Origin of the sequence: Pseudomonas sp. DCB_BI (genome assembly GCF_026240995.1) — a bacterium.
Classification (GTDB): Bacteria; Pseudomonadota; Gammaproteobacteria; order Pseudomonadales; family Pseudomonadaceae; genus Aquipseudomonas.
Genome location: NZ_JAPFCG010000030.1, coordinates 1 through 56,710, shown reverse-complemented (window position 1 = coordinate 56,710; position 56,710 = coordinate 1). Strand labels below are relative to the sequence as shown.

Here is a 56,710-nt window from a genome sequence, read left to right as displayed (position 1 = left end):
AGGTCGGCCAGGGCGTCGCGACGCACGTTGCGCACCGCCACCTTGGCATCCTCGGCAACGCCGCTGGCCTGCTTGGTGTAGCCCTTGCGGGTTTCTTCGGTCAGGGCCGGCATCGGTACACGGATGGTGGTACCAGCGCTGGACGGGTTCAGACCCAGGTCAGAAGTGAGGATGGCCTTCTCGATGGCAGCGCTGAGGTTCTTGTCGTGGGCGACGATCTTCAGGGTGCGGGCGTCTTCGACGGTGATCGCAGCCACCTGGTTCAGCGGCATCTCGCTGCCCCACGCAGTCACCTTGACACTGTCCAGGATGCTCGGGTGAGCACGACCGGTGCGGATGGACGCCAGGTTACGAGCCAGGGCCTCGATGGACTTGCCCATGCGCTCCTGCGCGCTTTTCTTGATGTCGTTGATCATGCTTGGCCTTCCTCGATCAGAGTACCTTCAGCGCCACCCACCACGATGTTCAGCAGGGCGCCAGGCTTGTTCATGTTGAATACCCGCAATGGCATCCCGTGGTCGCGGCACAGGACGATTGCGGTCAGGTCCATCACACCCAGTTTGCGATCCAGGACCTCGTCATAGGTCAGGTGATCGAACTTCTCGGCGTGCGGATCCTTGAATGGATCGGCAGTGTACACACCATCGACCTTGGTCGCCTTCAGCACCACGTCAGCATCGATTTCGATGGCACGCAGGCACGCCGCGGAGTCGGTGGTGAAGAACGGGTTGCCGGTACCGGCGGAGAAAATTACCACATCCCCGGAGTTGAGGTGGCGAATAGCTTTGCGACGATCGTAATGATCGGTGACACCGACCATGGAAATGGCCGACATGACCAGGGCCGGGATGTTCGAGCGTTCCAGCGCGTCGCGCATTGCCAGGCCGTTCATCACGGTGGCGAGCATGCCCATGTGGTCACCCGTAACGCGATCCATGCCGGCTGCGCTGAGCGCGGCGCCGCGGAACAGGTTGCCCCCACCGATCACCAGGCCGACCTGAACACCGATCCCTACCAACTGGCCAACTTCAAGGGCCATGCGATCCAGCACTTTCGGGTCGATCCCGAAGTCTTCCGAGCCCATCAGGGCCTCGCCGCTAAGTTTGAGCAAAATGCGTTTATAGCGAGGTTGGCGACCACTCACCTGCTGAGCCATTGCGAGTCTCTCCTGCGGCGTACTTTTAGAAAATTCGTGCGGGCTGTTTGCAGCCTGCTAACTGTAGCGTGGCACCGTTTTGGTGCCAGCGAAGAGGGCATCGGATAAACCCCCCTCCGCTTTGACAAAGAGGCTGCGCGCGTGAGCGGGCAGCCTCTTTGGGGCGACAGACGGGGCTGTCTTACTGCTTGGCAGCAGCTACCTGAGCGGCAACTTCAGCAGCGAAGTCGTCGACTGGCTTCTCGATGCCTTCGCCTACCTTGAAGTAGGTGAAGGAAACGATTTCAGCACCGGCTTTCTTGGCCAGCTCGCCAACCTTAACTTCCGGGTTCATGACGAAGGCTTGCTCTTTCAGCGAGGCTTCGGCCTTGAACTTGGTGATACGACCGTTGATCATGTTCTCAACGATGTTTTCCGGCTTGCCGGCGATCTTGTCAGCGTTCAGCTGCAGGAAGACACCCTTCTCGCGCTCGATGGCCTCGGCGGAGATTTCCGACGAATCCAGGAACTCAGGGTTCGACGCTGCAACGTGCATGGCGATGTTCTTGGCCAGCTCGACGTCGCCGCCTTTCAGGACAACAACGGCACCGATCTTGTTGCCGTGCAGGTAAGCACCGACAACGTCACCCTCAACGCGCACCAGGCGACGGATGTTGACGTTCTCGCCGCACTTGGCAACCAGGGCTTCACGAGCAGCTTCACGCGAGGCGATCAGCGGAGCAGCGTCGGTCAGCTTCTGGGCGAAGGCTTCTTCCAGGCTTTCAGCAACGAAGTTTTTGAAGTCGTCTTGCAGGGCCAGGAAGTCGGTCTGCGAGTTCACTTCCAGCAGAACGGCGGATTTACCGTCGGTCTTGACCGCGATAGCGCCTTCAGCAGCGACGTTGCCAGCCTTTTTGGCGGCCTTGATGGCGCCCGAGGCACGCATGTCGTCAATGGCTTTCTCGATGTCGCCGCCGGCCTTTTCCAGGGCCTTTTTGCAATCCATCATGCCTTCGCCGGTACGCTCGCGCAGTTCTTTGACCAGCGCTGCAGTAATTGCTGCCATTTCAAAATCCTCTTGGAAAGTTTTTCAACCATTCCACCCGTTGTTCACGGGCGTTAAATTCTGCAAATCCGCTGTTTTCAGTTCAGCAGGCCCATGATGCGGGGACGATGCTGACAGCAGGATTTCAAGGTGGCAAAAAGGGGGCAGAGCCCCCTTTTTGCGTGCCAAGTAGACGCTAGCGCCTATTACTCAGCAGCAGGTGCAGCCGCTTCTTCAGCGTAAACTTCGGTGCCGCCGGCAACGTTGTTGCGGCCACGGATGACTGCGTCAGCCATCGAAGTCATGTACAGCTCGATAGCGCGGATGGCGTCATCGTTACCCGGGATGATGTAGTCAACACCTTCAGGGCTGCTGTTGGTATCGACAACGCCGATAACCGGGATGCCCAGCTTGTTGGCTTCGGTGATCGCGATGCGCTCGTGATCAACGTCGATAACGAACAGAGCGTCTGGCAGACCGCCCATGTCCTTGATGCCGCCCAGGCTGCGATCCAGTTTTTCCAGGTCGCGGGAGCGCATCAGTGCTTCTTTCTTGGTCAGCTTGGCGAAAGTGCCGTCTTCGGCCTGGGTTTCCAGGTCGCGCAGACGCTTGATCGAAGCGCGGATGGTCTTGTAGTTGGTCAGCATGCCGCCCAACCAACGGTGGTCAACGTATGGCGAACCGCAACGAGCAGCCTGCTCGGCGACGATCTTGCCGGCGGAACGCTTGGTGCCGACGAACAGGATCTTGTTCTTGCCCTGGGCCAGGCGCTCAACGAACGACAGGGCGTCGTTGAACATTGGCAGGGTTTTTTCCAGGTTGACGATGTGGATCTTGTTACGCGCGCCGAAAATGTACTTGCCCATTTTCGGGTTCCAGTAACGGGTCTGGTGGCCGAAGTGCACACCGGCCTTCAGCATATCGCGCATGTTGACTTGGGACATGATAGTTCCTTGATAAGTCGGGTTGGGCCTCCACGTATCCCAATGACCAACCCGCGAGTTCTGCAACTCGGGGCACCCAGGTCATCGTGTCGACACGTGTGTGGGTTTGAGTGCTGACGGGGTCGTCCCCGAAAGCGGCGCATTTTATACCACAGACCGCAGCCGAACGGAACCCGGATACTGTTGCGTCCGTCAGCGGCTTTTGCAGCACCCCGGCTTTCGCGCCAGAATGCCAGCTGTAGACAGCAGCATGGCCGCCTTTATCCCGACCGATCGGCGCCCTGCTCTGCTAGAATCCGGCCTTTCCCGTTTGTTAGCGCCGTGCACGGCGCCGTAGAGAGCCTGTAATGACCGTCACCATCAAGACCGCAGAAGACATCGAGAAGATGCGCATCGCTGGCCGCCTGGCCGCCGAAGTGCTGGAAATGATCGAAGAACACGTCAAGCCCGGTGTCACCACCGAAGAGCTCGACCGCCTCTGCCATGACTATATCGTCAATGTTCAGCAGGCCATCCCGGCGCCGCTCAACTACAAGGGCTATCCGAAGTCGATCTGCACCTCGATCAACCATGTAGTCTGCCACGGCATCCCCAATGACAAGCCGCTCAAGGACGGCGACACGCTGAACATCGACATCACCGTGATCAAGGACGGCTACCACGGCGACACCAGCCGCATGTTCCACGTGGGCACCGTACCGGTATGGGCCGAGCGCCTGTCCAAGGTGACCCAGGAATGCATGTACAAGGCCATCGAGCTGGTCAAGCCGGGCTGCCGCCTGGGTGACATCGGTGAAGTGATCCAGAAGCACGCGGAAAAGAACGGTTTCTCGGTGGTGCGCGAGTTCTGCGGCCATGGCATCGGCAAGGTGTTCCACGAAGAACCGCAGATCCTCCACTACGGCCGCGCCGGTACCGGCATGGAACTGAAAGAAGGCATGACCTTCACCATCGAGCCGATGATCAACCAGGGCAAGGCCGACACCAAGGTGCTGGGCGACGGCTGGACCGCCATCACCAAGGACCGCAAGCTCTCGGCGCAGTGGGAACACACCCTGGTCGTGACTGCGACCGGCTACGAGATCTTCACCCTGCGCAAGGACGACACCATCCCGCGCACTTCGGCCTGACCGCCCCCGGTAGACCACTCCCACGACAGGAACGTGACGCGATGCCCCAGGTGGACCCCGAGCTGTTCGACCGCGGCCAGTTCCAGGCGGAACTGGCACTCAAGGCGAGCCCTATCGCCGCCTTCAAGAAAGCCATCCGCCTGGCCGGCGAGGTGCTCGACAAGCGTTTTCGCGCTGGCAGCGAAATCCGCCCGCTGATCGAGGCCCGCGCCTGGCTGGTCGACAATATCCTGCAACAGGCGTGGAACCAGTTCGACTGGGGTGACCAAAGTGGCATCGCCCTGGTCGCGGTGGGCGGTTACGGGCGCGGTGAACTGCACCCGCATTCTGACATCGACCTGCTGATCCTGCTGGGTGCCGCCGAGCACGAGCAGTACCGTGACGCCATCGAACGCTTTCTGACCCTGCTGTGGGACATTGGCCTGGAAGTGGGCCAGAGCGTACGCACGGTCGACGAATGCGCCGAACAGGCCCGCGCCGACCTGACGGTGATCACCAACCTGATGGAAAGCCGCACCATTGCCGGCCCCGAGGCCTTGCGCCAACGCATGCTGGAAGTCACCAGCACCGCGCACATGTGGCCAAGCAAGGAGTTCTTTCTGGCTAAGCGTGCCGAGCTCAAGGCCCGCCACCACAAGTACAACGACACCGAGTACAACCTCGAGCCCAACGTCAAGGGCTCGCCCGGCGGCCTGCGCGACATCCAGACCGTGCTGTGGGTCGCCCGGCGCCAATACGGTACGCTGAACCTGCACGCACTGGCCGGCGAAGGCTTCCTGCTGGAAAGCGAGAATGAACTGCTGGCTTCGTCCCAGGACTTCCTGTGGAAGGTACGCTACGCCCTGCACATGCTGGCCGGGCGCGCCGAGGACCGCCTACTGTTCGACCACCAGCGGAGCCTGGCCGCACTGTTGGGCTACAGCGACGACAACCCTAAGCGGGCAATCGAGCAGTTCATGCAGCAGTACTACCGGGTGGTGATGAGCATCAGCCAGCTGTGCGACCTGATCATCCAGCACTTCGAAGAAGTCATTCTCGCCGACGAGGAAAGCAGCAGCACTCAGCCGCTGAACGCGCGCTTCCGCCTGCATGACGGCTATATAGAAGCCAGCCAACCGAACGTCTTCAAGCGTACGCCGTTCGCCATGCTGGAAATCTTCGTGCTAATGGCCCAGCACCCTGAAATCAAGGGCGTGCGTGCCGACACCGTGCGCTTGCTGCGCGAGCACCGGCACCTGATCGACGACACCTTCCGCACCGATATCCGCAACACCAGCCTGTTCATCGAGCTGTTCAAATGCGAAATCGGCATCCACCGCAACCTGCGGCGGATGAACCGCTACGGCATTCTTGGGCGCTACCTGCCGGAATTCGGCCTGATCGTGGGGCAGATGCAGCATGACCTGTTCCACATCTATACGGTCGATGCGCACACGCTCAACCTCATCAAGCACCTGCGCAAGCTGCAATACACGCCAGTATCCGAAAAATTCCCGCTGGCCAGCAAGCTCATGGGCCGCCTGCCCAAGCCCGAGCTGATCTACCTGGCCGGCCTTTACCATGACATCGGCAAGGGCCGCCAAGGCGACCACTCGGAAATCGGCGCAGTCGATGCGCAGAAGTTCTGCGAACGCCACCAGCTACCGGCATGGGACAGCCGGCTGATCGTCTGGCTGGTGCAGAACCACCTGGTGATGTCGACCACCGCCCAGCGCAAGGACCTGTCCGACCCGCAGGTAATCAACGACTTTGCCCTGCACGTGGGCGACGAGACACGCCTGGACTACCTCTACGTGCTGACAGTGGCCGATATCAACGCCACCAACCCCAGCCTGTGGAACTCGTGGCGAGCCAGCCTGCTGCGCCAGCTCTACACCGAGACCAAGCGCGCCCTGCGCCGCGGCCTGGAGAACCCGCTGGACCGCGAAGAGCAGATTCGCCAGACCCAATCTGCAGCGCTGGACATCCTGGTGCGCGAGGGTACCGACCCGGACGACGTCGAGCAGTTGTGGTCGCAGCTGGGTGATGACTACTTCCTCAAGCACACCGCCGCCGATGTGGCCTGGCACAGTGACGCGATCCTGCAGCAACCAGCCGATGGCGGGCCTCTGGTACTGATCAAGGAAACCACCCAGCGCGAGTTCGAGGGTGGCACCCAGATCTTCATCTACGCCCCCGACCAGCACGACTTCTTCGCCGTGACAGTGGCGGCCATGTCGCAGCTGAACCTGAACATTCACGACGCGCGGATCATCACCTCGAGCAGCCAGTTCACCCTCGACACCTATATCGTACTGGACAACGACGGCGGCTCGATCGGCGACAACCCGCAGCGGGTCCGGCAGATTCGCGACGGCCTGACCGAAGCCCTGCGCAACCCCGAAGACTACCCGACCATCATCCAGCGCCGGGTGCCGCGCCAGCTCAAGCATTTCGACTTCCCGCCGCAGGTGACCATCCTCAACGATGCCCAACGGCCGGTGACCATCCTTGAAATCACCGCCCCTGACCGCCCGGGCCTGCTGGCCCGGCTGGGGCGGATCTTCCTGGAGTTCGACCTGTCGCTGCAAAACGCCAAGATCGCCACCCTCGGCGAACGGGTGGAGGACGTGTTCTTCATCACCGATGCCGACAACCAGCCGCTGTCTGACCCGCAACTGTGCAGCCGCCTGCAGGAGGCCATCGTGCAGCAGCTACAAGCCGGCCAAGGTAGCGACACCAGCCCGACCCGCGTGACCATTTAACGATTAGACGATTGACGAGACCTTGCGCCGATGAACCATGCCTTGACCCAGCTTCAGCCCTACCCGTTCGAGAAGCTCCGCGCCCTGCTGGGCAGCGTGAAGCCTGCGGCGGACAAACGCGCCATCGCCCTGTCGATCGGTGAGCCGAAGCACGAATCGCCGGCATTCGTCGCCCAGGCCATGGCCGACAACCTCGACAAGCTGGCGGTGTACCCCAGCACCATCGGCCTGCCAGCCCTGCGCCAGGCCATCGGCCAATGGTGCGAGCGGCGCTTTGGCGTGCCGACCGGCTGGCTGGACGCCGACCGCCACATCCTGCCGGTCAATGGCACCCGTGAAGCGCTGTTCGCCTTCACCCAGGCGGTGGTCAACCGCGCCGATGACGGCCTGGTGGTCAGCCCCAACCCGTTTTACCAGATCTACGAAGGCGCAGCGCTGCTGGCCGGCGCCACCCCGCACTACCTGCCGTGCCTGGAAAACAACGGTTTCAATCCGGACTTCGACGCCGTACCGGCCGAGGTGTGGCAGCGTTGCCAGATCCTGTTCCTGTGCTCGCCAGGCAACCCGACGGGCGCACTGGTGCCCATGGCTACCCTGAAAAAGCTGATTGCCCTGGCCGACGAACATGACTTCGTGATTGCGGCCGATGAGTGCTATAGCGAGCTGTACTTCGACGAGGATGCGCCGCCACCGGGCCTGCTGAGCGCCTGCGCCGAGCTGGGCCGTAGCGATTTTGCGCGCTGCGTGGTGTTCCACAGCCTGTCCAAGCGCTCCAACCTGCCAGGTCTGCGCTCGGGCTTCGTGGCTGGCGATGCCAAGATCATCAAGCCGTTCCTGCTCTACCGTACCTACCACGGTTGCGCCATGCCGGTGCAGACCCAGCTGGCCAGCATCGCCGCCTGGCAAGATGAGGCGCATGTACGCGAGAACCGCGACCAGTACCGCGCCAAGTACGATGCCGTGCTGGACATCCTGCAGCCGGTGATGGACGTGCAACGCCCGGATGGCAGCTTCTACCTGTGGGCCAAGGTGCCGGGCTGTGATGCCGAGTTCACCCGCGACCTGTTCGAAGCCCAGCATGTGACCGTGGTACCGGGGTCGTACCTGTCGCGTGAAGTGGCTGGCGTGAACCCGGGTGCCGGGCGCGTGCGCATGGCCCTGGTTGCACCGCTGGCCGAGTGCATCGAGGCGGCAGAGCGGATTCGCGCCTTCCTGCAAAACCGCTAACTGCACCGGGGGCGCTTTGCGCCCCATTCGCGGGACAAGCCCGCTCCCACAGGTCTCCAGCAACCTCAAATGCCATAGAGAACCTGTGGGAGCGGGCTTGCCCCGCGAATGGCAGCAACGACTTCTCCCACAGGTCTCCAGCAACCTCAAATGCAATAGAGAACCTGTGGGAGCGGGCTTGCCCGCGAATGGTAGCGATGAGGTCTACTTGACCTGCCCCAGGTTCGCCTCACTCATATCCAGCTCCCCCAGTACCTGCCGCACCACCTCATCCCCCACCTGGTGCTGGCGATGCAGGTTATACAACTCCAGCCGCTGCGCCCTCAGCGCACGCAGGCGTAAACGCCGCTCCAGCAAGTCCATCTGTTCGGCCAGGGCCTTGGCCTCGGCACTGTCGTTGTAACTGTCCAGCTCATCCCGGTACTCAGCCATCAACCGTGCCTTCAGCTCGGTTGCCAGGGTCGCCTGAGCAGCATCTTGCGGGGCAGTGGCGTCGATCACCTCCTCGGCTTCCAAGGCATGAATCGCCGCCTCGGCCGTACGCCGCCAGGCTTCCTGCACTTCCTGGTGCAAGCGCTCGTCCGGGCTCTTGGTCACCCCGCGCAGTAACATCGGCAGCGCGATGCAGGCGCTGATCAACGACAGCAGGATCACCCCGGCGGCAATGAAAATCAGCAAGTCTCGCTCAGGGAAGGCCTTGCCCGCGCCCATCAGCAACGGTACCGACATCACACCCGCCAGGGTCACCGCACCGCGCACTCCGCCCAGGGTCAGCAGCCAGCAGGAGCGCGCCGTAGGCATCAGCACCAGCGCCGGCTTGCCACGCCAGCGACGCACCACACCGATCGAACGCCAGATGCTCTGCACCCAGATGAACCGCAGCAGGATCAGCGCAGCAAAGATCGCCACCACGTCCAGACAGCGGTAGGCCAGGGTCGGCCAGACGGTAGCCTCGTGGCTGACCACCGCCTTGATGATGTCCGGCAACTGCAGGCCCAGTAGCAGGAAGATCAGGCCATTGAAGGCGAACTCCAGCAGCGACCAGACGCTACGGTTGAGCAGGCGGGTGCTGGTCTGGCGTGGCAGCAGGTCGAGCCAGCTTTGCATCATGCCGGCTGCCACCGCCGAAAGGATGCCCGAAACGCCCAGGCGCTCGGCCAGCACGTAGGCCGCGAACGGCAGCAGTAGCATGAACACCACGTGGGTGGCGGGGTCGTCCCAGCCGCGCGCGATCATCCACGCGCGCAGGCGGCCCACCAGCCAGCTCAGGCCCACACCCACCGCCAGCCCGCCAAGCGCGACCAGCACAAAGCTGAAGCTTGCATCGGTCAGCGAGAACACCCCGGTGATCGCCGCCGCCAGGGCGAACTTGAAGGTCACCAGGCCCGATGCATCGTTCATCAGGGCCTCCCCCTGCAACATGTGCATCAGCGGAGTGGGCAGGCGGTCCTGGGCAATGGCCGATACCGCCACGGCATCGGTCGGCGACAGCACCGCCGCGAGGGCGAAGGCCACCGGCAGGGGGATGCTCGGCAGCAGCCAGTGAATGAAGTAGCCAGCCCCGACCACGGTGAACAGCACCAACCCGACGGCCAGCGCCACCACTGGCCCGCGAATGCGCCACAACTCACGCTTGGGGATGCGCCAGCCGTCGGCGAACAGCAGCGGCGGCAAGAACAGGAACAGGAACAACTCCGGGTCCAGGGCTACATGCAGGCCCAGGGTCGGCAAGGCCAGCAAGGCTCCGGCAGCGATCTGCACCAGCGGCAAGGGCAGCGGAATCATGCGGCCGACCAGCTTCGACAGGCTGACCAGCGTCAGCAGGATGAGGACGGTGTAGGCGGACTGCATCCGGGAAAGCTTCCTTTGTAAACCAGAAACGGTAGCAAGGCGAAACATCGCCATTGAAACAATATGTTAGCGGCGACCGAGAGCGTGGGGCCGCTGCACGATAGTCGCAGGTGACGGCGGAATATGTAACACGATGATACTTATGGCGATGGCGGCGCGCGGACCTCCTCTCGCCTGAGCATGCGTCACTCGGGTCCTGCGGCGCCGGATCTCCGACACACTGCGAGGCGCAAGGCAAGCACACCCGTGGCGCTCACTGTTTCGTTCCCGCATAATCCCGCGACTGACATCGAAAAACGGAGAGATTGGGGCAACCTGTATCCCCAATGTACACAATGACCTACACGCTCTACGGCATCAAAGCCTGTGACACCATGAAAAAGGCGCGTACCTGGCTCGAAGACAAAGCCATCGCCTACGAATTCCACGATTACAAAACCCAAGGCATCGACCGTGACAGCCTGAACCGCTGGTGCGACGAACACGGCTGGGAAGTCATCCTCAACCGTGCCGGCACCACCTTCCGCAAGCTGGACGACGCCAGCAAGGCCGACCTCGACCAGGCCAAGGCCGTCGAGCTGATGCTGGCCCAGCCGTCGATGATCAAACGCCCGGTGCTCGACCTTGGCGCGCGTACCCTGGTTGGCTTCAAGCCCGACCTGTACGCCGCTGCCCTGGCCTGAGCCCCTACCCTATTTCGCACGAGGTAATCACATGTCCAATACCCTGTTCAGCCTGGCCTTCGGTGTCGGCTCCCAGAACCGCCAGGGCGCCTGGCTGGAAGTGTTCTACGCACAACCGCTGCTCAACCCGAGCGCCGAACTGGTTGCTGCAGTAGCCCCTGTTCTCGGTTACGAAGGTGGCAACCAGGCCATCGCCTTCAGCAACGCCCAGGCCGCACAACTGGCCGAAGCCCTGAAAGGCGTCGACGCGTCCCAGGCCGCCCTGCTGACCCGCCTGGCCGAAAGCCACAAGCCGCTGGTCGCCACCCTGCTGGCCGAAGACGCCGCACTGACCTCCACCCCAGAGGCCTACCTCAAGCTGCACCTGCTGTCGCACCGCCTGGTCAAGCCGCATGGCGTGAGCCTGGCCGGCATCTTCCCGCTGCTGCCGAACGTGGCCTGGACCAACCAGGGCGCGGTAGACCTGAGCGAACTGGCTGAGCTGCAACTGGAAGCGCGCCTGAAGGGCGAACTGCTGGAAGTGTTCTCGGTGGACAAGTTCCCGAAAATGACCGACTACGTGGTCCCGGCCGGCGTGCGTATCGCCGACACCGCTCGTGTGCGCCTGGGCGCCTACATTGGCGAAGGCACCACCATCATGCACGAAGGCTTCGTCAACTTTAACGCTGGCACCGAAGGCCCGGGCATGATCGAAGGCCGCGTTTCCGCGGGCGTATTCGTCGGCAAGGGCTCTGACCTGGGCGGCGGCTGCTCGACCATGGGCACCCTGTCCGGTGGCGGCAATATCGTCATCAAGGTTGGTGAAGGCTGCCTGATCGGCGCCAACGCCGGTATCGGCATCCCACTGGGCGACCGCAACACCGTCGAGGCTGGCCTGTACATCACTGCCGGCACCAAGGTGAACCTGCTGGACGAAAACAACGAGCTGGTCAAAGTGGTCAAGGCCCGCGACCTGGCCGGCCAGACCGACCTGCTGTTCCGCCGCAACTCGCTGAACGGCGCGGTGGAGTGCAAGACCCACAAGTCGGCCATCGAGCTGAACGAAGCGCTGCACGCTCACAACTGAGAACCTTGCCGGGTTTGAGGTGTTAAGATCGGGTCTGGCGCCAACGCACCAGACCCGATTTTCATTCCAGGCCTCGCAAACATGTTCCAGCCCTCTCCCTGGCGTGCCGACTTCCCAGCCATCGCCGCCCTGCAACGGCAGCACCAGACCTATCTGGACAGCGCCGCCACCACCCAGAAGCCGCAAGCCCTGCTCGATGCCCTGAGCCATTACTACGGCCATGGCGCGGCCAACGTGCACCGCGCCCAGCACTTGCCTGGCGCATTGGCGACCCAGGCCTTCGAAACCAGCCGCGACAAGGTTGCCGCCTGGCTCAACGCCGCTGACTCACGGCAGGTCGTGTTCACCCACGGCGCCACCTCGGCACTGAACCTGCTGGCCTATGGGCTGGAACACCGTTTCGAGGCCGGTGACGAGATTGCCGTCAGTGCCCTGGAGCACCATGCCAACCTGCTGCCTTGGCAACAGTTGGCCCAGCGGCGCAACCTGCGCCTGGTGGTGCTACCGCTGGATACCCAAGGCCGCATCGACCTGGACCAGGCCCTGCAATTGATCGGCCCGCGCACCCGGGTGCTCGCAGTCAGTCAGTTGTCCAACGTGCTCGGCACCTGGCAGCCGCTGCCCGCCTTGCTGGCGCATGCCCGTGCCCAAGGTGCCGTGACCGTGGTCGATGGTGCTCAAGGCGTAGTGCATGGCCGCCATGACGTGCAACAACTGGGCTGCGACTTCTATGTGTTCTCCAGCCACAAGCTGTATGGCCCGGATGGAGTCGGCGTGCTCTACGGCCGCAGCCAGGCCCTGGAGCTGCTGCGCCACTGGCAGTTCGGTGGCGAGATGGTGCAACTGGCCGACTACCAAGGCGCCAGCTTCCGCCCGGCGCCACTGGGCTTTGAAGCAGGCACACCTCCAATTGCCGGGGTAATCGGCCTGGGCGCCACCCTGGACTACCTGGCCAGCCTCGATGCCCAAGCGGTAGAAGCCCACGAAAACAGCTTGCATCAGCACTTGCTGCGCGGCCTGGCGGACCGTGAGGGGGTGCGGGTGCTGGGTGCGCCCCAGACGGCCCTGGCCAGTTTCGTGATTGAGGGCGTGCACAATGCCGACATCGCCCACCTGCTCACCGAGCAGGGCATTGCCGTACGTGCCGGGCATCACTGCGCCATGCCCCTGCTGAAAGGGCTGGGGCTGGAGGGCGCGATACGGGTATCGCTGGGGTTGTACAACGACAGCGATGACCTGCAGCGATTCTTTGCAGCACTGGACCAAGGCCTGGAGTTGTTGCAATGAACCTGTCGGCTCAGACGCTTCAAGCGCTGGAAGCTTTTCAACAGGGCAAGGGCTGGGAACAGCGTGCCCGGCTGTTGATGCAGTGGGGTGATCGCCTGGAGCCGCTGGCTGACACCGAAAAGACCGAGGCCAACCGGGTGCATGGCTGCGAAAGCCTGGTGTGGCTGGTGGCCGAGCAGGTCGAGGGAACGTGGCGGTTCAAGGCCAGCAGCGATGCCCGTTTGTTGCGTGGGCTGCTGGCGCTGTTGCTGGTGCGGGTGCAGGGAATGCCCAGCGAGGAGCTGGCCGGGATCGATCTGCGCGAGTGGTTTACCGAGCTTGGGCTGGAGCGCCAATTGTCGCCGTCGCGCAGCAATGGGCTGCATGCGGTGTTGCAGCGGATGGCGGAATTGGCGTCCGACCGCTGAAGTGGCCCCGGCTGCTCCGCGGGCAGGCCCGCGAAGCAGCCGGCGCGTTCTATTCGGGCTTGACCCGCTCCGACGGTCGGCGCGCCCCCGCCACCAGTTTTTCTATCGCCTTGCTCGCCGCCACCATGCCAAAAGTCGCGGTCACCATCATCACCGCACCGAAACCACCCGAGCAGTCCAGCCGCACGCCTTCGCCAACGAAGCTTTTCTGCAGGCACACGCTGCCATCCCCCTTGGGGTAACGCAGCTGTTCGCTGGAAAACACGCATGGCACGCCATAGTTGCGGCTGACATTGCGCGAGAAGTTGTAGTCGCGGCGCAGGGTCGAGCGCACCCGCGAGGCCAGCGGGTCGTTGAAGGTCTTGTTGAGGTCGGCGATCTGGATCTGGGTCGGGTCGATCTGCCCGCCGGCGCCACCGGTGGTAACGATGGCGATCTTGCGCCGACGGCACCAGGCAATCAGCGCTGCCTTGGCCATGACGCTGTCAATGCAGTCGATCACGCAATCGAGGTTTTCGGTGATGTACTCGACCATGGTCTCGCGGGTGACGAAATCAGCCACTGCATGCACCACGCACCCCGGGTTGATTGCCCGCAGACGCTCGGCCATTACCTCGACCTTCGGTCGCCCCACCTGCCCTTCCAGGGCATGGGCCTGGCGGTTGGTGTTGCTGACGCAGACATCGTCCAGGTCGAACAGGGTGATCTCGCCCACGCCGCTACGCGCCAACGCTTCGGCCACCCACGAGCCGACCCCGCCAATCCCCACCACGGCCACATGGGCCTGACCCAGGCGCTGCAGCCCGTGGTCGCCATACAGCCGGGCGACGCCGGCAAAGCGTGGATCTTCTGTGCTCATGTTCATACCCCAAAAAACCGGCGCGCATTATATGCCAGCGGGCCCATGGCCTGCATCGTTAGGAAAGAGACTGCCAACCCTGCTTTAATGTCCTATCTCTTCGACACAAATGGACGACAATGTCTTCACGTAAATTCGGCCTGAACCTGGTCGTGGTCCTGGCCATCGCCGCGTTGTTCACCGGGTTCTGGGCACTGATCAATCGCCCGGTTTCCGCGCCTGCCTGGCCAGAACAGATCTCCGGTTTCTCGTATTCGCCATTCCGCCTGGGCGAAAGCCCGCAGAAGGGCCAGTACCCCAATGACCAAGAAATGCGTCAGGACCTGGAGCAACTGAGCAAACTGACCGACAGTATCCGTATCTACACCGTGGAGGGTACCCAGGCAGATATCCCGCGGCTGGCCGAGGAATTCGGCTTGCGGGTGACGCTGGGCATCTGGATCAGCCCGGACCTGGAGCGCAACGAGCGTGAAATCGCCACGGCCATCGAGCTGGCCAACAATTCGCGCAGCGTCGTGCGGGTTGTTGTTGGCAACGAGGCGCTGTTCCGCAAAGAAGTCACACCGGAGAACCTCATCCAGTACCTGGACCGGGTGCGTGCCGCGGTCAAGGTACCCGTGACCACCAGCGAACAATGGCACATCTGGAAAGAAAACCCGCAGCTGGCCAAGCATGTCGACCTGATTGCCGCACACATCCTGCCCTACTGGGAATTCGTGCCAATGAAAGACTCGGTCGAGTTCGTACTCGACCGGGCGCGTGAGCTGAAGCACCAGTTCCCGCGTAAGCCGCTGCTGTTGTCGGAAGTCGGCTGGCCGAGCAACGGCCGCATGCGCGGCGGCGCCGATGCCACCCAGGCTGACCAGGCCATCTACCTGCGCACCCTGGTCAACACCCTCAACCGCCGCGGCTACAACTACTTTGTCATCGAAGCCTATGACCAGCCGTGGAAGGCCAGCGACGAAGGCTCGGTAGGTGCCTACTGGGGCGTCTACAACGCCGAGCGCCAGCAGAAGTTCAACTTCGAGGGGCCGGTGGTGGCGATCCCGCAGTGGCGTGCCTTGGCGGTGGCCTCGGTGGTATTGGCGATGATTGCCCTGATGGTGCTGTTCATCGACGGCTCGGCCCTGCGCCAGCGCGGCCGTACGTTCCTGACCTTCATCACCTTCCTGTGCGGGTCGGTGCTGGTGTGGATCGCCTACGACTACAGCCAGCAATACAGCACCTGGTTCAGCCTGACCGTGGGCGTGTTACTGGCGCTCGGTGCACTGGGCGTGTTCATCGTACTGCTGACCGAGGCGCATGAGCTGGCCGAGGCGGTGTGGATACACAAGCGCCGCCGCGAGTTCCTGCCGGTGCAGACCGACAGCGCCTACCGCCCCAAGGTATCGGTGCATGTGCCGTGCTACAACGAGCCGCCAGAGATGGTGAAGCAGACCCTCGACGCCCTGGCCGCGCTCGACTACCCCGATTACGAAGTGCTGGTGATCGACAACAACACCAAGGACCCGGCCGTGTGGGAACCGCTCAAGGCCCACTGCGAGAAGCTTGGCGAACGCTTCAAGTTCTTCCACGTTGCGCCCCTGGCCGGTTTCAAGGGCGGCGCGCTGAACTACCTGCTTCCCCACACCGCCAAGGACGCCGAAGTGATTGCGGTGATCGACTCGGACTACTGCGTCGACCGCAACTGGCTCAAGCACATGGTCCCGCACTTCGCCGACCCGAAAATTGCCGTGGTGCAGTCGCCGCAGGACTACCGCGATCAGCACGAAAGCGCGTTCAAGAAGCTGTGCTACAGCGAGTACAAGGGCTTCTTCCACATTGGCATGGTCACCCGCAACGACCGTGACGCAATCATCCAGCACGGCACCATGACCATGACCCGGCGCAGCGTGCTGCAAGAGCTGGGCTGGGCCGAGTGGTGTATCTGCGAGGACGCCGAACTGGGCCTGCGCGTGTTTGAGAAAGGCCTGTCGGCAGCCTACGCCCATAACAGCTACGGCAAGGGCCTGATGCCCGACACCTTCATCGACTTCAAGAAGCAGCGCTTCCGCTGGGCCTACGGCGCCATCCAGATCATCAAGCACCACGCCGGCGCCTTGTTGCGCGGCAAGGGCAGCGAGCTGACCCGTGGCCAACGCTACCACTTCCTGGCAGGCTGGCTGCCGTGGATCGCCGATGGCATGAACATCTTCTTCACCGTCGGCGCGCTGTTGTGGTCGGCCGCGATGATCATCGTGCCGCACCGGGTCGACCCGCCGCTGATGATCTTCGCCATCCCGCCGCTGGCGCTGTTCTTCTTCAAGGTTGGCAAGATCGTCTTCCTCTACCGCCGTGCGGTAGGGGTGAACATGAAGGATGCCTTTGCTGCGGCGCTGGCGGGGCTGGCGCTGTCGCACACCATCGCCAAGGCGGTGCTGTACGGTTTCTTCACCAGCAGCATGCCGTTCTTCCGCACGCCGAAGAATGCCGACAGCCATGGGTTGCTGGTGGCGATCTCCGAAGCGCGGGAAGAGCTGTTCATCATGTTGCTGCTGTGGGGCGCGGCGTTGGGTATCTACCTGGTGCAGGGGCTGCCGAGTTCGGACATGCGCTTCTGGGTGGCGATGTTGCTGGTGCAGTCGTTGCCTTATGTGGCAGCGCTGGTGATGGCGTTCCTGTCGTCGCTGCCCAAGCCCGCAGAAAAGGCTGCCGAAGCGCAGCAGGCTTGAGATTGCCGGGGCTGCTTTGCAGCCCATTCGCGGCACAAGGCCGCTCCCACAGGTAATGCACATGCCTGATGGGCGGCGGTCATCCTGGTGGGAGCGGCCTTGTGCCGCGAATGGGCCGCAACGCGGCCCCACTGCCACATCGGTTTGATATAAGATAACGCCCCTCAGATTTCCCCGCCTTGCCTTGCCCCGGAGTTCCCCATGACGGCCCCTGCCGAGCTCTCGCCTACCCTTCAACTGGCCTGCGACCTGATCCGTCGCCCCTCGGTCACCCCTGTCGACGCCGATTGCCAGGCGCAGATGATGAACCGTCTGGGCGCCGTCGGTTTTCAGCTGGAGCCGATGCGCATTGAAGACGTCGACAACTTCTGGGCCAGCCACGGCAACCAGGATGGCCCGGTGCTGTGCTTCGCTGGCCACACCGACGTGGTGCCTACCGGCCCGGTACAGCAATGGCAGCACGAGCCGTTCGAGGCCCTGATCGACGCTGACGGCATGCTCTGTGGCCGCGGCGCTGCCGACATGAAAGGCAGCCTGGCCTCGATGGTGATTGCCAGCGAGCGCTTCGTGCAGGACTACCCGAACCACCGCGGCAAGGTGGCCTTCCTGATCACCAGCGACGAAGAAGGTCCGGCCCACCATGGCACCAAGGCCGTTGTCGAGCGTCTGAAAGCCCGCAACGAGCGCCTGGACTGGTGCATTGTCGGCGAGCCTTCCAGCACCACCCTGCTGGGTGACGTGGTGAAAAACGGCCGCCGTGGTTCGCTCGGCGCCAAACTGACCGTGCGCGGCAAGCAGGGCCATGTCGCCTACCCGCACCTGGCGCGCAACCCGATCCACCTGGCCGCCCCGGCCCTGGCCGAGCTGGCTGCCGAGCACTGGGACGAAGGCAATGCGTTTTTCCCGCCAACCAGCTTCCAGATCTCCAACCTCAATTCCGGTACCGGTGCTACCAACGTGGTTCCGGGCGAGCTGACCGCGCTGTTCAACTTCCGCTTCTCTACCGAGTCCACCGTCGAAGGCCTGCAGGCCCGGGTGTCGGCGATTCTCGACAAGCACGAGCTGGACTGGTCGATTGACTGGGCCCTGTCTGGGCTGCCGTTCCTCACCGAACCGGGCGAACTGCTGGACGCGGTGGCAGCCAGTATCAAAGGGGTTACCGGCCGCGAAACCGAGCCCTCGACCAGTGGCGGCACTTCCGATGGCCGCTTCATCGCCACCATGGGTACCCAGGTGGTCGAGTTGGGCCCGGTCAACGCCACCATCCACCAGGTGGATGAACGGATCCTGGCCAGCGACCTCGACCTGCTGACAGAAATCTACTACCAGACCCTGGTCCGGTTGCTCGCCTGATGCTTGCCTGCCCCCTTTGCCAGGCGCCGCTGAGCCGGCTCGACAACGGTGTGGCCTGCCCGGCAGGCCACCGCTTCGACCGCGCCCGCCAGGGTTACCTGAACCTGCTGCCGGTACAGCACAAGAACAGCCGCGACCCGGGTGACAACCAGGCCATGGTCGAGGCTCGCCGCAACTTCCTCGATGGCGGCCATTACGCCCCCGTGGCCCGTCGCCTGGCCGAGCTGGCCGCCGAGCGCCAGCCCGGTGCCTGGCTGGATATTGGCTGCGGCGAGGGTTACTACACCGCGCAACTGGCCGAGGCCCTGCCAAACGCAGAGGGTTACGCCCTGGACATCTCTCGCGAGGCGGTCAAGCGTGCCTGCCGTCGGGCGCCAGAGGTGACCTGGATGGTCGCCAGCATGGCTCGCGTTCCGCTGGCCGACGCCAGTTGCCAGTTCATCGCCAGCGTGTTCAGCCCGCTGGACTGGGCCGAGGCCAAGCGCCTGCTCAGCCCCGGCGGCGGCCTGATGCGCGTTGGCCCGACCAGCGGCCACCTGATGCAACTGCGTGAGGTGCTCTACGATGAAGTGCGCCCTTACGCCGACGACAAGCACCTGGCCCTGGTGCCCGAAGGCATGGCCCATGCCCATAGCGAAACCCTTGAGTTCCGCCTGAGCCTGGCCGCGCCCAAGGCCCGCGCCGACCTGCTGGCCATGACCCCGCACGGCTGGCGCGCCAGCGCAGAAAAACGTGCACGGGTGATCGACCAGCCCGAGCCGTTCGAGGTCACGGTTTCCATGCGTTATGACTATTTCGTGCGCCAAGACTGAGCACACCCGGAGCCCTTATGCGCCAACCTGATATCGAGATCTACCTGAAGGACGCCGACGTCGACCACAAGCAGATTGCCGAGTGGCTCGCCCAGGCAATCGGCCCGTGCAGCGAATGGCAGCAGAAAGGCCATACCTTCAAATGCCTGGCCGGTAACATTCCGGTCACCTGGTTACCGAAGGCTGTAGGGAAATGGAACAGCCTGTACCTGGAAAGCGACCAGACGCCCTGGGACGATGACGTGGCCTGCGCCCGCGCTGCATTCGCCGCACTGGGTGTGGAAGTGCGCTGCGCGCCGGGAGGCTGGGTCGAGGAAGACGGCGAAGAAGATGCCGACCGTTGGGTCCGTATCAGTGCCGACGGTGAAGAGGAAATCACCTGGCGTACTTCCTGAGCGGTATTTTTTGTGGGAGCCCGGCTGGCCGGCGATGCAGGCAGCACGGTGCCCGGCACCGGTTTCGCCGGTAATCGCCGGCAAGCCGGCTCCCTCAACAAACCGTTACATCATGAGGCTCAGAGGCCCACTACGTCTTCGGCTTGCAGGCCTTTCTGGCCCTGCACGCAGGCGTATTCCACGCGCTGCCCTTCGACCAGGGTACGATGCCCCTCACCGCGGATCGCCCGATAGTGGACGAACACATCCGCACCACCTTCGCGCTGAATGAAGCCATAACCCTTGGCATCGTTGAACCACTTTACATTCCCAGTCTCACGAGACGACATCTGAACTACTCCGGATTTTTATTGTGAAAATCGCCTTGTAGGCATGGGGTCACCTGCCCCGCACCAACGCCGCTTGTCGAAATATCCTGCAAGTGGCAGGCCGAGTATATGACACAGAACAAAAAAAATTGATGACGCTCCCGCTGATGGCCGATTTTTGCTGAACTTGCGCACATACGGCAGACTAAATGGCTGGATACCCATCTGAACATCTCACCCAGGGCACACACCCCATGACCCGTTCCCCCCTGCGCCGCATGATCTTCGGCGCCCTGCGTCGCCTGTTGTACCTGTGGGTGCGCTCCGAGACCATCAACCAGTCCTCGATGTCGTTGAACCTGGACCGCAGCCGGCCAGTGTTCTATGCCCTGCCGTCACCGGCGCTCACCGACCTGGCCGTGCTCGACCACGAATGCACCAAGGCCGGGCTGCCACGCCCGGTGCTGCCGGTAGCCGTGGGCCCACTGCAGGAACCCGCCGCGTTCTTCTACCTGACACCCGACCCGGACTGGCTCGGCCGGCAGGACAAAAGCGGCGCGCCGCCCACGCTCGAGCGCCTGGTGGCTGCCGTCAGCCAGCATGCCGAAGAAGATGCGCAGATCATTCCTGTCAGCGTGTTCTGGGGCCAGACCCCGGCCAGTGAGTCCAGCCCGTGGAAGCTGCTGTTCGCCGACAGCTGGGCGGTAACCGGGCGCCTGCGCCGGCTACTGACCGTACTGATCCTGGGGCGCAAGACCCGGGTGCAGTTCTCCGCACCGATTCACCTGCGTGAACTGGTGCAGCACAACAAGGGCCACGAGCGCACCGTGCGCATGGCCCAACGCCTGATGCGCGTGCACTTTCGCAACCTCAAGACCGCCGTCATCGGCCCGGACATCTCGCACCGACGCAACCTGGTCAAAGGGCTGGTCCACGCCCCGCTGGTACGCCAGGCCATCACCGACGAGGCGCAACGCGAGAACCTGCCGCTGGCCAAGGCCGAAGCCCAGGCGCTGCGCTACGGCAATGAAATCGCCTCGGACTACACCTACACCGCCATCCGCTTCCTTGAGGTGGTGCTCAGTTGGTTCTGGAACAAGATCTACGACGGCATCAAGGTCAATCACATCGAACAGGTGCAAGGCATCGCGCCCGGCCACGAAGTGATCTACGTGCCGTGCCACCGCAGCCACATCGACTACCTGCTGCTGTCGTACCTGCTGTTCCGCAACGGGCTCACCCCGCCGCATGTGGCGGCGGGCATCAACCTCAACATGCCGGTGGTGGGCAACCTCCTGCGCCGTGGCGGCGCCTTCTTCATGCGCCGCACGTTCAAGGGCAACCCGCTGTACACCGCAGTGTTCAACGAATACCTGCATACCCTGTACACCAAGGGCTTCCCGGTCGAGTACTTCGTCGAAGGCGGCCGCTCGCGTACTGGGCGCATGCTGCAGCCACGCACCGGGATGCTGGCCATCACCCTGCGTAGCTTCCTGCGCTCGTCGCGCACACCGATCGTGTTCGTCCCGGTGTACATCGGCTACGAGCGGGTGCTCGAAGGCCGCACCTACCTCGGCGAGCTGCGCGGTGCCAGCAAGAAGAAGGAGTCGGTGTTCGACATCTTCAAGGTGTTCGGCGCGCTCAAGCAGCGGTTCGGCCAGGTCTACGTCAACTTCGGCGAACCGATCCGCCTGGCCGGCTTCCTCGACCAGCAGCAGCCCGGCTGGCGTGAACAGGAGCACGGCCCGCAGTACCGCCCGGACTGGCTCAACGCAACCACCACACGCCTGGGCGAGACCGTGGCCCGCCACCTGAACGAGGCGGCGGCGATCAACCCAGTCAACCTGGTGGCAATGGCGCTGCTGTCCACCAGCCGCCTGGCGCTGGACGAGCGCGCCCTGACCCGGGTGCTCGACCTGTACCTGGCCCTGCTGCGTCGCGTGCCCTACTCGCCACACACTACCCTGCCCGAAGGTGACGGCCAGGCGCTGATCGAACACGTGCGCAGCATGAACCTGATAGCCGAACAGAAGGACGCTCTGGGCCGCATCCTGTACCTGGATGAAGGCAATGCGGTGCTGATGACGTATTACCGCAACAACGTGCTGCACATCTTCGCCCTGCCGGCACTGCTGGCCAGTTTTTTCCTCAGCAGCTCGCGCATGAGCCGCGAACTGCTGGGCCAGTATGTGCATGCGTTGTACCCGTACCTGCAGGCCGAGCTGTTCCTGCGCTGGACGCCAGAGCAGCTGGACGACGTCATTGACCAATGGCTGGCTGCACTGGTCGAACAGGGACTGCTGCGCCAGGACAACGACCTGTACGTGCGCCCGGCGCCCAGCTCGCGGCAGTTCGTGCTGCTGACCCTGCTTGCCCGCACCATCACCCAGACCCTGCAGCGTTTCTACATGGCCACTTCGCTGCTGCTCAACAGCGGCCAGAACAGCCTGAGCGCCGAAGAACTGGAAGACCTGTGCGTAATGATGGCCCAGCGCCTGTCGATCCTGCATGGCTTGAACGCGCCGGAGTTCTTCGACAAGACGCTGTTCCGCCACTTCATCCAGACGTTACTCCAGCAAGGCGTGCTGCACACCGACACCCAAGGCAAGCTGGGCTACCACGACAAGCTCGGCGAGCTGGCCGAGGGCGTGGCCAAGCGTGTGCTGTCAGCCGAGTTGCGCCTGTCGATCCGCCAGGTGGCCCTGCACCGGGAAGACGGGCTGGAAACTTCGACCATCTGAGGCTTTATCCGACGGGAAAATCCGCTAAAGTCCCTGGGGTTGGCCACAAGCCGGCTCCAAGGACCACGGAGATTCCATGAAAAAGCTCTTTATGCTGTGTTGCGCATCACTGCTCGCAGCCTGTTCCAGCCAAACCCCTTCCAACCAGGCCAGTCTGGAGGGTGAAGTCTTCTACCTGCAGCGCATCGCCCTGCCACCTGCCGCCACCCTCAGCGTAGCGCTGCAGGACGTATCGCTGATGGACGCCCCGGCGGTAACCCTGGCGCGCCAGGCCGGCCCGGTCAAAGGCAACGTGCCGCTGCCGTTCCACCTCACCTACGACCCGAGCCAGGTCAAGCCCGGCCACCGCTATGCGGTGAGCGCACGCATCGAGCTGGATGGCAAGCTGCTGTTCATCAACACCGAACACCACGCTGTCATGCTCGACGGCAGTGATGCGCAGCCCGTGCGCGTCAAGGTCGACCAGGTTCGCTGATACCCGTATTCATCCGTTTACAAGGAAAGCTTCATGATCCGCACTTCCCTGCGCTTCACCACCCTGTGCGCCGGCTTGCTGCTGTCGGCCAGCGCCTTGGCCCTGTCGCTGGGCGACCTGAGCCAGAAAGACGCCACCGGTGGCTTGAAGGATGCCCTGACCCAAGGCGCTCAACTGGCGGTCAAGCAACTGAGCACCCCCGGTGGCTTCAGCAATAACCCGGACGTGCGCATCGAACTGCCGGGCAACCTGGGCAAGGCAGCCAAGGCGATGAAGATGTTCGGCAAGGGTGAACAGGTCGAAGCCCTGGAAACCAGCATGAACAATGCTGCCGAGGCTGCCGTGCCACAGGCCCAGGCGATTCTGGTGGATGCCGTGAAGAACATGAGCGTGACCGACGCCAAGGGCATCCTCAGCGGCGGTGCCGACTCGGCCACCCAGTACCTGAACAAGAGCAGCCGCGACCAGATCCGCGCCAAGTTCCTGCCAATCGTCAAGCAGGCTACCGACAAGGTTGGCGTGGTCCAGCAGTACAATGCCTTCGCCGCCCAGGCCAAAGGCCTGGGGCTGGTCAAGGATGACGCCAATATCGAGAACTATGTGACCGAAAAAGCGCTGGACGGCCTGTTCGAGATGATCGGCAAGCAAGAGCAGAGCATTCGCCAGAACCCGGCGCAGGCAGCTACCAGCCTCGCCAAGAAGGTCTTCGGCGCCCTCTGATGGCCCAGCGGGCTTGAGGCTGATGCAGTACCTGGGGAAACAACTGGCTTGCTCAATTTCTAGAATCTAGTGCAATCCCTGTGGGAGCGGGCTTGTCCCGCGAACACCGGCGAAGCCGGTGCCATGCACCGTGTTGGATGCTTCGCGGGACAAGCCCGCTCCCACAGGCACCCGCTGGTCTTCAGCCTTTCTTGACCCTGAACCACGCCGCATACAACGCCGGCAGGAACAACAGCGTCAGCGCCGTGGCCACGATCAACCCTCCCATGATCGCCACCGCCATCGGCCCGTAGAACACACTGCGCGACAACGGGATCATCGCCAGCACTGCCGCCAGCGCAGTCAGAACGATCGGGCGGAAGCGCCGCACCGTGGCCTCGATGATCGCCTGCCAACGCTCCATACCCGCCGCAATGTCCTGCTCGATCTGGTCCACCAAAATGACTGAGTTGCGCATGATCATCCCCGCCAGGGCAATGGTGCCGAGCATGGCGACAAAGCCGAACGGCTGGCGGAACACCAGCAGGAACAGGGTCACGCCAATCAGCCCCAGCGGCGCGGTAAGGAACACCATCACCGTGCGCGAGAAGCTGCGCAACTGGATCATCAGCAAGCTCAGCACCACCACGATGAACAATGGCATACCGGCATTCACCGACTTCTGCCCGCGCTCGGAATCTTCAACCGTACCGCCCACTTCCAGCAGGTAGCCGTCCGGCAGCTTGGCACGTATCTCCCGCAGCGTCGGCTCGATCTGTTTCACCAACGTGGCCGGTTGCTCCTTGTCGTAGATATCGGCGCGCACGGTCACCGTCGGCAGGCGGTTGCGGTGCCAGATGATGCCTTCCTCGAAGCCGTACTCCAGGGTCGCTACCTGCGACAGCGCCACGCTCTGGCCGTTATCGGTGGGCAACGCCAGGCTGCCGAGGTTGCCCAGCTCGCTACGCTCCTGCAGCGTACCGCGCAGCAGGATCTCGATCAGCTCGTTGTCCTCGCGGTACTGGCTGACCGTGCTGCCGATCAACGAGCTCTGCAGGAAGCTCGCCAGGTGCGCGGTACTCACCCCCAGCGCGCGGGCACGGTCCTGGTCAATCTCGAGGAACACCGCTTTGCTCGGTTCTTCCCAGTCCAGGTGTACGTTCACCACATGCGGGTTCTCGCGCACCTTGTCAGCCACTTCACGGGCCAGGGCACGGGCTTGTTCGATATGCTCGCCGGTGACCCGGAACTGCACCGGGTAGCCCACGGGCGGGCCGTTTTCCAGGCGGGTAACGCGGGCGCGCAAGTCCGGGAACTGCTGGTCGACGGTGCTGATCAGCCAGCTGCGCAAACGCTCGCGGTCTTCCATCGACTTGGCCAGCACCACGAACTGGGCGAAGCTGGCTGCCGGCAGTTGCTGGTCCAGTGGCAAGTAGAAGCGCGGCGAACCGGTGCCCACATAGGCCACGTAGTTGACGATGCCGTCCTGCTGCTTCAACAGCGCCTCCAGTTGCTTGACCCGCTGGGCGGTATTGGTCAGCGAAGCGCCTTCGCCCAGCTTCAGATCGACCATTAGCTCCGGCCGCCCAGAGGCCGGGAAAAACTGCTGGGGCACGAAGCGGAACAGCAAAATGCTGCCGACAAAAGCGGCAATGGTCAGCAGGATCACCGTTTTACGGCGCCGCACGCACCATTCCACCACCCGCCGGACGCGCTGATAGAACGGCGTGGCGTACGGGTCCGGTGCGTGGCCGTCCTTGCCATGGCGGGCGGCGTGCAGCCTGGCCAGGTCCGGCAGCAGGCGTTCGCCCAGGTAAGGCACGAACACCACGGCCGCGACCCAAGACGTGAGCAAGGCAATGGTCACCACCTGGAAGATCGAACGGGTGTATTCGCCGGTGCTGGAGGCGGCCGTGGCAATTGGCAGAAAGCCTGCCGCGGTGATCAGGGTGCCAGTCAGCATCGGGAAGGCGGTGCTGGTCCAGGCATGGCTGGCCGCCTTCAGGCGGTCGTAGCCCTGCTCCATCTTGATCGCCATCATTTCCACGGCAATGATCGCATCGTCCACCAGCAGGCCCAAGGCCAGCACCAGTGCACCGAGCGAAATCTTGTGCAGGCCGATACCAAAGTAATGCATGGCGGCAAAGGTCATGGCCAGCACCAGCGGGATCGCCAGTGCCACCACCAGGCCGGTGCGCAGGCCCAGCGAGAAGAAGCTCACCAGCAACACGATGACCAGCGCCTCGGCCAGTACCTGGACGAACTCGCCCACACCGGCCTTGACCGCTGCCGGCTGGTCCGAGACCTTGCGCAGCTCCATGCCGGCCGGCAAGTTGTGCGCCAGCCGTTCGAACTCGCCTTCCAGCGCCTTGCCCAGCATCAGGATATCGCCGCCATCCTTCATCGATACCGCCAGGCCAATGGCATCTTCGCCCATGAAGCGCATCCGCGGTGCGGGTGGGTCATTGAAGCCACGGTGCACTTCGGCCACATCGCCGATACGGAAGGTGCGGTCACCCACGCGGATGGGGAACTGGCGAATCTGCTCGACGCTGTCGAAGCGCCCGCTCACCCGCAGTTGCAGGCGCTCGCTAGGGGTTTCGAAGAAGCCGGCTGTGCTGACCGCGTTCTGCTCTTGCAGGGCCTTCTGCACAGCCTCCAGCGGCACACCGAGCGTGGCCAGCTTGAGGTTGGACAGCTCGATCCAGACTTTCTCGTCCTGCAGGCCGATCAGCTCGACCTTGCCCACGTCCTTGACCCGCTGCAGCTGGATCTGGATGCGGTCGGCGTAATCCTTGAGCACCGCATAATCGAAGCCCTCACCGGTCAGCGCGTAGATGTTGCCGAAGGTGGTGCCGAACTCGTCGTTGAAAAACGGCCCCTGGATTTCTGGCGGCAGGGTGTGGCGAATGTCCGCGACCTTTTTGCGGATCTGGTACCACAGTTCGGGGATGTCCTTGGAATGCAGCGAGTCGCGGGCCATGAAGGTGACTTGTGATTCGCCGGGGCGGGAGAACGAGACGATCCTCTCGTACTCGCCGGTTTCCATCAGCTTTTTCTCGATGCGCTCGGTCACCTGGCGTGACACTTCCTCCGCCGTGGCCCCCGGCCAAAGGGTGCGGATGACCATGGCCTTGAAGGTGAACGGCGGGTCTTCGCTCTGGCCCAGCTTGGTGTAGGACATGGCGCCGATGGCCGCCAGCAGGATCATCAGGAACAGGACGATCTGGCGGTTGCGCAGCGCCCAGGCAGAAAGATTGAAACCCATCGGGACTTACTCCTTGGCCGTCAGGTTCACTACACGGTTGCTGCGGTCAACCGGGCGTACCTCCTGGCCCTCCCGCAGTACATGGCCACCCGCGGCAACCACCCAGTCACCCGGGGCCAGGCCCTCGAGCACCGGTACACTGTCGCTGCCATAAGCCCCCAGACGCACCGTCACCCGCTCCAGCCGGCTTTCCTTGCTCACCCGCCAGACGTAGGCCTGACCATTTTCCGCAGTCACTGCCGACAGCGGTACCGCCAGCGGGATCAGCCCATCCTTGGCGATGAACACACGGGCGCTTTGGCCCAATTCAGCCGGTACGGCGGCCGTGGTAAAGGCGATACGCGCCGCGAACGTGCGCGAGCGCGGGTCGGCAGCCGGTGACAGCTCGCGAATGCGCCCCTGGAAACGCGCCTGCGGGTGCGACCACAACTCCACGCTCACCGGTTGGCCCACAGCGAAACGGGCGAACTGCTGCTCCGGCAGGCCGATGGCCACTTCTCGCTCACCATCAGTAGCCAGGGTGAACACGGTTTGCCCGGCGGCAACCACCTGGCCCACTTCAACCTGACGCTTGGCCACCACACCGGCCTGCGGCGCGCGCAGCACGGCATATTCGGCCTGATTGCCGGCCACATCGAACTCCGCTTTGGCCTGCTTCAGCCGGGCAAGGCCGGCGCGGTAGAGGTTTTCGGCGTTGTCGAACTGGGAGTGGCTGACCATTTGCCGTTCCAGCAGCTTCTGGTAGCGATCACGCTCGGCGCGCACCAATGCCAGGTTGGCTTCGGCAGCCGCCAGCTGGGCGCGGTTGGCCTCAAGTTGCAGGCGTACGTCCTGCGGGTCCAGCTCGGCCAGCGGTTGGTCGGCCTTGACCCGCTGCCCCTCCTCCACCAGGCGCTTGCTGACCTTGCCGCCAATGCGGAAGGCCAGCTCCGGCTCGAAGCGCGCGCGCACTTCACCGGGGTAACTGTCGGCAGCGGCTTCGGCAGGCTGCGGCTGCACCACCAGTGCCGGGCGTGGCGCGGCGGGTGGGGCAGCTTCCTGGCCACACGCCGCCAGAAGCAGGGCAGCGGCGGCGGGCAGAGCGATGGACAAGGCATGGCGCAACATGATGAATCCTTTCGCGAAGTGCACATTTAATATTTGTACTGGCTGGTATATTAAATCAGCGCAACGATGTCGGGAAGGGCATGCGCTGGTTTTTCGACGACTTGGCTGGAGCCCTCTGGCGCCTGTGAGATCAGGCGGCGGCTGAACGGCACCGCGCTTGTCGATCAACTGCCCGCTCATAGGCCGCAGGGAAATGTGCGCTGGTGTTTAGCCGGATCGCGGCTGACCCGTTAAGATGGTGATTCTTAAACCAGATGCAGACCACAATGCCCAACGACGCACCCATAGGCCCAGGCCGGCCAAAGGACCTGGCCAAACGCGAGGCGATTCTCGAGGCCGCCAAGGCCCTGTTCCTCAGCCTTGGTTACGCCAACACCAGCATGGATGCGGTCGCTGCGGCGGCAGGTGTTTCAAAACTGACCGTGTACAGTCACTTCACCGACAAGCAGACACTGTTCTGCTCGGCGGTGATGGCCACGTGCCAGATCCAGTTGCCTGACCTGCTGTTCGAGTATCCCGAGGGGGTACCGGTGGAAGAAGTGCTGCTGACCATCGCCCGCAACTTCCAGGCCCTAATCAGCAGTGACGAAGCGGTCAAGCTCAGCCGCCTGATCATGGCCCAGGGCAGCCTGGACCCCAGCTTTGGCGAATACTTCTACGAGGCCGGACCCAAGCGCGTACTGGCTGGGATGGAGGCGCTGCTGCGCGGGGCGCATGAGCGTGGGCTGCTGCGCATCGACAACCCGCTGCGTGCGGCGGAGCACTTCTTCTGCCTGGTCAAGGGGGCGCCGGATTACCGCTTGCTGCTGGGGTGCGCAGCGCCCTTGGAGGGGGACGAGGCCGAGGCGCATGTGCGCGAGGTGGTGGGGGTGTTCTTGCGGGCATTCAAACCCTGATACCTGAATGCCTGTGCGGGCCTCTTTGCGGCTTTGACCGCAAAGGGCCCACACACGCGCCAGAAATCAGGCTTTCAGCGCTTTCTTGGGGTAAATGTCATACCGGCTCGACTTGCCCTCCAGGCTATGGCTTGGCTTTGGCCCGTCGATGATCGGCGCTTTGCGCGGGCGCTTCACCACCACCCGGTGGCTGGCCAGCGCCAGGGCGGCTTCGAGCAGGGCCGGGGCATCCAGGTCGTCACCGACCAAAGGCCGGAACACACGCATTTCCTTTTTCACCAACGCACTCTTGTCGCGGTGCGGGAACATCGGGTCAAGGTAGATCACCTGCGGCGCATCGCCTTCCCAACTGCGCATGCGCTCGATAGCGTTGCCAGTCAGCAGGCGCATGCGCCCGACGATGGGGCCGACCTCATCATCCGTCCGCGCCCGCGCCAAGCCATCTTCCAGCAGCGCGGCAATCAATGGCTGGCGTTCGATCAGGGTCATCTGGCAGCCCAGGCTGGCCAGCACGAACGCATCCTTGCCCAGGCCCGCCGTGGCATCCAGCACCTGCGGCCGTACACCCTGGGCAATGCCCACGGCCTTGGCGATCATCTGCCCGTTGCCGCCGCCAAACTGCCGGCGATGCGCGGCCTGGCCTTCGACGAAGTCCACACGTACCGGCCCCGGAGCCTGCGGGCCCAACTGCTGGATCTGCAAGCCATCAACCCCCACCTGCACGGCAAAGCCAGCGCCCTCGTCCTGCAACGGTAGCGCCAGGCGCTCGGCCCACGCAGCGGCCTGCGCCTCGAATTCAGCCGACAGCGCCTCGACCCGGATACCTGTGCCCTGCTCTTCCATCTTCCACACCTAGAAATTGAACCCAGCCATTAAGGTATCGGCCATGACGGCCGATACAGGCAATATCCCGCTATTCTGCCAGAGCACAACGCGCACGACTGCCATGTCAGATACTCTTCCCATCGGCTTGACCTATTTGTCGCCTGTCGACAACTACAGCCAGCAGAATACCCAGGCACTCGGGGGCGTCAGCCACCTGTGGCAGGATTTCTTTGCCCGGGCCATGGCCGAGCAGCAGGAAGAGCCGGTAGACAGCATCAGCCAGTCGTTCGTGAAGTACGACCAGGACAGCGGCGAACCGATCGGTGGCGCCCGCGCGCTGGCCATGATCGACGCCCAGCGCGCCTGCCCGGTGCACGACACCATCGTGGCGCCGCCCGAACCGTTGTTTCTGCCCAAGGCCGAGCTTGAAGCCAAGCTGCTGCCGCCCGCCCCCGAGCCGTTCAGCGCCATGGAACTGATCGAGCAACAGCGCCAGCTCGACATCAACAACAGCTGGCTGCGCCCGGTGGTGATGAGCCAGGGTCAGCCGATCGCCGAACCCGGCCCTGGCCCTGCTCCGCGCTCGCTGTTCCTGCCCATCGCCGAGCTGGAAAGCAACCTGCTGGACCCGGCCCCGGAACCCTTCGACGACGCCACACTGGCGAAGCAGCAGAATGACCTGGAGTTCGACATCCACTGGGCGCGCCCAGTGGTGCTGAACAACGTGCGCGCGTACGCCTGAGGCTAACGACAGATCTGCCAGCGCCCCATGTCCAGGTGGAAGTGGTTGCGGTGCGCAGCGTTGTAGTCCGGCCCCAGTACCGTGCTGAAGCTCTCGCAAGCCGCCCGCTGTACCCGGCGCAGGAACGCCGCCTTCTGCCCACCCGCCTGCCAGTCACGCGCCAGGACAATCCGCTGCCCGTCCTGCAGGCGAAAGCCGCTGATGTCCAGAGCATTGGCCGTGGCGTGCTGGCTCAAACGGCCCTGCTTGCGGTGGTAGACATTGCGGCAGGCAAAGCTGCCCAGGTGGTCGACCTGCGTCACCGCTTGCCCAAACACGTCCTGGGCCGCCGGCTGCAAGCCATGGTTTTCGAACAGCGCGTAGGCCACCGCCAACGGGCAACTGGCCAGGAAACTGCTGCTGAGGCGCGCCTGGCCGCTTTCGATACGCCATATGTTTTGCAGCGGGCAGTTGGCCGAGGCCGGGCTGTCGGCCTGTGCGCGGTAGCGCAGCTGGCTGGTTTCCAGTGCCTGGCGGCACAGCGCCGGGTCATTGCGCAAGCGCGAAAGCTTGTAAGGCGTCAGCAGGTTGGGCGGCTGGCGTACGTCCAAGGGCGCCCATGGGTTCCACACCGCAGGCAGGCGCCAGCCGAAGTACCATGCCATGCCGGTCGCTAACAGCAGGCCGGCCAGCAGCACCATCGCGCCCCGCATCAGCGGCGGAACAGGTCGTTTAGCTGGGCGAAAGGCAGGGCCTGTTCACCGTAGCCGAACGTACCCTCATCGCGAATTTCCAGCGCCGCCCGCTGGAAGGCCCCCAGTGCAGCACGGGCCAGCGACGAACCGACGCTGATACGACGCACACCCAGGTCCTGCAACTGGTTCACGCTCAGCGGCACACCGGGCATGCCCATCAGCACGTTCACTGGCCGCGGGGCAACGGCCTGCACCACCGCGCGGACTTCTTCGACAGTTCGCAGCCCGGGGGCGTACAGTACATCGGCGCCAGCCTCCGCATAGGCTTGCAGGCGCAGAATGGTGTCGTCCAGGTCCATACGCCCGTGCAGCAGGTTTTCTGCCCGGGCGCACAGGGTGAATGGAAATGGCAGGCCACGCGCGGCCTGGACCGCCGCGCGTACGCGCTCCACCGCCAGGCCAAAGTCATAGATAGGCGCATCGCTCCGGCCACTGGCATCCTCGATGGAACCGCCCACCAGGCCCACTTCCGCAGCGCGTAGGATGGTCTGCGCGCAATTCTCTGGCAGGTCGCCAAAACCGTTCTCCAGGTCTGCAGCGACCGGCAACGGCGTGGCATCCACGATCTCACCGGCATTGTCCAGCGTGTCGTCCAGGCTCAAGGCGCCTTCGGCATCCGGGCGGCCCAGGCTGAAGGCCAGGCCGGCACTGGTGGTGGCCAGCGCCTCGAAGCCGAGGCTGGCCAGCAACTTGGCAGAGCCGGCGTCCCACGGGTTGGGGATGACGAACGCTCCGTCGCGTTCATGTAGAGCCTTGAAGGCTTCGGCTCGCAGGGTTTGCACATCCATGGTCAACCTCCGGCAGTCAGGGAAAGGTCAGAGTAGCCCCAGTTGTTCGACCTCGGGCGCACGCGGCAATTCCGGCAAAGGTGCCAGGCCCGGCAAACGTGCCATCAGGCGCTGGTGAAAACGCTGGGCCAAGGCTGCGGCCAAACGGTTGTCCGAGGTATGCAGGAAGATATAGGGGCTGCGGCCTTCTTCAATCCAGCCGGCCACCTTGTCTACCCAAGGGGTGAGGAAGGGCTCGTTGGCCTCCAGCTCGGGATGGCCGATGAAGCGTACCTGCGGATGCTGGCTGAAAGCGGCCGGACGGGGCGGTACCTTGGGCTTCTTCGACTGTGCATGCAGCACAGCAGGGTCACGCGAGGTGCAACTGAACAACGCACGCGGGTCAAGACAGATGCGCTCCACGCCGCGCTCATGCAGCAGGCGGTTGAGCAACCGTTCTTCCTCCCCCTTGGCGAAAAACGCCTGGTTGCGCACTTCCACGGCCACCGGCACGGCTATTTCATCGAGAAACCGGCAAAGCTCGCCCAGCCGTGCGGGGCCGAACTGGGCGGGCAGCTGCAGCCAATACGGCGATACGCGCTGGCCAAGCGGGGCCAACAGGCGGGTGAAGTCGAAGGCGGGCTCAAGCTGCTCGCGCAGGTCGCCTTCGTGGCTGACGTCGCGGGGGAACTTGGCGGTGAAACGAAAGTGCTGGGGCATTACCTGCGCCCAGCGGGCGATGGTGCCTGGGGCTGGGCGTGCATAGAAGGTGGTGTTGCCCTCGACGGCATTGAACACCTGGCTGTAGAAACCCAGCATCTGATTGGTGTTGGCGTCGGCAGGATACAGGTACTCACGCCAGGCGTTTTCGCTCCATGACGGGCAACCGAGAAAATAAGGCAGTGGGGATGGGCTCATCCCGTCAAATGTACAGGTCGAGCCCCAGTACTTCCATGTCCCAGTCGGTGAAACCGGCGGTGCTCAGGTAGCTGGCCAATGCGGTGGCGGTGCGGCGGTCACGGGCGCGGGGGAAGATCATGTCCTGCTGGCGGGCTGGCAGGCCACCGCCAGGACGTCGGGCGGCGGCTTCCTGCGGAGCGACTTCTGCGTCGTCGATCAGCTCGGCATCGTCGATGGCCTCGTCGCGCACCACTGCCTTGCGCGGAGTGCGCTTGATCGGGTAGGACTGCGATGAGAAACCGTCGATACGCATGGCATGAGCACTCAGGACCAATGATGGCAATTTAGCAGCATCAGAGTTCCGTCGCTAATGCTTAAGTGATAACTGGACCACAGATCGCACAGAAGGTTTCAGGGCCACCGACGAACAGCACTCAGTGCTTCTTCGGCGTAGCTACATTATCGCGCAGATACACCGGTTGCGCCTGCTCGGCGACAATGGCCTCGCCACGCGCCCAGGCGAAGCTGGCCAGGCTGAGAATGTCCAGCGCGTTGGGCAAAGCGCCAGGGTTGCTGGCCGCCACCTGTACCGCTAGGCGCTCGGCATAGCCCCAGCCGGTACCAGCACCGAACCACTCGCCGTTGCTGCCAACCGGCAGCGCTACCTGCTCGGGCGGCAACACCGCTTCGCGGCCGACAAGGCGCATTTCACCCGCCGTGGCCTGGTAGCAGCCCCAGTACACTTCATCCATGCGCGCATCGATGGCGGCCGCCACCTGCTGCGCGCCATGCTCACGCAAGGCACCCTGGGCCAATGCGGCCAGATTGGACACCGGCAGCACCGGACGCTCCAGCGCGAAGGCCAGGCCCTGGACCACACCGATGGCGATGCGCACACCGGTGAATGCACCCGGGCCACGGCCGAAGGCAATGGCATCCAGTGTATTCAGCGCGACGCCGGATTCGGCCAGCAACTGCTTGATCATCGGCAGCAGCTTCTGCGCGTGCTGACGTGGAATCACCTCGTAATGGCTGGTTACCTTGCCGTCATGCAGCAGCGCGACGGAACAGGCTTCGGTGGCGGTATCCAGGGCCAACAGGGTGGTCATCGAACGGGTATCCAGGTGCGAGTGAAAAAGAGCGGCAGTATAGAGCAGCAGCGCCGTTGTGTCCCGAGGGGCCGCTGTGCGGCCGTGGGTTGCAGCCCTGAAACGACAACGGCCCGCTAGCGGGCCGTTGTCGGGGTGCGTCAGGCGTGGATCAGCTCAGGGCTGCCAGGACCTTGGCGGTGATGGCTTCAACCGAGCCAACGCCTTCGATGTGGCTGTACTTCGGCTTGCCGGCATTGGCGGCCGACAGCTTCTGGTAGAAGTCCACCAGTGGCTTGGTCTGGCTGTGGTAAACCGACAGGCGATGGCGAACGGTTTCTTCCTTGTCGTCATCGCGCTGGATCAGCTCTTCGCCGGTCTCATCGTCCTTGCCTTCCACTTTCGGCGGGTTGTACTGAATGTGGTAGGTGCGGCCCGAGGCCAGGTGCACGCGGCGGCCAGCCATGCGGCCGACGATTTCTTCGTCGTCCACGGCAATTTCGACCACGGCATCGATGTCGACACCGGCAGCGACCATCGCTTCGGCTTGCGGGATGGTGCGTGGGAAGCCGTCGAACAGGCAGCCATTGGCGCAATCAGGCTGGGCGATGCGCTCCTTGACCAGGCTGATGATCAGCTCGTCGGAAACCAGCTGGCCGGCATCCATGACTTTCTTCAGTTCCAGGCCCAGCGGGGTCCCGGCCTTGACGGCGGCACGCAGCATGTCACCGGTGGAAATCTGGGGGATACCGAACTTTTCGGTGATGAACTTTGCCTGAGTACCTTTACCGGCCCCGGGAGCTCCCAGCAGAATTACGCGCATCTCGTGCTCCTCAAATTTTTTTATGAAATTCAATGGATTCGGCAAACTGGGCCGAGTCCGGAAAATCGGGTATGACCACAAATCGGTCAGAAGGCTGCTCAAGATACACAGCGCCCGGCAGCCAGACAAGCGTCCCAAAGTTGCAGGAATGCGCCACTTGCGGCTGAGCGGGCTGGCGGTTGCGCCCAGTGCAACCACCCGCCCCGTCGTTGGGCCCGGCCTGCATGGCACTCGCCAGACATGACCCGGGCTTGCCCTTAGCCGGTGTTGCGCAGCCCGGCGGCAATGCCCGCCACGGTCACCAGCAGGGCCTGCTCCAACGGGCTGTCCAGAGCGGCTTCGCGGCTGCGCGAGCGGGCCAGCAACTCGGCTTGCAGGCGGTGCAACGGGTCCAGATAGGTATTGCGCAGGCTGATGAATTCCAGTGTCTCGGGGCTGTGCGCCAGTAGCACCGGTTGCCCGGTCAGGCCCAGTACCACCTTGCACGACTGCGACAATAGGTCGCGCAATTGCGCACCTAAAGGAAGCAAGTGCGGTTGCACCAGACGTTCGTCGTAGGCCTCGGCGATTTGCGCATCAGCCTTGGCCAGTACCATCTCCAGCATGTCGATGCGGGTGCGGAAGAAGGGCCACTGTTCGCGCATTTGCGCCAGCAGGTGACCTTGGCCCCGCGCCAGCGCATTGCTCAGCGCGGTCTCCCAGCCCAACCAGGCCGGCAGCATCAGCCGGGTCTGGGTCCAGCCGAAGATCCACGGAATGGCCCGCAGGCTTTCGATGCCGCCCGCGCGGCGCTTGGCCGGCCGGCTGCCCAGCGGCAGGCGCCCCAGTTCCTGCTCCGGCGTCGACTGGCGGAAGTACTCGACAAAATTGGGGTTCTCGCGCACTACGCTGCGGTAAGCCTTGACGCCATCGGCGGCCAGTTGGTCCATTACCTCGCGCCAGGCTGGCTGCGGTGGCGGTGGTGGCAGCAGCGTGGCTTCGAGCACGGCAGCCAGGTACAGGTTGAGGTTTTGCTCGGCGATGCCCGGCAAACCGAACTTGAAACGGATCATCTCGCCCTGCTCAGTGGTGCGGAACCGACCCGCCACCGACCCCGGGGGCTGTGACAGGATCGCCGCGTGGGCCGGGCCACCACCCCGACCTACCGTGCCGCCACGGCCGTGGAACAGCAGCAGCTCGACCTGATGCTCGGCACAGATGCGCACCAGGTTTTCCTGCGCCCGGTACTGCGCCCAGGCCGCTGCCGTGGTGCCGGCGTCCTTGGCCGAGTCGGAGTAGCCGATCATCACTTCCTGCGGGCCACGCAGGCCAGCACGGTAACCTGGCAGGCCAAGCAGGCGCTGCATCACCGGCCCGGCGTTGTCGAGGTCGGCCAGGGTTTCGAACAGCGGCACCACACGCATCGGCCGGGTCAGCCCAGCTTCCTTGAGTAGCAGTTGCACCGCCAGTACGTCCGAGGCCGCACCGGCCATGGAGATGACATAAGAACCCAGCGAAGCAGCCGGTGCTGCCGCCACCTCCCGGCAGGTGGCCAGCACTTCGGCGGTATCGGCCTGTGGTTTGAAATGTGCGGGTAACAGTGGCCTGCGGTTTTTCAGCTCGGCCTGGAGGAACTGGATGCGCTGGTCTTCATCCCAGTCGGCATAACGCCCCAGGCCCAGGTAATCGGTGATTTCGGTCAGGGCATCACGGTGGCGGGCAGCGTCCTGGCGCACGTCCAGACGGCCGAGGAACAACCCGAAGGTGACGGCTCGGCGCAGGCAGTCGAGCAGCGGGCCCTCGGCGATCACGCCCATGCCGCATTCATGCAGCGACTGGTAGCACAGCTCCAGCGGCGCGATCAGGTCGCGGTTGTCCACCAGCACCTCGGCACTGGCCGGCTGGCTGCTGGCCAGTGCCGAATGGGCCCAGGCACGTGTGGCGCGCAGGCGGTCACGCAATTGCTTGAGCACGGCACGGTAAGGTTCGGCGCTGTCACCCACCCGTTCGCGCAGCGCGTCATTGGCCTGCTGCATCGAAAGCTCAGCGGCCAGGGCATCGATATCGCGCAGGAACAAATCGGCGGCCATCCAGCGCGCCAGCAGCAGCACTTCGCGGGTGACGGCGGCGGTCACGTTGGGGTTGCCATCACGGTCGCCGCCCATCCACGAAGCAAAGCGGATCGGCGCTGCCTCAAGTGGCAGGCGCAGGCCAGTGGCCTCGAGCAAGGCCTTGTCGACCTTGCGCAGATGGCTGGGAATGGCGTGCCAGAGCGAATGCTCGATGACTGCGAAGCCCCACTTGGCTTCATCTACCGGCGTCGGCCGGGTGCGGCGGATTTCTTCAGTGTGCCAGGCTTCGGCGATCAGCCGGCGCAGGCGCTCGCGCACCTGCTGCCTTTCGGCCGGGATCAGGTCGCGGTGGTCTTGCGCGGCCAGCTGGCCGGCAATGGCGTCGTATTTCTGGATCAGCGTGCGGCGGGCCACCTCGGTGGGGTGCGCGGTGAGCACCAGCTGGATGTCCAGCTTGGCCAGTTGCCGGGCAAGGGCATCGTTGCTGTGGCCCGCCTGCTTCAGGCGCGCCAGCAGCTCAGGCAGCACCCGCGCTTCGAAAGGCTCGGGCTGGTCGGCGTCGCGGCGGCGGATCAGCTGGTATTGCTCGGCCATGTTGGCCAGGTTGAGGAACTGGTTGAAGGCCCTGGCCACGGGTAGCAGGTCTTCTTCGGCAAGGTCGGCCAGGGTCGAGCTCAGTTGCTCGCCGGGGCCGCGGCGGTCGGCCTTGGCGCTGTGGCGGATATCCTCGATCTTCTGCAAGAACGCATCGCCATGCTGCTGGCGAATGGTTTCGCCCAGCAGCTCACCCAACACATGGACATCTTCACGCAAACGCACATCGATATCGGTCATTGGCCCTCTCTCCGGCGCGGCTCTGGCGCACTGCTTCCCTTTCAGCCTTTACCCGATCCCTGTGGCAGCGAGCATGCCCGCGGAGCATTCCACGCGGTGCCCGCACACAAAAGGCCGAGACATGCACCCAAGAGTGCCCACAGCCGGCCGACGATGGCAAGCCGTGATCGGCCAAAGCAAACTAAAGTGAAAGCACACACTCCCATGCAGTACAGCCTTCACAGGCGTCCATAGAGGTCATCATGAAAATCCGTGAACTCGCCCAGCACTGGGAACAGAACGCCGCCGGCACCCTCAGCCGCACGGGCCATGTGTTGCACCTGGACCTGGAATCCGAGGCGCGCCTGGCCGCGTTGATCGACATGTACCCCAAGCGCACCGCCGAGGAACTGCTCGGCGAACTGGTGGCGGCCGCCCTGGAAGAGCTGGAGGCCAGCTTTCCGTACGTGCAGGGCCGCCAGGTCATCGCCACCGATGAAGAGGGCGACCCGTTGTACGAGGATGTTGGCCCTACACCGCGCTTCCTGTCGCTGTCGCGTCAGCACCTGCACAGCCTGAGCAACACCGGCGACGACAGCGAAAATTAACCCCCCCGCCCCGTCATTCCGGGCCTCGCACAGGCCCGGAATACCGCTGAGCCCTGCTAAAGTTCCGCACCCCCTCCGCTGACTGATCAGTCAGAAATAGTTATCCGATTACACGACTTTTTTCTGAACTATTGGAAAAACACTCCAGTCGGAGCCAATAGCCATCACGCTAAAACCCTGCACACCTGCACTTGTGCACCGATCAGCTGAAGCGCACGGAAATTGTCAGGGAATGAGCGATGGACTGCTACGGACATCGTCGTTATCAGGAGTGATCCAATGGAGCTGACCAACATGAAAACCCGCACTTTCAAACCGTCATCCACTCACGTGCGCGGGTTCAAGCTGGCCGCGCTGGCGCTGGGCAGTAGCCTGGTCCTGGCCGGCTGTGCGGGCAACCCGCCGACCGAGCAGTATGCGGTTACCCAGTCCGCCGTGAACTCCGCTGTCAGCGCTGGCGGCACCGAATTTGCCGCTGTTGAAATGAAAGCGGCGCAGGACAAGTTCAAGCAGGCCGAAATTGCCATGCACGACAAAAAGTACGACGAGGCCAAGCGCCTGGCCCAACAGGCCGAGTGGGATGCCCGCCTCGCCGAACGCAAAGCCCAGGCAGCCAAAGCCCAGAAGGCCGTGCAGGATGCCCGTCAGGGCGTTCAGGACGTACGTGAGGAAGGCCTGCGCAGCGCTCAGTGAGCCCTGCCCCGCCAACCTTAGCCTTCGCACACGATCAAAGGATGAACACTATGCGCAAACACGTCATGATTCCCGCCCTGCTGGCCCTGAGCGTAGGTCTTGCTGCCTGCTCGCACGACCCTAATGCCAATCTGGAAGCGGCCCGCACCAATTTCTCCTCGCTGCAGAGCGACCCGCAAGCGAGCAAAGTGGCTGCACTGGAAACCAAGGACGCCCAGGACTGGCTGAACAAGGCCGACAAGGCCTACATGGACCGTGAAGACGAGAAGAAAGTCGACCAACTCGCCTACCTGACCAACCAGCGCGTCGAAGTGGCCAAGCAGACCATCGCCCTGCGCACCGCCGAAGGTGAGCTGAAAAACGCCTCGGCTGAACGTGCCAAAGCCAAGCTGGACGCCCGCGATGCCCAGATCGCCAAGCTGCAGGACAGCCTCAACGCCAAGCAGACCGACCGCGGTACGCTGGTGACCTTCGGTGACGTGCTGTTCGACTTCAACAAGGCCGAACTCAAGAGCAACGCCTACCCGAACATCACCAAGCTGGCGCAGTTCCTCCAGGAAAACCCGGAGCGCAAGGTGATCGTCGAGGGCTACACCGACAGCGTCGGCTCGGCCAACTACAACCAGACCCTGTCCGAACGCCGCGCCAACAGCGTGCGCATGGCGCTGGTACGTGCCGGCGTAGACCCTGCGCGCGTCGTGTCCCAAGGCTACGGCAAGGAATACCCGGTGGCTGACAACGGCAGCAACTCGGGCCGTGCGCAGAACCGTCGCGTGGAGGTGACCATCTCCAACGACAACCAGCCAGTGGCACCACGCTCGGTGAGCCAGGTTCAGCAGTAAGGCTGGCTAGCTGATATGAGAAGCCCCGCAATCGACGCGGGGCTTTTCTTTGTCCGCCGATAATGTTTTGGCGCCTGTGAGATCGAGCGCCGCCCGCGCGGCGCATCGCGAGCTGCGCTCGCTCCTACGCTTGTTTCGGGCCAGTGATTCCTGGGGGATTTGCGCGCGAACGCCTTGGCGCATGGCGCGATATCGCGTCGTAAAACAAGGCGGTCGCGCGCGCCTGTCACAGGCGTGACTGGCCCGAAACAAATGTAGGAGCGAGCGCAGCTCGCGATGCGCCGCGCGGGCGGCGCTCGATCTCGAGGGCGCCAAAAATGCTGCGCCGAACACAGCCAAACACTCACTGCACCCGCTGCGGTGTTTCCTCGCCCATGCAACGCACTGCACGCTTGCGGTTGTCCACCAGCACGCCGGTCAGGCCCTTTTGCTGGGTGTCGAACAGCACCAGCACGCCATCCATACACTGAGCCACCTGCGGCGCGGGGTCGAGCGAGACCTTGTAATCCTCGCCCGGGATCGTCTTGAGCATGGTGAAATCCTGCAGCAACAGGGCATCCTCGGGCTTGGCAAAATGCAGGTAACCGTAGTACCACAAGGCCCCCACCGTCACGATGATGCTGCCAACCCCGGTCAGAATCAGCGGGATGGCGTTGCGTTCTTCACTCATTGCTTGTTCTTCTCGTCTGGGAAATTGGGCACTTCGGCAAGCCGCCGCAGGCCGTTGAAATGGCTGGGGTCGTCGAGGAAACGCAGCATCACCTGGCGCCACGTAGGGTCGGCGAAGGTCTGCACGTGGCCGCCCCGGGTCAGTTGCAGCACCCGCGGCGGCGGCGCGTGCTGGTACAGGCGGATGCCATTGTCCAGCGGCACCAGGTTGTCGTCGATGCTGTGGAAAAACAGCTTGGGCGGACTGCTCAGTTTCTCGATCGAGCGGATCGCGCTGTCACCGTCCGGCACCAGCCACGACAGCGGCACCTGCAACGGCCAGGTCATCCACGAGGTGCTGAGCGCATAACGCCCCACCGCCCGGTAGCTGGCCGGCACGCCATCGAACACCAGCGCACTGAAGCGCTGGCGCTGCTCGGGATGGGCAGCCAGGTAATGAATGGCCATGGCGCCGCCCAGGCTCTGCCCCAGCAGCACCAGCGGCTTACCCTTGACCTCGGGAGCCCGGTCGAGCCAGGCGATGGCCGTGGCGATGTCCTCGTAGACGTCCGGCAGGCTCGGCTGCCCCTCGGACAAGCCATAGCCGCGATAATCGATCATCAACACCTGGTAGCCCTGCTCCGGCAGCCAGTAGCTGCCGCCCAGGTGCCCGGGGAGGTTGCCGCCGTTGCCGTGCAGGTGCAGCACCGTGCCCTTGACCTCGACCCCCGCCTTGGCCGGCAGCCACCAGCCATGCAAGCGAACGCCATCTGCAGTGGTCAGGGTCAGATCACGGTATTCCAGCCGGGCCCGCTCGGGAGTGAAAGCTTGGCCAGGCTCGGGGTAGAACAACAGGCTGCTGCAGCCGCCCAGCCCCAGCAGCACCAGGCTCACGGCCAGCAGACGGCAGTACTCAGAGAATGTTCGCGTAGTCGGCTTCAATGCGATCCAGGCTCAGGTGGTTGAGGAAGTTGGAGAAGCACATCCAGGCCGACAGCGCGTTGAGGTCGCGGAACTGCTCGGGCAGGTACTTGGGCGGCTCGACCAGCCCTTCCTCGACCAGTTGGCGCAGGGTGCGCATGTCTTCCAGCGTGGTTTTGCCACAGAACAGCAACGGGATCTGCTCCAGCTTGCCCTTCTTCACGGCCAACTGAATGTAGTTGTAAACCATGATGAAGCCCTTGAGGTAGGACAAGTCCTTGGTGAATGGCAGCCCGTTGGGCACCGAACCGCGGAACACCCGGCTGGCGTTGCTGTAGCTCTGGGCCATTTCAAAGCCCTGCTCGCGGAAAAAGCCGTAGACCTGCATGAAGTCTGCGCCCTCCTCGACCATATGGATGGCACGGGTGCGGTTGGTGAGCTTGCGCAGGCGGCTGGGGTAGGAGGCAAAGGCAATCACCTCCATGAGGATCGCCAGGCCTTCCTGGGTCACCGTCGACGAGGGCGGGCCCTTGGCCAGGAAGGTACAGATCGGCTGGTTCAGGCCGTTGAGTGTGGTGCCAACGTGCACCAACCCTTCGTGCACCTCCAGGGCGCGCACGTCGCGGGCGTTGAACATGGCGTCGGCACGCACCTTGATGTAGTCGGCCCCGGCCGCAGCGTCGGCGACGATGCCATCGGACTCGAATACGCGAATGGTCCCCTCGGCTTCGCCGAACACCTTGTTCAGGCGCCGCTGAAGGATGTCCACGGCCTCCTTGGCGGTAAGGTTCTTGGGCTCATCCTTGAGGTCGCCACGGCCATCGATGTTGTTCAGATAGTCCGACAACATCAGGCCGAGGTCGGCCAGGGTCGGGTCACCGGCATGGAAGGCATCGGAGGCAGCGCCATACAGTTCCTGAGAGATCAGGCCGAAGTCTTCGGTGCCGCGCGCTTCGAGCATGCGCACCACCATGCGGTATTCGCGGCACATGCGCTTCATGATCTGCCCGACCGGGTTGAACTGGCCGAGCTGGCGGATGATATCGCGCTCGATGCCTTGAAACTCGGCCTTCACCGCACTGGAGTCGAACGACAGTGGACGCGACTGGTAGTAGTCGCGATCGACGGCAGGCGGCTCCTTGCCCTTGGCATTGAGAAAGCCCTGGCGGATGTTGTCGTCCCACTTCACCGCGTCCAGCACCCGGATCGGGGTCTGTGCCGCAACGATGCGGTCGGACAGGGCACGGATGGTTTGCTGGTATTCGTCCACCGGGGACTCCTTTCTAGTACACGAAACCTGTGCTTGCCCGCGAAGCCGCCAGCACGGTCATTTGCCGGAGCGCTGGAACCGCGCTACTTCGACGAACAGGTCGGAGTTGGCCGGGTCGTCCAGGTAGGCCAGTACCCGCGCCGCCGGGCTGTCGATCAGCACGCCGTCGCCGTTGTCTTCCGGCACCTCGGTGCTGCGCCCGTTCAGTTCCTTCTTGTCCACTGCCTGCTGTACCTGCTCGACATCCAGGTTGTACACCACCAGTTCCTTGCCATCGACGATATCGAAGCCGCCAATCAGGAAATTGCCGCCCAAGCGTTTTGGCACACCGGCCGACAGGTACCAGCGGTTGCCGTGGCGCGACACGGTGAACACGTATTCTTCAGGGGCCTTGCCCTTGGCCGTGGCGACCGCCTTGTAGGCATCGCCGCCACTGCGGCTGATGGTAAGTTTCAGCGGCTCGCCCCAGGCATCCTTGCTGCTCCACTTGCCAAGCAAGGCCTTGGGCGCCGCCTGGTTGCTCGGCAAGGGCTCATGGAAGGTCACCAGACAACCGCCCAGCAGCAGGAATGACAAAGTCAACGACACCACACGCCAGGCTTTCATCAGGTTCTCCTAGAAAAGTCGGTCTCGCTCAAGCCGATGCCAGCACCAGTTGCAGGTATCGGGTAAGCATAGCGAGCATCTGCCCATCGGCTTGCGCACTGGCATCCTTGAGCAGGCCCTGATATTCCATCTGCTCGATAATCGCCGTCAACATTTGGGCGTCCTGTTCCGGTTGCCGCGAGCCCACCACCTGCAGCAATTGCCGTGTGCCGTGCAGCAGGATCTGCTCATGGGCGCACACCAGCTCGGCCAGGCGCGGGCACAGCAGTGCCTCCTGGCGGAAGGCCTGCTCGGCCATGAGGAAATCACGGCGGTTGAGCAACTGGCGCTGAACGTAGTCGGCGGTCATCCGCGCCACTTCGTCCGCCAGCCGCGCACGCGCCTGCCGGCTGCCATCACCCTGTGCGAGCAGTTGGCGCAACACCACCTCGGTATTGGCCCACAGCTTGGCCATGTAGGCAGCACTGCGCTCGACGTACTGGGCGAAGGTGTCGGTGAGCAGGTCTTCGATGTCCTTGAAGTAGTAGGTGGTGGCTGACAATGGCACACCGGCCTCGGCGGCCACCGCACGGTGGCGCACACCGCGCACGCCATCGCGCACGACAATTCGCATGGCGGCGTCGAGAATCAGCTGGCGACGCTGTTCGCTGCCTTGGCGGGCAGTCTTGCGGCCTTGGTATTGCACGCTTTCGGCGACGGCGGTGGCGATGCCGGCGGCGCCTTGGTCAGGCATGGCGGGTGTCACGGGGGATACCTCATGGGCAGTGTTTCATCAGTGCCGGCTTCTTCGCAGGCACGCACGCCCCCACAGGGACCCCGCAACATTCAGGTGTGGGAGTGGGCGTGCTCGGGAAGAGGCCGGTACAGGCAACATAAAGCTTAGGGCAAGAAAAAGCCGCCTCGAAAGGCGGCTCGTTCAATGTCTTCAGCCCTGCGGACGCATGTGCGGGAACAGAATCACGTCGCGGATCGACGGCGAGTTGGTCAGCAGCATCACCAGGCGGTCGATGCCGATCCCTTCACCGGCGGTCGGCGGCATGCCGTACTCCAGCGCACGAACGAAGTCGGCGTCGTAGTGCATGGCTTCGTCGTCACCCGCGTCCTTCTCTGCCACCTGGGCCAGGAAGCGCTCGGCCTGGTCTTCGGCATCGTTGAGCTCGGAGTAGGCGTTGGCGATTTCGCGGCCACCGATGAAAAGCTCGAAACGGTCGGTAACAGCCGGGTTGTCATCGTTGCGACGGGCCAGCGGCGACACTTCGAACGGGTACTCGGTGATGAAGTGCGGCTGCTCCAGTTTGTGCTCGACCAGCTCTTCGAAAATCATGACCTGCAGCTTGCCCAGGCCTTCGTGGCCCAGCACCTTGGCACCGGCCTTTTTGGCGATGTCGCGGGCGCGATCGACATCTTGCAGATCGGCAGCGGTCAGCTCCGGGTTGTACTTCAGGATCGAGTCGAACACCGAGAGGCGTACGAACGGTTCGCCGAAGTGGAAGACCTTGTCGCCGTACGGCACGTCGGTAGACCCCAGTACAAGCTGGGCCAGCTCGCGGAACAGTTCCTCGGTGAGGTCCATGTTGTCGCGGTAGTCGGCGTAGGCCTGGTAGAACTCAAGCATGGTGAATTCAGGGTTGTGACGAGTCGAAACGCCTTCGTTGCGGAAGTTACGGTTGATCTCGAACACTTTTTCGAAGCCACCCACGACCAGGCGCTTGAGGTACAGCTCCGGCGCGATACGCAGGAACATGGCCATGTCCAGGGCGTTGTGGTGGGTTTCGAACGGCTTGGCTGCCGCACCGCCCGGGATGGTCTGCAGCATCGGCGTTTCGACTTCAAGGAAGTCGCGCTCGATGAGGAACTTGCGAATGTGCGAGATCACCTGGGAACGCACACGGAAGGTGTGGCGGGTTTCTTCGTTGACCATCAGGTCGACGTAACGCTGGCGGTAGCGCTGCTCGGTGTCGGTCAGGCCGTGGTGCTTGTCGGGCAGCGGGCGCAGCGACTTGGTCAGCAGGCGTACGTTGGTCATTTCAACGTACAGGTCGCCCTTGCCGGAGCGGGCCAGGGTGCCTTCAGCGCTGATGATGTCGCCCAGGTCCCAGGTCTTGACCGCAGCCAGGGTTTCTTCCGGCAGGGTCTTGCGGTTGACGTAGACCTGAATACGGCCAGTCATGTCCTGGATAACCATGAACGAGCCACGGTTGAGCATGATGCGGCCGGCTACCTTGACCGGGATCGCGGCTGCTTCCAGCTCTTCCTTGGTCTTGTCCGCGTATTGCTTCTGCAGGTCGTTGCAGTAGCTGTCGCGACGGAAGTCGTTGGGGAAGGCATTGCCCTTGGCACGCTCGGCGGCAAGTTTTTCCTTGCGCAGGGCGATCAGGGCGTTTTCTTCCTGTTGCAGGTCTTGCGATTCGGTCTTCAGGTCGCTCATGTCGTCATTCTTTCCATCAGGTATTCGTTGCCCGTTCCGGGCAGGGCACGCGCTACCGGCGGCTGGCCAGGTAGCGCGGCATGGGTGTGCGGCTTACAGGCCCTGCTTGAGGCTCGCTTCCAGGTACTGGTCAAGGTCGCCATCGAGGACCTTCTGGCAGTCGCTGCGTTCGACGCCGGTACGCAGGTCCTTGATGCGCGAGTCATCCAGCACGTAGGAGCGAATCTGGTGGCCCCAGCCGATGTCCGACTTGCTGTCTTCCAGCGCCTGCGAAGCGGCGTTGCGCTTCTGCATCTCCAGCTCGTACAACTTGGCCCGCAACATTTTCATGGCGGTGTCCTTGTTGGCGTGCTGAGAACGTTCGTTCTGGCAAGCCACCACGGTATTGGTCGGTACGTGAGTGATACGTACTGCCGAGTCGGTGGTGTTCACGTGCTGGCCACCGGCACCGGAGGAACGGTAGGTGTCGATGCGCAGGTCGGACGGGTTGATCTCGATTTCGACCTTGTCGTCGATCTCGGGCGAGACGAACACGGCCGAGAACGACGTGTGGCGGCGGGCGCCGGAGTCGAACGGGCTTTTGCGCACCAGGCGGTGCACGCCGATTTCGGTGCGCAGCCAGCCAAAGGCGTATTCACCCTTGATGTGCACGGTGGCACCTTTGATACCCGCCACTTCGCCTTCGGAAAGCTCGATGATGGTGGCGTCGAAACCACGCTTGTCGGCCCAGCGCAGGTACATGCGCAGCAGGATGTTGGCCCAGTCCTGTGCCTCGGTACCACCGGAGCCGGCCTGGATATCCAGGTAGGCGTTGTTCATGTCCATCTCGCCGCTGAACATGCGACGGAACTCAAGCTGGGCCAGGTTTTCTTCCAGGCCTTCCAGCTCGGTCACGACGTCGCCGACGGCGCTTTCGTCATTTTCCTCGACAGCCATGTCGAGCAGGTCCTGGCAGTCGCCCAGGCCGTTGGACAGCTTGTCGAGGGTCTCGACGACCTGGGCCAGCATGGCGCGCTCGCGACCCAGTGCCTGGGCGTACTCGGGCTTGTTCCAGACGTTGGGGTCTTCCAGCTCGCGGTTGACTTCGATCAGGCGGTCATGCTTGTGATCGTAGTCAAAGATACCCCCGAATTGACTGGGAACGTTCGGTGAGGTCCTTGATGGTGTTCAGAATCGGTTGGATTTCCATGGGTTGCCTACTCGCGCGAATTCGGTGAAAAGCCCGCGAGTATAACGCAGTCGGAGGCGCGGCGGCAGGCCCGCCCGGCAGGGAAACCCCACAGGTTTGGAGCATGCCGTTCACGGCGAAAATCACAATCGCAGACGAGCGCCAGAAATGTGCTGACTGGAAATAGTTGGACCGATGAATTTCAGGCGTTTTGCATGCGCGCTCCCTGTCGGAACTGGCATTTCTGCCAGTTGCACGCATCAGCGGCAGCTATTCAACTCTTACCTCGTAATACCGACCTGCAATCCCACCCAAGCGAGGCCAAAATGAATACCACCAAAATCATCGAAATCTACCCTAGATCAGCCACAGATACCGAATGGAGACTTAAAGGCGAGTTCGGCACCCTGACCATCCCGAAAGAAAGAAACGGCTCGCTCAGCCTTAAAGCCATAACCAACCCAAGCGGCTCCCCTACAAAATACAAATTCGAGATGAATATTCTCTTCCCTGGCGTCGAGGGTGGGTCCCAGGAAAGCCTGGAGCAAGTCAGGACGGAGTTCATCTTCGCCAGCTCAATCAACCGCATAGGACATAGCGTCGACCAGGAATTGGTCACCTATGATTGCTACGCCGATGACGATACGCTCAAGATCAAGTCCATTTATCCCTGCAAGGTCGCGTACCAGCTCGTCTACAAGAATGGCGACATGGTTATCTTTCACGGCCCTACAAGGTACATAGAAATCGTGGAGTGAGCGTTATAAAAACCGGGGTATCGATACCGCCAGCCATCCGCGTCAACATTCTGAACAGTACGCGCTGGCGGTGTTCGACCCTCAAGCAACGCCCACTTGGTTCCGGCCGCTGTTCTTGGCCAGATACAGCCCCTTGTCCGCCGCCGAAATCAGCTGCCGGCAATGGCTGCCGATGGTCGGAGTCTGGGTCGCCAGGCCGATACTCACCGTCAGGCACGAGTCAGCCACCGGTGCGGAATGCGGGATGCCCAGGCCCAGCACGGTCTGGCGAAGCTTCTCGGCGACCAGCCTTGCCCCACCTGGCGAGGTGTTGGGTAGCACCAGAGCGAACTCTTCGCCACCGTAGCGCGCCGGCAGGTCGGTTGGGCGCGAGCAAGAGCCACGAATGGCCTCGGCGACCTGGCGCAGGGCCTCGTCGCCCGCCAAGTGGCCAAAGCTGTCGTTGTAGGCCTTGAAATAATCGACATCGATCATCAGCAGCGACAACTGCTGCTGTTCACGCATGGCCCGGCGCCACTCCAGTTCCAGGTACTCGTCAAAGTGGCGACGGTTGGACAGCCCGGTGAGGCCATCGGAGTTCATCAGCCGCTGCAGCATCAGGTTGGAATCAAGCAGCTGCTGCTGGCTGACGCGCAGCGCACGGTAGGCTTCGTCACGTTGCAGCAGCGTCAGGTAGGACCGTGAGTGGTAGCGAATTCGCGCCACCAGCTCGATGGTATCCGGCAACTTGACCAGGTAATCATTTGCCCCCGCGGCAAACGCCGCGCTCTTGACCAGCGGGTCTTCCTTGGTCGACAGAACGATGATCGGGATGTCCTGGGTGGCCGGGTTGTTACGGTACTCGCGCACCAGGGTCAAGCCGTCCAGGCCAGGCATGATCAAGTCTTGAAGAATGACCGTGGGCTTGATACGCATGGCCTGGGCCACGGCCTGGTGTGGGTCGGCACAGAAGTGGAAATCGATGTTGTCTTCATTGGCCAGGCCGCGCCGCACTGCCTCGCCGATCATGGCCTGATCGTCGACCAGCAGCACCATCGCCGAGTTCTCGTTGGTGGTCGCGAAACCTTCGATCGGTAAATCACTCATACCTGTTCACCTGATCACTACCGGCTTGGCGGCGTGATTCAATACCTGTCGTCATTTTCCGAAAATTTCCATCAAGCGGCTGGCTATCCGTTCCAGCGGGCGAATCTCAACTGCAGCATCGATGGCTGCAGCCGCCTTGGGCATGCCATACACCGCGCTGCTGGCCTGGTCCTGGGCAATGGTCAGAAAGCCTCGCTGACGCATCAGCTTCAGGCCTTGGGCACCGTCGCGGCCCATGCCGGTGAGCAAGACCCCCACCGCATCACCGCCCCAGTAGCGCGCGACACTCTCGAAGAACACATCGATCGAGGGCCGGTAGATTTCATTCACAGGCTCGGCAGTGTAGGCCAGTTGGCCGTTCTGTAGCAGACGGATGTGGTGATTCGTGCCGGCCAGCAATACCTGGCCCGGCTGCGGCGGCTCGCCTTCACAGGCCAGGCGCACCGGCAGGCCGGCGGCGCTGCTGAGCCATTCGGCCATGCCCGCGGCAAATACCTGGTCGACATGCTGGACCAGCACGATGGCCGCCGGAAACGCCGCCGGCAGGCCCTTGAGCAACACTTCGAGGGCTGCTGGGCCACCGGCCGAAGAACCGATCGCCACCAGCCCGCGGCGCTGCGAAGCCTCACGCAGCGGCGCAGCCACCGGCCGTGCTGCCGGCACCCGCTGCTGGCCGACCAGCCAGCCGATATTGAGGATTTTGCGCAGCAGTGGCGCTGCCGCTTCGCGGGCGTCACCCGCCCCCAGCGCCGGGGTGTCGACCACATCGAGCGCGCCATGGCCCATGGCCTCGAAGACCCGGTGCACGTTCTGCTTGCGGTCGACCGTGACAATGACGATGGCACAGGGGGTTTCAGCCATGATCCGCCGGGTCGCCTCGACGCCGTCCATCACCGGCATGATCAGGTCCATAAGGATCAGGTCTGGAAGCTGCTCGGCGCAGCGCTGCACCGCCTCCTGGCCATTGCTGGCCACCCACACCACCTGGTGTGCAGGCTCGAAGGCAACCGCCCGGCGAAGCGCCTCGACGGCCATGGGCATGTCATTGACGATGGCGATCTTCATCCTTGAGCACCTCCGATCAGTTCGACTACCGCATCCAGCAACGCATCATCGTGGAAGCTGGCTTTCGCCAAATAGTAGTCGGCCCCCGCATCCAGACCACGCCGTCGATCTTCCTCACGGTCCTTGTAGGACACCACCATCACTGGCAGCGATTGCAAGCGCTGGTCGCGGCGCACCAGCGTGACCAGCTCGATGCCGTCCATGCGCGGCATGTCGATGTCAGTGATCAGCAGGTCGAAGTCTTCGCTACGCAAGGCGTTCCAGCCGTCCATGCCATCCACCGCTACGGCCACATCGTAGCCACGGTGGCTCAGCAGCTTGCGCTGCAGTTCGCGCACGGTCAGCGAATCGTCGACCACCAGAATGCGCTTGCGGGCCAAACCGCGGGCGGCGCTGTTGCCGCGCTCGACGCGCTCCAGGCTGCCGGTGCTGAGGAGTTTTTCCACCGAGCGCAGCAAGTCCTCGACATCGACGATCAGTACCACTGAGCCATCATCGAGCAAGGCCCCTGAAGAAATGTCCTGCACCTTGCCCAGCCGCGGGTCGAGCGGCATCACCACCAGCACCCGTTCGCCCACCAGCCGCTCCACCGCCACGCCGTATAACTGCTCGCGCTCACGGATCACCACCACCCGCAGGCTGGCTTGGTCGCTTTGCCCGGCCGGGCGGTTGAGCAACTGGCTGGCCGCCACCAAGCCGATATGTCGGCCTTCGTGCCAGAAGTGCTGGCGCCCTTCGATCTGCACGACCTGCTCGGCAGTCACTTCCAGCGTGCGCTCGATATGGGCCAACGGGAAGGCGTAGGCCTCACCGCCCACTTCGACCACCAGGCTGCGCACCACCGACAGGGTCAGCGGCACCTGCAGATGGAAGCGGCAACCCTGCCCGGCCACCTGGGTCAGTTCGATCGAGCCGCGCAGCTCGCGAATCATGTGCTGCACGGCATCCAGCCCGACGCCGCGCCCGGACACTTCGGTGACCTTGTCACGCAGGCTGAAGCCAGGCAGGAACAGGAACGTCAGCAGTTCCGCCTCGCTCATGCGCGCCACGGTCTCGGCAGGCGACAAGGCGCGCTCGACGATGCTGCTGCACAGGCGCTCGAGGTCTATGCCAGCGCCATCATCGACCAGCTCAAGGCTGAGCATGCCAGCCTGATGCGAAGCACGAAGGCGGATCACCCCCTCATCCGGTTTGCCCGCCAGCAGGCGTCGTTCCGGCAGTTCGATGCCGTGGTCGACAGCATTGCGCAACAGGTGGGTCAACGGTGCTTCAAGCTTTTCCAGCACATCGCGGTCGACCTGGGTCTTGTCCCCTTCCACCACCAGCCGCACCGGTTTGCCCAGCGAGCGGCCAAGGTCACGAACCATGCGACTCTGCCCGGTCAGCACGTCGGCAAAAGGCCGCATCCGGCAGGCCAAGGCGGTGTCATACAGCAACTGCGCGCGCTGGCTGGCCTGCCAGCCGAATTCATCGAGGTCGGCGGCCTGCTGCTGCAGGATCTGCTGGGTTTCTGCCAGCAGGCGCTGAGTCTGGGCCAAGGCTTCAAGCACTTCGCTGCTCTGGCCGCTGTCTTCCAGCTGCATGCGCAAGCCGTCGAGCGCCTGCATGCCCTGGCCGTGCATCCGCTTGAGGCGCTGCAGGGTAGACAGGTAAGGCTTCAGCCGCTGGGTTTCCACCAACGACTTGCTGGACAGGTCGAGCAGGCTGTTAAGGCGATCGGCGGTGACCCGCAGCACCCGCTCGCCCCCCTCGCCCGCACGTTTGCCCGCCTTGCGCCGCAGCGTCGGTTCGGGTTCTGCCTCAGGCTCCGGCGGCTCGACTGGCAACACCAGCGGTTCCGCCGGCCGGCTTGCCTGCGGCGGCTCTGCCAGTACGGCAGGCAAAACCGGCGGCACCCTGGGCATGGCCGCTGCCCCCGGGTCGAGCAGGCTGGCCATTTGTGCCAGGAACACCGGCAAGGTCGCTTGCGCCGCGGCGTCACCGGGCGTGGCGATGCGCATCAGCAGATCGGTACCCTGCAACAGCGCGTCGATATGTTCGGCGGTCAGCCGCAGGCGGCCCTCCTGAGCGGCCACCAGGCAATCTTCCATGACGTGGGCGACACTGACCCCGGCATCCACCCCGACGATGCGCGCCGCCCCCTTAAGCGAGTGCGCCGCGCGCATGCAGGCCTCAAGTTGGTCAGCCTGGGTAGGGTTGCGTTCCAGTGCCATCAGGCCGGCGCTGAGTACCTGGGTTTGCGCTTCGGCCTCCAGGCTGAACAGTTCGAGCAACGATGCGTCGCGCATTTGCTCTGGGGTCATGACAGGCTCCGCTGCACTTCAGACATTAAGTGTTGATCGTCCAGTACCCGAACGCTGCGGCCGCGCCACTGCAGAACGGCGGCGGTGAAGCGCGTGGCATCCTGGCCGTTGCCCGACAGCAGCGGATCGAGGCGGTGGATGCCGTCGACTTCCTCGACGGCCATGACCACTGGCCCACCTTCGGCGGCCAGGATCAGCATGCGTGGCATCGCCCGGCCGCTGCGCTGCTCGACGGCAGTAGCCTGCACGCCCAGCAAATCAGCCAGCGACAGGCACGGCACCAGCGCACCACGCACGTTGACGACCCCCTGCAACAATCGCGAACGCTGGTGTGGCAACGAATGCACGGCCTGCAACGGGGCGATTTCGGCCAGGCAGGCGGTAGCCAGCGCCAGCCACTCTTCGCCCAAGCGGAACAGCAGCATCGAACGGCCGATGTTTTCCTCGACCACCGGCGCTGCTGCAGCCTGATGGTCCTGGGTCAGTGCATAGCGGTCCAGCAGCCGCGTGGCCGCAGCGGCATAGACCTCGCAGTTGCGGCAATGAACATGCCGTTCCAGCAGCGGGCACTGCTTGTCGCCGTGCACGCCAATACGGTTCCAGCAGTCGTCGATAGGCGCGTCATGCTCAGCCAGCAGTTGCATCGCCGATTCACCGCTCATCGTTCAGACTCCCGGCCAGCCCGCGCCGCCCGTTCCTGCAGACGCCGGGCACCGACCAGGTCGCCCTGCGCCGCCAACAGGGCTGCCAGATGCACCAACGCCTCGGGGTGCTGTGGTTCCAGGTACAGGGCCTTGCGATAGTGGGTTAGCGCCTGCTGCGCATCGCCTTCGGTATCACTGAGCAAACCCAGCCAGTAGTAGACCTGCGCCGAAGGGGCGTGCTTACTCAGGTAGCGCTGGCATTCCGCACGGGCCTGCTCACTGGCGCCGGCGTTGGCCAGCCGGGCAATGCTGGCCAGCAACTCGCTGGCGCCCTCATGGTTGTGTTCACGGGGCGACACTGGCTTGGCCGCCACCGGCAACACACGCAGCGGGCGCGGCAATGGCGAGCTGACCGGCGGATAAACCGGTGTGGCCGGTGCCATCACGGGGCGCCTGGCGGGTGGCGCAGGCGGCGCTGGCACAGGGCTGCTGGCGCCTTCATGACGCACATAGGCAAACGCCTGAGCGATCCCCAGCGGGCGCATGCCCAGGCGTGACAGCAAGCTGCCTTCGGCCGGGCCGATAAACAGCACGCCCTGCGGGTGGAGTAGGCGCTTGAGCACTTCGAACACACGTTGCTGGGTTGGCACGTCGAAATAGATCAACAGGTTGCGGCAGAACACGAAATCGTACAGGCCATCACGGCTGGCCAGGCCCGGGTCGAGCACATTGCCCACTTGCAGGCTGACTTGCTGCTGCACCCGCTCATGCAGGCGGTGGCCGTCGTCGAGGGCTTCGAAGTAGCGCTCGCGAAACCCCAGGTCGCGGCCACGGAAGGCATTACGCCCGTACACCGCCTGCCCGGCCTTGGCCACCGAACTGGGGCTGATGTCCATGCCATCGATCAGAAACGCACCGGGTGCCATGCCTGCGTCGAGCAGGGCCATGGCCAGTGAATAGGGTTCCTCACCGGTCGAGCACGGCAGGCTGAGCAGGCGCAACGGGCGCGCCCCGGCCAGTTCGGCCAGGCGTTTGTGCGCCAGGCTGGCCAGGGCACCAAAGGATTCGGGGTAACGGAAAAACCAGGTTTCCGGGACGATCACTGCCTCGATCAGCGCCTGTTGCTCGTCGTTGGACTGCTGCAGGCGCAACCAATAGTCGTCCAGATCGGTGGCGCCCACGGCCACGCTACGCTGGCGCAGTGCACGCTCCACCATTGGCGCGCCCACCGACTCCACGTCCAGGCCTATACGCTCGCGCAAGAAACGGAAGAAACGCTGTTCGATCATGTCGGCATCCCTGTCGGGGCTTGCGTGTACAGCAAATCGTGCACGGCGTCGGGCAGCAAGTCATTGACCTCGATGCGCTGCACCATGCCTTGGGCATCCTGCCGCACCGGGCCCAGATACGGCGCCTCGCCCGTGTCCACGCCATAGGGCTGGAACTCGTCGGGGTGGCAACGCAGGGTTTCGGTGGCCTGCTCCAGGATCAGGCCAAGCTGCTGGCCACCACGGTAGTGCACCAGCACCAGACGGGTGCTGGTGCGCTGCACCGCCGGCAGGCCAAAGCTCAGCGCGGCAAGGTCGATCACCGGTACCAGCAGGCCACGATGGGCCAGGATTCCGGCAACCCAGGCCGGCGCCTGGGCAATCGGCTTGAGCGGCTGGCGCGGCAACACTTCGATCACCTCGTGCACACTCAGGGCAAAGCGCTGCTGCCTGATGCGAAACTGCAGGTACAGCGCCCCCTTGGCACTGTCTGCCCGGGTGGCGTGCGGTTGCATGTCGTTCATCGTGGTCAGACTTTGAAGCGCGACACGCCGCCACGCAGGCCTGCGGCCACTTGGCTCAGCTCGTCGATGGCAAAACTGGCCTGGCGCAGCGACTCCACCGTCTGGGTGCTGGCATCGCTGAGCTGCGCCAGCGCCTGGTTGATCTGCTCGGCACCGGTGGCCTGGGCCTGCATGCCTTCGTTGACCATCAGCACGCGCGGCGCCAGGGCCTGCACCTGGTGGATGATCTGGCTCAGTTGCTCGCCCACCTGCTGCACCTCGAACATGCCACGGCGTACCTCTTCAGAGAACTTGTCCATACCCATGACCCCGGCCGACACCGCCGACTGGATCTCGCGCACCATCTGCTCGATGTCGTAGGTGGCCACGGCGGTCTGGTCGGCCAGGCGGCGCACTTCAGTGGCCACCACGGCAAAACCACGGCCGTATTCGCCGGCCTTTTCCGCTTCGATGGCGGCGTTGAGCGACAGCAGGTTGGTCTGATCGGCGACCTTGACGATGGTCACCACCATCTGCGTGATATTGCTGGCCTTCTCGTTGAGGATGCCGAGCTTGGCGTTGACCAGGTCGGCCGCGCCCATCACCTGGTGCATGGTTTCTTCCATGCGCGCGAGCCCCTGTTGCCCAGAGCCGGCCAGGCTGGACGCCTGGTCAGCGGCCGAGGTGACTTCGGTCATGGTGCGCACCAGGTCTCGCGAAGTCGCGGCGATTTCCCGCGATGTGGCGCCGATTTCGGTGGTGGTGGCGGCGGTTTCGGTGGCGGTAGCCTGCTGCTGCTTGGACGTCGCGGCAATTTCGGTCACCGACGTGGTCACCTGCACCGACGAGCGCTGGGCCTGGGACACCAGGTTGGCCAGGGCCTCGGCCATTTCGTTGAAGCCGCTTTCGATAGCGCCAAACTCGTCCTTGCGGTCCAGGCTCAGGCGCATGCTCAGGTCGCCCGAGCGCAGTTTGTCGAGGGCATGCACGATACGCTGCATGGGCGCGGTGATGGCGCGCATCAGCAGCAGCCCACAGATACCTGCAGCGACGATTGCCAGCAGCAGCGACACCACCATGCTGCCCTTGGCGGTGCTCACGGCGCTTACGATTTCGTTGGTGGCAGCGTCGGCGGCCGTGCGGTTGTACTCGATCACCTCGTTCAGGTGCTTGCGACCGTCAACCCAGGCCGGGGTGAGCACTTCGGAGATCAGCCGCTGCGCTTCGTCGTAGTTGTGCTGACGGTAGGCGTCCAACACCTGGCTGACGATCTTCAGATAGTTTTCTTCCAGCTGAATGAACTGGTCGAAACGGGCCTGGTCATCATTGTCCTGGATGGTGGACTGGTAGCTGGCCATGTGTTGCTTCAGCCGGTCCTCGAAGCTCTTGAACAGCTCCATGTCGGCCGAAGTGATTTCCCGGTGGTTGGAGAGACCAACCAGTTGCTGGCTGGTGACGTAACTGTCGACCCAGGCACTGCGGATCATCGAGCTGTAGTAGACCCCGGGAATGCTGTCGGTCCCCACTGCCTCTTCGGCGGTTTCGATGGCCACCAACCGCGAGTAGGCGGCCACGATCATCAACAGCATGATAGCGATGATCACGGCGAAACTTGCCAGGATCCGTTGGCGCAAGGTCCAGTTCTTCACATTCAGCCCTCAGGAATTCACAACGAGCGGGAAAATCGCCGGAGTATAGCCTAGAGGTCGTATGGTTTTGCGGGTGAAGTGCATGACGCACTATATGCAGCGACTGTGAGATCGAGCGCCGCCCGCGCGGCGCATCGCGAGCTGCGCTCGCTCCTACGTTTGTTTCGGGCCAATTATGCCTGTGGGGTTCGCGCGCGAACGCCTTGGCGCATGGCGCGATATCGCGTCGTACAAACCAGGCGGTCGCGCGCGCCTGTCACAGGCGTTACTGGCCCGAAACAAACGTAGATACTCTGTTGGCGGTCAAGCTTTTTTGAGGTGCTCAGCGCTGAACAGCTTGGCCGTATCAAAGGGCTCATCGCCA

The 56,710-nt window shown here is 63.5% G+C and carries 50 protein-coding genes and 1 pseudogene (1 of these 51 cut by a window edge); 20 read left to right on the top strand and 31 right to left on the bottom strand.

Annotated elements, in window-relative coordinates:
• The 4 genes from frr to rpsB all read right to left on the bottom strand — a co-directional run.
• A protein-coding gene (frr, locus tag OO258_RS25340) for a ribosome recycling factor (protein WP_110746994.1) crosses the window boundary here: on the bottom strand, nucleotides 1–416 show its 5' portion. Its footprint begins 142 nt before the window's first position; the window shows 416 of its 558 coding nt (coding positions 1–416); it begins with the start codon at nucleotides 414–416; its stop codon lies off the left edge, out of view.
• Nucleotides 413–1,156 carry a UMP kinase gene (gene pyrH / locus OO258_RS25335; RefSeq protein ID WP_012270836.1) on the bottom strand — a complete coding sequence of 248 codons (744 nt, stop codon included), beginning with the start codon at nucleotides 1,154–1,156 and terminating at the stop codon, nucleotides 413–415. Before pyrH ends, frr begins: the two co-directional genes overlap by 4 nt.
• A 181-nt stretch (nucleotides 1,157–1,337) precedes the next feature.
• Entirely contained in the window at nucleotides 1,338–2,201 is an 864-nt protein-coding gene (gene tsf / locus OO258_RS25330) for a translation elongation factor Ts (RefSeq protein ID WP_012270835.1), read from the bottom strand.
• Between the two features lie 185 nt (nucleotides 2,202–2,386).
• Nucleotides 2,387–3,124 carry a 30S ribosomal protein S2 gene (gene rpsB, locus OO258_RS25325; RefSeq protein WP_003252287.1) on the bottom strand — a complete coding sequence of 246 codons (738 nt, stop codon included), beginning with the start codon at nucleotides 3,122–3,124 and terminating at the stop codon, nucleotides 2,387–2,389.
• Between the two features lie 347 nt (nucleotides 3,125–3,471).
• On the opposite strand from rpsB, the gene map reads away from it, so the two are divergent.
• From map to dapC, 3 genes are read left to right on the top strand one after another with little or no spacing between them, the layout of a single operon-like run.
• A complete protein-coding gene (gene map, locus OO258_RS25320; RefSeq protein WP_110746996.1) occupies nucleotides 3,472–4,254 on the top strand; it encodes a type I methionyl aminopeptidase in 783 nt (260 codons plus the stop codon).
• Nucleotides 4,255–4,295: 41 nt separating this feature from the next.
• Nucleotides 4,296–6,998 carry a [protein-PII] uridylyltransferase gene (locus tag OO258_RS25315; RefSeq protein WP_266034103.1) on the top strand — a complete coding sequence of 901 codons (2,703 nt, stop codon included), beginning with the start codon at nucleotides 4,296–4,298 and terminating at the stop codon, nucleotides 6,996–6,998.
• 30 nt (nucleotides 6,999–7,028) lie between these two features.
• A complete protein-coding gene (gene dapC, locus OO258_RS25310; protein ID WP_266034100.1) occupies nucleotides 7,029–8,225 on the top strand; it encodes a succinyldiaminopimelate transaminase in 1,197 nt (398 codons plus the stop codon).
• 204 nt (nucleotides 8,226–8,429) lie between these two features.
• On the opposite strand, the gene OO258_RS25305 is transcribed toward dapC, so the two are convergent.
• Nucleotides 8,430–10,076, bottom strand: coding sequence for a Na+/H+ antiporter (locus tag OO258_RS25305; RefSeq protein WP_266034097.1), 1,647 nt, complete (start codon nucleotides 10,074–10,076; stop codon nucleotides 8,430–8,432).
• Between the two features lie 335 nt (nucleotides 10,077–10,411).
• On the opposite strand from OO258_RS25305, the gene OO258_RS25300 reads away from it, so the two are divergent.
• The 4 genes from OO258_RS25300 (at nucleotide 10,412) to OO258_RS25285 (ending at nucleotide 13,519) form a co-directional block, all read left to right on the top strand.
• Entirely contained in the window at nucleotides 10,412–10,759 is a 348-nt protein-coding gene (locus OO258_RS25300; RefSeq protein WP_003252272.1) for an ArsC family reductase, read from the top strand.
• A gap of 31 nt (nucleotides 10,760–10,790) precedes the next feature.
• Complete coding sequence (gene dapD, locus OO258_RS25295) at nucleotides 10,791–11,825, top strand: 2,3,4,5-tetrahydropyridine-2,6-dicarboxylate N-succinyltransferase (RefSeq protein ID WP_110747006.1); 1,035 nt, start codon at nucleotides 10,791–10,793, stop codon at nucleotides 11,823–11,825.
• Between the two features lie 81 nt (nucleotides 11,826–11,906).
• Entirely contained in the window at nucleotides 11,907–13,112 is a 1,206-nt protein-coding gene (locus OO258_RS25290) for a cysteine desulfurase (protein ID WP_266034094.1), read from the top strand.
• Complete coding sequence (locus OO258_RS25285; RefSeq protein ID WP_266034092.1) at nucleotides 13,109–13,519, top strand: SufE family protein; 411 nt, start codon at nucleotides 13,109–13,111, stop codon at nucleotides 13,517–13,519. Before OO258_RS25290 ends, OO258_RS25285 begins: the two co-directional genes overlap by 4 nt.
• 49 nt (nucleotides 13,520–13,568) lie before the next feature.
• On the opposite strand, the gene tcdA is transcribed toward OO258_RS25285, so the two are convergent.
• A complete protein-coding gene (gene tcdA / locus OO258_RS25280; protein ID WP_266034089.1) occupies nucleotides 13,569–14,378 on the bottom strand; it encodes a tRNA cyclic N6-threonylcarbamoyladenosine(37) synthase TcdA in 810 nt (269 codons plus the stop codon).
• A gap of 119 nt (nucleotides 14,379–14,497) precedes the next feature.
• Between tcdA and OO258_RS25275 the strand changes: the two genes are divergently transcribed.
• The 4 genes from OO258_RS25275 (at nucleotide 14,498) to OO258_RS25260 (ending at nucleotide 19,649) form a co-directional block, all read left to right on the top strand.
• Complete coding sequence (locus tag OO258_RS25275) at nucleotides 14,498–17,089, top strand: glycosyltransferase (protein WP_266034086.1); 2,592 nt, start codon at nucleotides 14,498–14,500, stop codon at nucleotides 17,087–17,089.
• A gap of 201 nt (nucleotides 17,090–17,290) precedes the next feature.
• Complete coding sequence (dapE, locus tag OO258_RS25270; RefSeq protein ID WP_110747017.1) at nucleotides 17,291–18,442, top strand: succinyl-diaminopimelate desuccinylase; 1,152 nt, start codon at nucleotides 17,291–17,293, stop codon at nucleotides 18,440–18,442.
• Nucleotides 18,442–19,254: a putative RNA methyltransferase gene (locus OO258_RS25265; RefSeq protein WP_266034083.1), complete on the top strand. Its 813-nt coding sequence runs from the start codon at nucleotides 18,442–18,444 to the stop codon at nucleotides 19,252–19,254. Before dapE ends, OO258_RS25265 begins: the two co-directional genes overlap by 1 nt.
• Nucleotides 19,255–19,271: 17 nt before the next feature.
• A complete protein-coding gene (locus tag OO258_RS25260) occupies nucleotides 19,272–19,649 on the top strand; it encodes a hypothetical protein (protein ID WP_110747022.1) in 378 nt (125 codons plus the stop codon).
• Between the two features lie 119 nt (nucleotides 19,650–19,768).
• Here OO258_RS25260 and OO258_RS25255 read toward each other — a convergent pair whose 3' ends face one another.
• A complete protein-coding gene (locus OO258_RS25255; protein WP_003252255.1) occupies nucleotides 19,769–19,978 on the bottom strand; it encodes a cold-shock protein in 210 nt (69 codons plus the stop codon).
• Between the two features lie 233 nt (nucleotides 19,979–20,211).
• Here OO258_RS25255 and plsB point away from each other — a divergent pair, with 233 nt between their 5' ends.
• From plsB to OO258_RS25240, 3 genes are all read left to right on the top strand, one after another.
• On the top strand, nucleotides 20,212–22,698 hold the full coding sequence (plsB, locus tag OO258_RS25250; protein ID WP_266034078.1) for a glycerol-3-phosphate 1-O-acyltransferase PlsB: 2,487 nt from the start codon (nucleotides 20,212–20,214) through the stop codon (nucleotides 22,696–22,698).
• A 76-nt stretch (nucleotides 22,699–22,774) separates the two neighbouring features.
• The gene (locus OO258_RS25245) at nucleotides 22,775–23,173 is read left to right on the top strand and encodes a YbaY family lipoprotein (RefSeq protein ID WP_110747027.1); all 399 of its coding nucleotides are present in this window, start codon (nucleotides 22,775–22,777) and stop codon (nucleotides 23,171–23,173) included.
• 33 nt (nucleotides 23,174–23,206) lie between these two features.
• Complete coding sequence (locus OO258_RS25240) at nucleotides 23,207–23,893, top strand: DUF4197 domain-containing protein (RefSeq protein ID WP_266034074.1); 687 nt, start codon at nucleotides 23,207–23,209, stop codon at nucleotides 23,891–23,893.
• Nucleotides 23,894–24,074: 181 nt separating this feature from the next.
• Here OO258_RS25240 and OO258_RS25235 read toward each other — a convergent pair whose 3' ends face one another.
• The gene (locus OO258_RS25235) at nucleotides 24,075–27,140 is read right to left on the bottom strand and encodes an efflux RND transporter permease subunit (protein ID WP_266034070.1); all 3,066 of its coding nucleotides are present in this window, start codon (nucleotides 27,138–27,140) and stop codon (nucleotides 24,075–24,077) included.
• Between the two features lie 6 nt (nucleotides 27,141–27,146).
• Nucleotides 27,147–28,247, bottom strand: a complete 1,101-nt coding sequence (locus tag OO258_RS25230; protein ID WP_266034068.1) for an efflux RND transporter periplasmic adaptor subunit — start codon at nucleotides 28,245–28,247, stop codon at nucleotides 27,147–27,149.
• A 254-nt stretch (nucleotides 28,248–28,501) separates the two neighbouring features.
• Here OO258_RS25230 and OO258_RS25225 point away from each other — a divergent pair, with 254 nt between their 5' ends.
• Nucleotides 28,502–29,143: a TetR/AcrR family transcriptional regulator gene (locus OO258_RS25225; RefSeq protein ID WP_266034064.1), complete on the top strand. Its 642-nt coding sequence runs from the start codon at nucleotides 28,502–28,504 to the stop codon at nucleotides 29,141–29,143.
• Nucleotides 29,144–29,209: 66 nt separating this feature from the next.
• Here OO258_RS25225 and OO258_RS25220 read toward each other — a convergent pair whose 3' ends face one another.
• A complete protein-coding gene (locus OO258_RS25220; protein WP_266034061.1) occupies nucleotides 29,210–29,986 on the bottom strand; it encodes a class I SAM-dependent methyltransferase in 777 nt (258 codons plus the stop codon).
• Nucleotides 29,987–30,089: 103 nt separating this feature from the next.
• On the opposite strand from OO258_RS25220, the gene OO258_RS25215 reads away from it, so the two are divergent.
• Entirely contained in the window at nucleotides 30,090–30,710 is a 621-nt protein-coding gene (locus OO258_RS25215; RefSeq protein ID WP_266034059.1) for an energy transducer TonB, read from the top strand.
• A gap of 2 nt (nucleotides 30,711–30,712) precedes the next feature.
• Here the strand turns inward: OO258_RS25215 and OO258_RS25210 are convergent, their stop codons facing one another.
• The 7 genes from OO258_RS25210 to ppc form a co-directional block, all read right to left on the bottom strand.
• Nucleotides 30,713–31,402, bottom strand: coding sequence for an extensin family protein (locus OO258_RS25210; protein WP_266034057.1), 690 nt, complete (start codon nucleotides 31,400–31,402; stop codon nucleotides 30,713–30,715).
• Entirely contained in the window at nucleotides 31,402–32,232 is an 831-nt protein-coding gene (locus tag OO258_RS25205) for an isocitrate lyase/PEP mutase family protein (RefSeq protein WP_266034054.1), read from the bottom strand. Before OO258_RS25205 ends, OO258_RS25210 begins: the two co-directional genes overlap by 1 nt.
• A gap of 27 nt (nucleotides 32,233–32,259) precedes the next feature.
• Nucleotides 32,260–33,129 (bottom strand): DUF72 domain-containing protein, encoded by an 870-nt coding sequence (locus OO258_RS25200; protein ID WP_266034051.1) that lies wholly within the window; start codon nucleotides 33,127–33,129, stop codon nucleotides 32,260–32,262.
• 4 nt (nucleotides 33,130–33,133) lie between these two features.
• Nucleotides 33,134–33,424, bottom strand: coding sequence for a hypothetical protein (locus OO258_RS25195; protein ID WP_266034049.1), 291 nt, complete (start codon nucleotides 33,422–33,424; stop codon nucleotides 33,134–33,136).
• A gap of 121 nt (nucleotides 33,425–33,545) precedes the next feature.
• Entirely contained in the window at nucleotides 33,546–34,220 is a 675-nt protein-coding gene (gene tsaB, locus OO258_RS25190; RefSeq protein WP_266034046.1) for a tRNA (adenosine(37)-N6)-threonylcarbamoyltransferase complex dimerization subunit type 1 TsaB, read from the bottom strand.
• Between the two features lie 151 nt (nucleotides 34,221–34,371).
• Nucleotides 34,372–35,022 carry an adenylate kinase gene (gene adk, locus OO258_RS25185; RefSeq protein ID WP_266034043.1) on the bottom strand — a complete coding sequence of 217 codons (651 nt, stop codon included), beginning with the start codon at nucleotides 35,020–35,022 and terminating at the stop codon, nucleotides 34,372–34,374.
• 257 nt (nucleotides 35,023–35,279) lie between these two features.
• Nucleotides 35,280–37,907, bottom strand: coding sequence for a phosphoenolpyruvate carboxylase (gene ppc, locus OO258_RS25180; RefSeq protein ID WP_266034040.1), 2,628 nt, complete (start codon nucleotides 37,905–37,907; stop codon nucleotides 35,280–35,282).
• A gap of 242 nt (nucleotides 37,908–38,149) precedes the next feature.
• Between ppc and OO258_RS25175 the strand changes: the two genes are divergently transcribed.
• From OO258_RS25175 to OO258_RS25165, 3 genes are all read left to right on the top strand, one after another.
• On the top strand, nucleotides 38,150–38,494 hold the full coding sequence (locus tag OO258_RS25175; protein ID WP_266034038.1) for a pilin assembly protein: 345 nt from the start codon (nucleotides 38,150–38,152) through the stop codon (nucleotides 38,492–38,494).
• 279 nt (nucleotides 38,495–38,773) lie between these two features.
• Entirely contained in the window at nucleotides 38,774–39,187 is a 414-nt protein-coding gene (locus OO258_RS25170; protein ID WP_110747078.1) for a DUF4398 domain-containing protein, read from the top strand.
• A 50-nt stretch (nucleotides 39,188–39,237) separates the two neighbouring features.
• Nucleotides 39,238–40,029 (top strand): OmpA family protein, encoded by a 792-nt coding sequence (locus tag OO258_RS25165; protein ID WP_110747080.1) that lies wholly within the window; start codon nucleotides 39,238–39,240, stop codon nucleotides 40,027–40,029.
• A 343-nt stretch (nucleotides 40,030–40,372) separates the two neighbouring features.
• On the opposite strand, the gene OO258_RS25160 is transcribed toward OO258_RS25165, so the two are convergent.
• The 7 genes from OO258_RS25160 to prfB form a co-directional block, all read right to left on the bottom strand.
• A complete protein-coding gene (locus tag OO258_RS25160) occupies nucleotides 40,373–40,699 on the bottom strand; it encodes a hypothetical protein (RefSeq protein ID WP_110748285.1) in 327 nt (108 codons plus the stop codon).
• Nucleotides 40,696–41,619 (bottom strand): alpha/beta hydrolase, encoded by a 924-nt coding sequence (locus OO258_RS25155; protein ID WP_266034032.1) that lies wholly within the window; start codon nucleotides 41,617–41,619, stop codon nucleotides 40,696–40,698. Before OO258_RS25155 ends, OO258_RS25160 begins: the two co-directional genes overlap by 4 nt.
• Nucleotides 41,591–42,868 carry a flavohemoglobin expression-modulating QEGLA motif protein gene (locus tag OO258_RS25150; protein ID WP_110748279.1) on the bottom strand — a complete coding sequence of 426 codons (1,278 nt, stop codon included), beginning with the start codon at nucleotides 42,866–42,868 and terminating at the stop codon, nucleotides 41,591–41,593. The genes OO258_RS25155 and OO258_RS25150 overlap by 29 nt, the downstream gene beginning before the upstream one ends.
• Nucleotides 42,869–42,925: 57 nt before the next feature.
• Nucleotides 42,926–43,474 carry a hypothetical protein gene (locus tag OO258_RS25145; protein WP_266034029.1) on the bottom strand — a complete coding sequence of 183 codons (549 nt, stop codon included), beginning with the start codon at nucleotides 43,472–43,474 and terminating at the stop codon, nucleotides 42,926–42,928.
• 28 nt (nucleotides 43,475–43,502) lie between these two features.
• A complete protein-coding gene (locus tag OO258_RS25140) occupies nucleotides 43,503–44,207 on the bottom strand; it encodes a TetR/AcrR family transcriptional regulator (protein WP_266034026.1) in 705 nt (234 codons plus the stop codon).
• A gap of 192 nt (nucleotides 44,208–44,399) precedes the next feature.
• The gene (lysS, locus tag OO258_RS25135; RefSeq protein WP_110748270.1) at nucleotides 44,400–45,902 is read right to left on the bottom strand and encodes a lysine--tRNA ligase; all 1,503 of its coding nucleotides are present in this window, start codon (nucleotides 45,900–45,902) and stop codon (nucleotides 44,400–44,402) included.
• Nucleotides 45,903–45,995: 93 nt separating this feature from the next.
• Nucleotides 45,996–47,091 (bottom strand): peptide chain release factor 2 gene (prfB, locus tag OO258_RS25130; RefSeq protein ID WP_110748267.1). Its coding sequence is split into 2 segments (ribosomal slippage): nucleotides 45,996–47,018 and nucleotides 47,020–47,091, totalling 1,095 coding nucleotides; the frame shifts between segments, so codons are not numbered across the junction.
• 305 nt (nucleotides 47,092–47,396) lie between these two features.
• Between prfB and OO258_RS25125 the strand changes: the two genes are divergently transcribed.
• Nucleotides 47,397–47,828: a hypothetical protein gene (locus tag OO258_RS25125; protein ID WP_266034019.1), complete on the top strand. Its 432-nt coding sequence runs from the start codon at nucleotides 47,397–47,399 to the stop codon at nucleotides 47,826–47,828.
• A 62-nt stretch (nucleotides 47,829–47,890) separates the two neighbouring features.
• Here OO258_RS25125 and OO258_RS25120 read toward each other — a convergent pair.
• The 7 genes and pseudogenes from OO258_RS25120 to OO258_RS25090 form a co-directional block, all read right to left on the bottom strand.
• Nucleotides 47,891–48,914: pseudogene (locus OO258_RS25120) on the bottom strand (diguanylate cyclase); the annotation flags it as partial.
• 51 nt (nucleotides 48,915–48,965) lie between these two features.
• On the bottom strand, nucleotides 48,966–49,979 hold the full coding sequence (gene wspF, locus OO258_RS25115; RefSeq protein ID WP_110748259.1) for a Wsp signal transduction system protein-glutamate methylesterase WspF: 1,014 nt from the start codon (nucleotides 49,977–49,979) through the stop codon (nucleotides 48,966–48,968).
• The gene (locus OO258_RS25110; protein WP_266034016.1) at nucleotides 49,976–52,282 is read right to left on the bottom strand and encodes a hybrid sensor histidine kinase/response regulator; all 2,307 of its coding nucleotides are present in this window, start codon (nucleotides 52,280–52,282) and stop codon (nucleotides 49,976–49,978) included. Before OO258_RS25110 ends, wspF begins: the two co-directional genes overlap by 4 nt.
• The gene (locus tag OO258_RS25105; RefSeq protein WP_266034013.1) at nucleotides 52,279–52,944 is read right to left on the bottom strand and encodes a chemotaxis protein CheW; all 666 of its coding nucleotides are present in this window, start codon (nucleotides 52,942–52,944) and stop codon (nucleotides 52,279–52,281) included. Before OO258_RS25105 ends, OO258_RS25110 begins: the two co-directional genes overlap by 4 nt.
• Nucleotides 52,941–54,215 (bottom strand): CheR family methyltransferase, encoded by a 1,275-nt coding sequence (locus OO258_RS25100; RefSeq protein WP_266034010.1) that lies wholly within the window; start codon nucleotides 54,213–54,215, stop codon nucleotides 52,941–52,943. The genes OO258_RS25105 and OO258_RS25100 overlap by 4 nt, the downstream gene beginning before the upstream one ends.
• On the bottom strand, nucleotides 54,212–54,718 hold the full coding sequence (locus OO258_RS25095) for a chemotaxis protein CheW (RefSeq protein ID WP_266034008.1): 507 nt from the start codon (nucleotides 54,716–54,718) through the stop codon (nucleotides 54,212–54,214). The genes OO258_RS25100 and OO258_RS25095 overlap by 4 nt, the downstream gene beginning before the upstream one ends.
• Nucleotides 54,719–54,723: 5 nt before the next feature.
• Nucleotides 54,724–56,346 carry a methyl-accepting chemotaxis protein gene (locus OO258_RS25090; RefSeq protein WP_266034005.1) on the bottom strand — a complete coding sequence of 541 codons (1,623 nt, stop codon included), beginning with the start codon at nucleotides 56,344–56,346 and terminating at the stop codon, nucleotides 54,724–54,726.
• Between the last annotated feature and the right edge of the window lie 364 nt (nucleotides 56,347–56,710).

Bases quoted from the DNA above. Each gene is read 5' to 3' on its own strand.
- OO258_RS25110 (WP_266034016.1), bottom strand. From the start codon at position 52,282: ATGACCCCAGAGCAAATGCGCGACGCATCGTTGCTCGAACTGTTCAGC.
- OO258_RS25285 (WP_266034092.1), top strand. From the start codon at position 13,109: ATGAACCTGTCGGCTCAGACGCTTCAAGCGCTGGAAGCTTTTCAACAG.
- dapE (WP_110747017.1), top strand. From the start codon at position 17,291: ATGACGGCCCCTGCCGAGCTCTCGCCTACCCTTCAACTGGCCTGCGAC.
- OO258_RS25145 (WP_266034029.1), bottom strand. From the start codon at position 43,474: ATGAAAGCCTGGCGTGTGGTGTCGTTGACTTTGTCATTCCTGCTGCTG.
- OO258_RS25205 (WP_266034054.1), bottom strand. From the start codon at position 32,232: ATGGATGTGCAAACCCTGCGAGCCGAAGCCTTCAAGGCTCTACATGAA.
- ppc (WP_266034040.1), bottom strand. From the start codon at position 37,907: ATGACCGATATCGATGTGCGTTTGCGTGAAGATGTCCATGTGTTGGGT.
- tcdA (WP_266034089.1), bottom strand. From the start codon at position 14,378: ATGAGCACAGAAGATCCACGCTTTGCCGGCGTCGCCCGGCTGTATGGC.
- OO258_RS25305 (WP_266034097.1), bottom strand. From the start codon at position 10,076: ATGCAGTCCGCCTACACCGTCCTCATCCTGCTGACGCTGGTCAGCCTG.
- OO258_RS25195 (WP_266034049.1), bottom strand. From the start codon at position 33,424: ATGCGTATCGACGGTTTCTCATCGCAGTCCTACCCGATCAAGCGCACT.
- OO258_RS25260 (WP_110747022.1), top strand. From the start codon at position 19,272: ATGCGCCAACCTGATATCGAGATCTACCTGAAGGACGCCGACGTCGAC.
- OO258_RS25290 (WP_266034094.1), top strand. From the start codon at position 11,907: ATGTTCCAGCCCTCTCCCTGGCGTGCCGACTTCCCAGCCATCGCCGCC.
- OO258_RS25235 (WP_266034070.1), bottom strand. From the start codon at position 27,140: ATGGGTTTCAATCTTTCTGCCTGGGCGCTGCGCAACCGCCAGATCGTC.
- OO258_RS25315 (WP_266034103.1), top strand. From the start codon at position 4,296: ATGCCCCAGGTGGACCCCGAGCTGTTCGACCGCGGCCAGTTCCAGGCG.
- OO258_RS25095 (WP_266034008.1), bottom strand. From the start codon at position 54,718: ATGAACGACATGCAACCGCACGCCACCCGGGCAGACAGTGCCAAGGGG.
- OO258_RS25265 (WP_266034083.1), top strand. From the start codon at position 18,442: ATGCTTGCCTGCCCCCTTTGCCAGGCGCCGCTGAGCCGGCTCGACAAC.
- OO258_RS25230 (WP_266034068.1), bottom strand. From the start codon at position 28,247: ATGTTGCGCCATGCCTTGTCCATCGCTCTGCCCGCCGCCGCTGCCCTG.
- pyrH (WP_012270836.1), bottom strand. From the start codon at position 1,156: ATGGCTCAGCAGGTGAGTGGTCGCCAACCTCGCTATAAACGCATTTTG.
- OO258_RS25200 (WP_266034051.1), bottom strand. From the start codon at position 33,129: ATGAGCCCATCCCCACTGCCTTATTTTCTCGGTTGCCCGTCATGGAGC.
- OO258_RS25275 (WP_266034086.1), top strand. From the start codon at position 14,498: ATGTCTTCACGTAAATTCGGCCTGAACCTGGTCGTGGTCCTGGCCATC.
- OO258_RS25170 (WP_110747078.1), top strand. From the start codon at position 38,774: ATGGAGCTGACCAACATGAAAACCCGCACTTTCAAACCGTCATCCACT.
- OO258_RS25160 (WP_110748285.1), bottom strand. From the start codon at position 40,699: ATGAGTGAAGAACGCAACGCCATCCCGCTGATTCTGACCGGGGTTGGC.
- wspF (WP_110748259.1), bottom strand. From the start codon at position 49,979: ATGAAGATCGCCATCGTCAATGACATGCCCATGGCCGTCGAGGCGCTT.
- plsB (WP_266034078.1), top strand. From the start codon at position 20,212: ATGACCCGTTCCCCCCTGCGCCGCATGATCTTCGGCGCCCTGCGTCGC.
- OO258_RS25245 (WP_110747027.1), top strand. From the start codon at position 22,775: ATGAAAAAGCTCTTTATGCTGTGTTGCGCATCACTGCTCGCAGCCTGT.
- lysS (WP_110748270.1), bottom strand. From the start codon at position 45,902: ATGAGCGACCTGAAGACCGAATCGCAAGACCTGCAACAGGAAGAAAAC.
- OO258_RS25165 (WP_110747080.1), top strand. From the start codon at position 39,238: ATGCGCAAACACGTCATGATTCCCGCCCTGCTGGCCCTGAGCGTAGGT.
- OO258_RS25240 (WP_266034074.1), top strand. From the start codon at position 23,207: ATGATCCGCACTTCCCTGCGCTTCACCACCCTGTGCGCCGGCTTGCTG.
- dapD (WP_110747006.1), top strand. From the start codon at position 10,791: ATGTCCAATACCCTGTTCAGCCTGGCCTTCGGTGTCGGCTCCCAGAAC.
- dapC (WP_266034100.1), top strand. From the start codon at position 7,029: ATGAACCATGCCTTGACCCAGCTTCAGCCCTACCCGTTCGAGAAGCTC.
- tsaB (WP_266034046.1), bottom strand. From the start codon at position 34,220: ATGACCACCCTGTTGGCCCTGGATACCGCCACCGAAGCCTGTTCCGTC.
- OO258_RS25140 (WP_266034026.1), bottom strand. From the start codon at position 44,207: ATGCCTGACCAAGGCGCCGCCGGCATCGCCACCGCCGTCGCCGAAAGC.
- map (WP_110746996.1), top strand. From the start codon at position 3,472: ATGACCGTCACCATCAAGACCGCAGAAGACATCGAGAAGATGCGCATC.
- tsf (WP_012270835.1), bottom strand. From the start codon at position 2,201: ATGGCAGCAATTACTGCAGCGCTGGTCAAAGAACTGCGCGAGCGTACC.
- rpsB (WP_003252287.1), bottom strand. From the start codon at position 3,124: ATGTCCCAAGTCAACATGCGCGATATGCTGAAGGCCGGTGTGCACTTC.
- OO258_RS25125 (WP_266034019.1), top strand. From the start codon at position 47,397: ATGAATACCACCAAAATCATCGAAATCTACCCTAGATCAGCCACAGAT.
- OO258_RS25255 (WP_003252255.1), bottom strand. From the start codon at position 19,978: ATGTCGTCTCGTGAGACTGGGAATGTAAAGTGGTTCAACGATGCCAAG.
- OO258_RS25225 (WP_266034064.1), top strand. From the start codon at position 28,502: ATGCAGACCACAATGCCCAACGACGCACCCATAGGCCCAGGCCGGCCA.
- OO258_RS25100 (WP_266034010.1), bottom strand. From the start codon at position 54,215: ATGATCGAACAGCGTTTCTTCCGTTTCTTGCGCGAGCGTATAGGCCTG.
- OO258_RS25300 (WP_003252272.1), top strand. From the start codon at position 10,412: ATGACCTACACGCTCTACGGCATCAAAGCCTGTGACACCATGAAAAAG.
- adk (WP_266034043.1), bottom strand. From the start codon at position 35,022: ATGCGCGTAATTCTGCTGGGAGCTCCCGGGGCCGGTAAAGGTACTCAG.
- OO258_RS25215 (WP_266034059.1), top strand. From the start codon at position 30,090: ATGTCAGATACTCTTCCCATCGGCTTGACCTATTTGTCGCCTGTCGAC.
- OO258_RS25175 (WP_266034038.1), top strand. From the start codon at position 38,150: ATGAAAATCCGTGAACTCGCCCAGCACTGGGAACAGAACGCCGCCGGC.
- OO258_RS25210 (WP_266034057.1), bottom strand. From the start codon at position 31,402: ATGCGGGGCGCGATGGTGCTGCTGGCCGGCCTGCTGTTAGCGACCGGC.
- OO258_RS25105 (WP_266034013.1), bottom strand. From the start codon at position 52,944: ATGAGCGGTGAATCGGCGATGCAACTGCTGGCTGAGCATGACGCGCCT.
- OO258_RS25220 (WP_266034061.1), bottom strand. From the start codon at position 29,986: ATGGAAGAGCAGGGCACAGGTATCCGGGTCGAGGCGCTGTCGGCTGAA.